The organism is Campylobacter sp. RM19072, from assembly GCF_024723485.1.
GTDB classification, from domain to species: domain Bacteria; phylum Campylobacterota; class Campylobacteria; order Campylobacterales; family Campylobacteraceae; genus Campylobacter; species Campylobacter porcelli.
The window spans coordinates 1-56,752 of sequence record NZ_JANQCU010000003.1 but is presented as its reverse complement, the minus strand read 5'-3'; the positions used below and the strand labels follow the sequence as shown (position 1 = coordinate 56,752).

Below are 56,752 nucleotides of genomic sequence, written 5' to 3'. Positions count from 1 at the left end.
GGTGTGATTAATATAACTCCACAAATTATATGGAAAAACCACTATGGAGATATATTTGATGGAGATATAAATCAAGACGCTTTAAGTATGGCTACTAGATATGATTTTACCCCTGATGATACTCAAATTTACTCTTTGAGTTTAGAAAGCATTGAGAGAATTCCTAGCAATGATGAGAGATTTGTCTCCTTAAATGGCGCAAACGCTCAAGGCTGGGCATCAAACCCAAATTTAAATCCAGAGCGTAGAAATAGAATAAAAACTGAATTTAAACTAAAAAATAGCAATTTCATAGACTATATGAGTTCTAAATTTGATAATGATTCTTGGCAAATTGGAGGGCATTTTATCGCTGATTGGGCTAATGATTTTATAATTTTAGATCGCAGTAAATCCATAGCCACAAAAGGCAATGTAATATCTAGGAATATCGATGCGAGGCTATATAGCCTTAATGGAAATCTAAGCTATAATTTTTTAGAAAATTTTGGTTTTAAAACAAATATATATTATAATTACGGAGAAAATAAAAGCGATAATAGACCTCTTTATCAAATAGCACCACTTGAGATGACTTTAAATTTAGATTATCAAAATTATACCAAATTTGGCAAATACTCTATAGGTGCTGCCATGAGAGCTGTGGCTAGTCAAAATAGAGGTGATTTTGATAAAAATAGCGGTCTTGGTATAGATAATAAAACAGGCGGATTTGCTATATTTGATCTATATGCAAGTATTGCTATTAAGGGTAATTGGGAAGCCAGATTTGGTGTTAATAATATTTTTAATAAAAAATATAGTGAATATATTAGCGGTTCGCATGTAGAAGCCATAGAGCCATCTGCAGTGGATGCACCAGGTAGGGGATTTTATGTTTCATTTAATGGCAAATTTTAGGAGATAATGATGAATAATAGAAGAGATTTTTTACAAAAAAGTTCGATTTTAGCTCTTGGGTCTTTGGGTGTTTTGAGTATTCCAAATTTACTCTTTGGTAATAAAAATAGAGTTGATATTTGGAATGCGCCTGCGATTATATCGCTTATTGTGGCTGTAGCAATAAAGCAAGGAATGGCAAAAGATTTAATAAACCTAAACTATAAAGAGTGGAGAAATCCTGATCAATTAAGAGCTGGATTTGCAAGTGATTCGTTTTTGCTATCAAGCTCACCTGTAAATGTAGGACTGAATTTGGCAAATCAAGGACTTGATATTAAGATGCTAAATATCTTAACAAATGGATTAAACTACATATTTAGCAAGGATAAAAATTTAAGCTCATTAAAGGATTTAGAGGGTAAAAAACTAATTATGGCATTTAAAAATGATTTGCCAGATATTGTTTTTAGATCATTATGTATAAAAAATAACATAAATTTAGACAAAATCAATATCACATATGTCCAAACTCCACCTGAAGCGATGATGATGTTTTTAAAAAAAGATTTTGATAATATCCTTATATCTGAGCCTATGGGATCGGCAATGGGTTTAGCAGCTAAGAAAAATGGAGTTGATATAAAACGAGCTTTAGATATACAAAAAATATGGGCTGATACATTTAAGCAAGCCCCTATAATTCCGCAAGCTGGATTGATAGTAAATGGTAGCTTTTATCAAAAAAATATAGAATTTTTCAATACTTTTCATCAAGATTTAAAAGATGCTTTAATATGGATAAACTCTAGTCCTGACCTAGCAGCACAATTTGGCTCTAAATACCTACTTGTACCACAACCAGCGATAAAAGAGGCTATAGCTTATGCCAATTTGAGAGTGGATAGATGTAAAGATATTTCTGATAATTTAGATAGATTTTTTAGCATAATCTATGATATAAATCCAAAACTCATAGGTGGAAAAATGCCTAGCAAAGAGATATATTTATGATAACACAAGATGGTAACGCCATAAGACTTAACGCTTTTCATAAAATTAGCAACTACCTAATAGAAGGACTTAGTGGGCTTGGAATCATAGCTCTATTTTTAGGAGTGTGGCATATTGGCTCTAAGATTAGTGGGGAATTTATCTTACCAGCCCCGCTTAATGTCCTTCAACGCTCACTTGAGATTATCGCAAGTAGTGATAATCAAATTTTACTAACAATATATAGAACAACTATTAGCATAGTTTTTGCCTTTATTATTGGCTGGATTTTAGGCGTAATAGCTGGAAGCTTTAAGACATTAGCTAGATTATTTAAACCACTGATGGATATATTTTTAGCCATTCCACCAATTATATGGATTGTTATAAGTTTGTTTTGGTTTGGGATTGGAAGTGTGAGTGTGATTTTTTCTGTATTTATAGCAATTTTTCCTTTAAGCTTTGCAAATTCTATGCTTAGTGTGATTACTCTTGATGATAGGCTAGATGAAGTTTGTATCGCTTATAAATTAAATTTATTCAAAAGATTAAAAGCCTACTATCTGCCACATATCTTGCCATATCTTTTAAATTCGCTAAATATCATAACTGCTATGGGAATTAAGATTATGATTATGGCTGAGCTACTTGGTGCTAGCGATGGAGTTGGGGCTAAAATCGCAGATGCTAGAACTTACCTAGATACTACTGAAGTTTTAGCTTATGTTACGATTATGATTGGGTTTATTTTGCTATTTAATTTTCTTTTTATAAAGCCTATAAAGATTATATTTCTGCCTTGGCTTAAGGAGAGTTGATGAGTATTTTAAGAGTTGAAAACTTAAGCTATTATATAGCTCAAAAGCCTATAATTAAAGATTTTTCCTTAAGTCTAAATTTAGGTCAGATTGTAACACTTTTTGGTCCTTCTGGATGTGGAAAAAGCACATTTTTAAGGCTAATTAGCTCTATTTTAAAACCAAAAGATGGAATTATAAATCATAGTGGCAAAATCTCATATATATTTCAAGAGCACCGCCTTTTTGATAGTTTAAGCGTCTATGAAAATATCGCCTTAGTGATGAAAAGAGCAGATCCAAAGTGGATATATGATAACCTTAGCGATTTAGGTCTTAGCAAAATAGATGCTAAAAAATATCCCAATGAACTAAGTGGCGGTATGAGAGCTAGGGTAGCTTTTATTAGAGCTTTGGCTTATAATGGGGATTTGATATTGCTTGATGAGCCATTTAGTGGTATTGATTTTACCATGCGTCAAATATTAATGGAGAAATTAAATTCAGCCATAAAATCAAATAATAAAGCCGCTATTTTAGTTACTCATGATGCTTATGAGGCTTGTAAGCTATCTGATATTATAATTTTTTTATCACAAACTCAAATGCAAATAGAAAAAACTCTAAAAATAAATCAAAAAAATAGAGATGAAAAATTTATAAAAGAGCTTTTTAATAGCGAATTTAAAGGGAGAATTTACTTTGATTAGTAGTTTAAAAGAGTTAATTTATGATTTTTTTATCCACCCTATGAGACTATTTTTTATAATGAGTGGATTATTTGCTATTTTTGGGACAATTATACTGATATTTAATATTGGCGATTTTATATCATTTCATAAATTTATATTTATAGAGCTTTTTGTCTCTAGTGCTTTTGTGGGCTTTTTGCTTACTGCTGTGAGCGATTGGGCTGATTATAAGGGGAGTTTGTTGCCTTATAGCGTAATTGGATTTATATTATTAATTCTAGCTTTATCAACTCAAATTTTAGGCTTTAATGGCTCTATTTTTATAGCATTTTTATGGAGCTTTATAGCTATAACGACCTTAATTTGGCTGATAAAAGCTAAGAATTATGATAATTTTAGCTTGATTTTTCTTCTTTGTTTTATTGCTTTTATTGAATTTTATGGGGTTATTTACGAGCCTAAGCCCTATGCATTAATACACTGCTTTATGGGTGGAATTATTTTAATTGGATTTAGGATTAGTACTGTGCTTGCTAGATTGGCTTTAGATAGAAAATTTAAAGATAATTCATATATATTTATCCCAAATCCAATTTTAAAAAATATCTCCTATATCTCTCTTTTAGCCCTTGCTTTGTGCGATATTTTAAGATTAGATAATACTACTTCTGGATTTATCTGTGCTGGAGCTGGATTAATTATCCTAAGTCAAATATCACAATGGCATCATAGAGTATTTCTAAGCACACATTATACATTTATATACTATATTTTATTATTTGGAAGCGGGCTAATATATCTAGCTTTGGGGGTTGATTTGCTATTTGGGCTTAATTTTACCAGCACAATATTACATGGGATTACCATTTGGAGCACTATAGGATTTATCTTTTTTGTATTTAATGTATCATCGCTTAGACATAGCGGACAAGCAACTTTAAACCTACCAATCTGTGGTAAAATAGGAATTATTCTACTAGCCATCGCTACTATATCAAAGCTATTTTTAGCCCAAATTTGGGATATTTTTTATATTACAATTCCAGCTATATTAGTTGGATTGCTCTTTTTAATCTTTGTTGGTAGATATACTATAATATATAAAAACAACCCATTTACAGATGATCCTGAATAATAAAGATAATTAAATAGAATAAATCAAATTTATTCTATTTATAGTTTTTACAAATCTATAACCACCTTAGCAGCTATGGCTAATTGGTATAAAATTTGAGTTAAAATACTTGTAGCTTGTAGCATTTTGGTCTCTACCTTTGGTAAAACCAAAATCGAATCCCCAGGATAGACATCCTCTCCGCTAGAGGCTTTGAATTTACCAGCTTTACCATTGGCTGAAACTAGTATAACTCTACTGCTATCAGCCCTAGAGCTTAAATCCCCAGCCATCTTGATATAATCTTCAATATCAGAGTTAGCCACATGAGTAAATGCTCCTGGCATTGATACCTCGCCTTGGACAATTACTATATTATCCTTTGTTGGTATATAGATGGTATCATCTTCTTGTAATACAATTTGATAAATATCATCTTTATTGCTAATCACCACTTGACCCTTAGGCTCAACCATTCTAGCACGCTCTATAAAATCCAAAATCGCCTTAGCCTCAGTCGCTCTAATCTGCGCTTCTTGGGTTGTATCTGATGAGGTAGTAAGGGCTATGGATTCTAGCTCTCTTAGGTGTGAATCAATCAAATTTTTTTGCATTTTAGCCACACTTTTTCTAAATAGCTGAAGTGCGTCTATATTTGATTGTGGATTAAAGCCGATCTTATCCATCAAATCTCCAAGAGTAGCACCCTTTGGCATAACTATCGCACGAGAGCCACTATGCTCTCCATCTATATTTACACGCACTTCACTAGCAGAGTGATCAGTCATAAACTCAACCGCATCTCCAGCCCTTAAGTTAATAGAATCGAATTTAGCTAGTGGATAGCTATTGATTTGAATTTGACTATTATCTGCGTGACTTCTTACAATCGCTTGAGTAACAACTGGTTTAATACCAGCTAATCTAGCTAACTCTTTTAAGCTCATTGTCTTATCTTTTGCCTCAAATCTATATGAGCGAAGCACCTCGCCACTAGCACTCATATACGCCCCAACGCTACCTACTAATATCACATCTCCATTTTTAAGCGCAAACATCTCTATCTTGCCATCAACCATAAAATCATATAAATCCACTTTTTTATAAGGCTGATTATTACGAACAACTATAATATCACGAAAGCTACCATACTGCGGATTTATGCCACCAGCTTTATCTATGAATTGGATAAGTGAATCTGAGCTAAGCCCTTGATAAAGACCAGGTCTATTGACATTGCCAGTTACAAATACAGATACATTTTGATAAATTCCCATATCAGCATAGACATGGACATTCTCTTTAAATACCTTTTTTACGCTTTTTGAGATTGTCGCGACTAAATTTGAGTTTTTCACACCCAAAAGCTTAATAACACCAACTTTTGGTAAAAATATATTTCCTTGAGAGTCTATAGTAAGTTGTTTTTCAAACTCATACGCCCCCCAAAGCTTCACATTTACCATATCTCCAATGGCTAAAATATAATCAGGATTATAGATATGCTGACTAACCATCGTAAAATTACCATTAAATAAATTCTCTCCAAACACGGTTTGTACCGGCTGAAAATTATATGTAGTTTGGTTTAAATCTTGTGTATTTGTAGTAAATGATTGAGTAGATGAAACTACCGAATTTGCTGAGTTTATAGATTCTGTTTGCACCGCAGCTATAGATGAAGTTGTAAAAATAGCTAAAATTAATAATAATCTTTTCATTTTATAATCTTTCCAAATTTGAGTAGTTTATAATTCTACATTAAAATCGATTAATAAATGGCTAATCAACGCCTTTTATCAAATTTTCTTTTACCTATTGTTTGCTCATTTAGTCTTCTGCTTAGCATTAAATCGATAATTGGCTGCTCTCTTTTATTTGCTCTTTGGCAGTGGTTTTTTTGAAATTTATCTGTGATAAATATCACGATTTTAGCCCATCTTTTATGACGCATTCTCCACGCATGGCTAGATACGGACTCCCAAGCATAGCCATTAAATATAGTAGCATTTACGAAGTGATCAAGTGCTCTAACGCCTTGTCTAGCACGAGTTGGATCGCCAAAAGTGCCAACAATAACAATATAAATATACCCAATTATAGCCATCGGGACAAGCACACACAAAAGTGCCGTCCCAACTATCTTCTCCTTTAATCTCAAATTCACTGCCTTCGCGTCATCTTAATCATCATGCCATTAGCCGAACGCACAGTGAGCCTACCAACCACATCAGGGATAAAGCCATCTTTTAACTCCAATTTAAATTCTCTTAAAATATTAGCCAAAATTATAATCGCCTCTTGCATAGCAAAGCCTTGTCCGATACAAATTCGCTCACCTAGCCCAAATGGCATATACTTCTCTTTTGGAATATCATCATTATGCCTATCTGGTCTAAACTCATGTGGAGCATCCCAAAAATCCTCATGCCTATGAATAAGCCATGGTGCCACAACCACGCCAGAGCCTTTTTTTAATACCTTATCCCTAATTTTAGTATCATTTTTGCTTTGTCTAGCAAAAAAGCCAACTGGCGGATATAGCCTAAGTGCCTCTTTAAAAACATTAGTTAAATATCTCATATTTTTTATATCAGAGATGCTAAATTTGCCATCTTTATTAATGCTAATTACCTCATTATACGCCTTTTGCTGTGCATCTTGATCAAGGCTTAAGCAGTATAGCGTCCATGTAAGCGAACTAGCTGTAGTCTCATGACCTGCTAAAAATAGCATGGAAACCTGATCTAAAATCTCTTCAAAGCTAAATCTTTGATTACTATCAGCATCGATAGTGTGTAAAAGCGATGATAAAATATCACAATGCGTATCATTAGCGTAATTATCATATCTAGGCTTGATAATATTTGAGAGATTTTGCCTTATTATCTCTCCAGCTTTCATTCTTTTATTCTCTCCAAGTATATTTGATAGCCATTGTGGCACACAAAAAAACTTCCTAATAGCCGTTCTAGCGGTCTCTTCTTGGAATGTTACAAATGCGTGTAAGATCTCTTTACCTTTTTCTTCATCAAGCTTTGCACTCATAATGGTGCGAAATATAACATCTGCAGTTACAAAAGTCATATGCTCATCAACTTCGATAATAGAGCCATCTTCATACTTCCTAAATCTATCCATCATATCAGCAGCCGCACTACTCATAAGATCAAAAACCTTGCTAATCCTAGTCATCTCAAAGCTAGGTCGTAAAAGCTCTCTTTGCTTTTTCCACACTTCACCATTGGTAGTAAAGATACTCACGCCTAAAAGTGGCTTTAAAAGCTCGTGAAGTAGATCGCTTTTTGGGAATTCCTTGACATTATCAATCATAATTTTGCGAACTTCATTTGGGTCATTTACTACAAATAGATCAAATCCAGGCATCTTCACTCTACCAGATCTCATCTTATAGCTCTTGACATAAAGCCCATCTAGCCATGATCTGCGTTTAAGCAAAAAGGTCGTTATCAATCCAGCCTTATTATTATGTGGTTTTGGATGAAATGGACATACTCCCATATTAGCTCCTTTAAAATTTCTTATATTCAAGTTTGTTAGGATCTGCAACTAAGTAAAAATAGTCATATCCACCACGAATTTGAGTCGCCTTAAGATATAAAAAATGCACTTCATACCACTTATACCTTATATTTTTATATGTTTGTTTATCATAAATTTTAAAAAATCTTACAGATATTAAATTTGGCGAATTTTTAACACTTCTATCTAAAAGCTTGACATAATCAACCATAAAAAAGCACGCCCCATCAATCTTAGAGCTAAAATCTAGCCAGGTAATACCAGAGTTTGCTACTACTTCAAGATCGTTTTTAAATTTATCCCCATGGTTATGAAAAGATGCCAAAGGTGTGCAACCACCGATTAATACAAGCTTTAAATTTGATATATCCACTCCAAGGGCTTTACACTTTCTTATCACATTAGCTACGCTACTAATAGCTATAATACTCCCAACACTATGAGCTACAACCATAATCTCGCTACTAATATTTTGACTATTTTTTAAACTCTTTATAATCTCATTAGCAAAGCTCTCATTTCTTGCTTCAATGCCATCAATCTCGCCCTTAGCATATCTATAGCAAAATCTATATATACTAAGTAGCCAAAATATCCCAGCTTTATTACCAAGATAGAATATCGCTTTACTACTAAAATAGAGTATAAAAATAGAGATTACTAGCCATAAAATCACACTTTCTATAAAATTGCTAAGCACATAACAGATCAATCCAATAAAAAAATATATAGATAAAATAGAGAGTATAGGGTAGTATCCAGCGATTAATTGAGTGCGTGAATGCTTAGCCACCATGCGTGATACACCAGAAAAAAGATGTCCAACCAAAGAGGCAAAAAGTGCATTAAAAATATCTAAAAATCCCTTACAAAAATGCTTACTAGCTATATCATTCCAAGCTAAAAAATTATATCTAGTCTTACACCCTTTATACTCTATATCAAAATAGAATAGCTCATCTTTTTTTAGTTTGCCTAAATTTAGTTGATCTTGCTCTATTGCGCTTGTTTTATTTATATTATTTTTAAAGATGGAGTAGTAGTATTTTGGACTTCTAGGATCAAATCCAGCGATATAAAATAGCTCTCTATGCAACCTCTACCCCCCCCCCAATTAATTTACAAACTGGCTATTCTAGCAAATTTAATCATAATCAAAACTTAAATTAAGATTATAAAAACCCTATTAATCTTTATTGGAATTTAAATTTTTCCTTTAATTTTTAAAAGCCAATCATCTAAGGTTTTTTCAAACCCAATAGAGTTGCTATTATAAAATTTAATATCTTTTTGCATATATTTTTGCTCTACCCAACCACCAAAATCATGCGGATACAAATAATCTTTTTTAGCCACATCTGTATTGATAAGATATGGTAAAACCGGCATTGATGGATTTTTACTTATATAATCAAGTGCGAAATTTATAGCCTTATAGCTAGAGTTTGATTTTGGCGAACTAGCTAGATAAACAGCACATTGACTTAGGATAATTCTAGCTTCTGGATAGCCTATTTTAGATACTGCTAGCATAGCATTTGTAGCGATATTTAGGGCATTTGGGTTAGCATTTCCTATATCTTCACTAGCGAAAATCACCATTCTCCTAGCTAAAAATTCAGGCTCCTCACCAGCTGCTATAAGCCTTGCAAGGTAGTATATCGACGCATCAACATCGCTACCCCTTAAGCTTTTTATCATCGCACTTATTAGGCTATAGTGGGTATCCTTGCTACTACTTCCTTCGCTAAAGCTAGAGCATCGCAATGTTTTTAAAGTATCTAAATTTATATTTTTATCCACGCTTATGGCATATTCAAGTAGATTTAACATACTTCTAGCATCGCCTGAGCTTGAGCTAATCAAATACTCCTTAGCACCTTCATCTATAGTAAAATAGATATTTTTTTGTATATCATTTAATAACTCTTCTAAATCTGCGTATGATAGCGGCTTAAACTCAAATATCATCATTTTAGAGCGAATTCCGCTACTTACTATAAATTTTGGATTTTCAGTTGTGGCGCCTATTATTATACACTTTCTTTCTTCCATCGGGATCAAAAGAGTCTCTTGCTGAGTCTTGCTAAGGCGGTGAAATTCATCGATAAATATAAGCGGCAAATAGAGCGACCCGTCAAATTTAGCTATAATCCTTCGTATATCCTCGCTTTTTAAATTCGCCCCATCAAGCTCGAAAAATTCATAATCCATCTGCTTGGCAATGATCCTAGCCATAGTGGTCTTACCGCTTCCAGCCGTGCCGTAAAATAGGCTATGTGGGATATTTTTATTATCTATAAATTTAGCAAAAATCTCTCTAATCTCCTTATGACCTACCATATTCTCAATTTTAGTTGGTCTAAATTTAAGGCTTAAATTCATCTTTTTCCTTTTATAGGGTAGTTCATTGTCAAAATTATACAATAATAAAAATCTTTAAATAGCAAAATAGTAGAAAATGGATTTAAAAATAGCGATAGATGGTGAAATTTAAAAGCGATACACAACTTAAAATTTCACCAAAAAGCGTGATATGATAAATTTAATCACGCTTAAAATTTACTTAATGAGAGCAACCGCAGCCGCAGCCACCGCCTATAGCTTTTAATGCTGCATCGTAGTTTGGCTCAGTTGTGATTTCGCTAACTAGCTCTTTATAGACCACAACGCCATTTGGATCAAGCACGAAAATAGAGCGAGTTAATAACCCCGCAAGTGGGCTACTAGCTAGTAAAACGCCATACTCTTTGCCAAATTTAGCACCTTTAAAATCACTAGCTACTCTTAAATTTTCAATCCCTTCAGTCGAGCAAAATCTCCCCATAGCAAATGGAAGATCGAGCGATATAACTGTAGCTTCTACATTGCTTTTGCTAGCTACTTTTTGATTAAATGTTCTAGCTTCAGTAGCACAAACTCCAGTATCTAGGCTTGGAACGACTATTAATACTTGATATTTGCCACTTGCTCCGCCCACGCTTATAGTAGATAGATCTTTACCTACTAGCTCAACTTCTGGAGCTACTTGACCTACATTTACACCTTTTCCTTCTAACTCTACTGCTGTACCTTTGAAAGTTACTGACATATCATAATCCTTAATTAAATTTGCAAGTGCAATAATATCAAATTAAGATAAATAAACTCTTAATAACTCTTTTGAACTACGATTGTCCCTGCTAATATATCGTGCAAATTTCGCTTATCTTTTCTAAAAAAACAAAAAAGCGATCCACCAAAAATAAATGTAGTAATAAAGAAAAAATATCTAAGCAAGTATATAATCAAATTCGCCTTCTTGCCATTTAAACCAACTAGATAGATCCCTTGGGCTTTATATCCTGGGCTTTGTGCTTTAAAAGCAAAAAATAGAGATTGGATAAGACCAAAAACTAGCCAAACTAAAAAGATGGCTAGTTGATTGCTTTGAAACTCATCTTTACCACTTAAAATAGCATAAGTCATAATATACAAAAGCGGAGCAGCGATAAAAAACATATCCATGATAAAGGCCTTTACTCTGCTAAAAATATTTGCGGCTATGGCTCTATTCATGCGTTGCCACGGCTCCCTGGTTTAATAGCTTTTGAGCCATCTTTACACAATGGACAAGACTCAGGTGGGTAAATCTCAAATTCAAAATTACCAAGAGCAAAAAGCGGCTTATCATCTGGCAATTTACAACTATCTTTTTTCTCATTATTTAATCCACTAACCGCACAAAATCCACGATTAGCTAGCGCTGCAAAGCCCACTACAATACCACCTAAACTCTCAATAATCTTAGCACTCTCTAAGGCTGAACCACCAGTTGTGATTATATCTTCGCATATTATGAATTTTTCGCCCTTTTTCACGCTAAAACCACGCCTAAGAGTCATCACGCTATCTACTCTTTCAGTAAAGATAAATCTCTTTTTACCAGCTCTAGCTAGCTCATATCCGGCTAAAATTCCACCAAGAGCAGGCGAGCAAACACTATCAAATTCAACCCCAGCTTGAGAAATTTTGTTAAATAATTTATCGCACAAAACACCTGTTAAAATCGGATCTTCTAAGACCTTTGCACTTTGGAGATAAAACTGCGAGTGATTTCCACTACTTAGTAAAAAATGCCCTTGTAGATATGCTCCAGCCTCTTTATAGATTGATTCTAAATTCATATTAAACCTTTAAAAGCTCTGCTTCTTTATCTTTTACTATTTGATCCACTTTAGCGATGTAATTATCGGTGATTTTTTGCACCTCATCATAGCCTTTTTTGATCTCATCTTCGCTTAGGGTTTTATCTTTTTCTATCTTTTTAATATCATCATTTGCGTCTTTGCGAATATTTCTGATGGCTACCTTGGCTTTTTCGCCCATAGCTTTAGCCTCTTTAGCGTTTTTTTGGCGATCCTCTGTTGTCATCGGAGGGAAAAATAGCTTAACGCTCTCTCCATCATTGTTTGGATTTACTCCGATATTTGCAGCCTGGATAGCTGCGGCTATGGTCTTTAGCATAGACTTTTCCCATGGAGTTATAGTAATTGTGCTTGCATCAGTAGTTAAGATAGTAGCAACTTGATTTAACGCCGTAGGACTACCATAGTAATCCACATGAATATGATCTAAAATATTAATACTTACCTTGCCGGTGCGAAGTGTGGTAAAATCACGCTTTAAAGCCTCTAAAGCCTTATCGTTGTGTTGTTTTTGGTTATTGTAAATTTCATTTAGCATATCTATCCTTTTAGTTGGCTGTTGTATTACTATCTATTACTGGAGCTAATGGTGCTGTAGGCACTGCCTCAGGCAATTTAAACGAGTCAAATTTAGCACTATCTACTACCGAATCACGCAAAGATTGATTATAGGTATAACCAAGAGCTAGTGTATTAATAACAAATAAAAAGCCCATAAAAAATGTAAATTTAGCTAAAAATCCAGCCGGCCCCTTAGCACCAAATAAACTCTCATTGCTCCCACTATAAGCCCCAAGCCCCATAGAAGCACTCTTTTGCAATAATATGACAATAGTCAAAATCACCGCTAATAAAACTTGAATAATAAGAAGAATTGAACTCACGAGTATCCTTTGATTGATAGTATAATTAGCCCGTGATTATAGCAAAAAAAGTTAAAAATTTAGTTAAGCCGCCATCTAGGCAGCTTAAGTTTATTCTCGATTAAATATACCAAGAAGATTAAGAAGTGAAATAAATAAATTTAAAATATCAAGATACAAAGAAACCGCCGCAAGCACCGGACTATCATATCCGCCACGCAAAATCATCTGAGTATCATAAAGGATATAAGCACTAAATAGTATCGCACCAACTGCTGAAATTACAGTGGCTAAAACTGCACTTTGAAAGAATAAATTTAAAAGCCCAGCCACCACAATCACAATTAGTGTGATAAATAGCATTTTACCCATCGATGAAAAATCTCTTTTGGTATTAAAAGCAAAAAGAGTTAGCCCACCAAAAGCCACAGTAGTCATCAAAAATGCTTGAGTGATGATATGCCCCATACCAGCACCTATATAGGTATTAAGCACTGGACCTAGAGTAAGACCACTTACAAAAGTAAATCCAAATAGCAAAAATAGAGCTAAAGTTGGATTTTTGCGTGTGAAAAATAGACCAAAAAGCATTCCAAGCTCAAGGATTAAAAGCATCCAGCTAAAGCTTTTAACATAATCAACGCCGATATATGCCCCCACAGTCGCAGCTAATAGCGAAGCACTAAGAAGCTGATAAGTCTGCTTAACAAATGTCGCTCTAGCACTAATAGACTGCTCACTCTCATAAGTGCGACTAAACTCATTTTGTTGTGATGAGAGATTTCTATTATATAAACTCATTTTTCCTCCAATAAAAATTTACCCATAAGTCTAGCAAAATAAATTTAATACTAAATGAATTAAACCAATTTACAATATATTGTATAAGTAATTTTATTATTTTAAATATATCTATGTTTAAAGGCATTGTAATGATGGATAAAATTTGTAATATTTTAGATGATAAATTTCCGCAAAATGGCGTATTTAGTAGTGAATTTGAGTGGCTATATTTTTATAAAATTAATAAAAAAGCCAATTTAGCCACACATTTTATGAGCCATCATTTTGCGTGATTTTAAGCGGACAAAAGGAGGTTTTGATAAAAAATCAGATATTTTATTATGACAATAGTCGCTACTTAATAGCCCCAATGTATCTAAGCGCCAAATCAGCAATCACAAAAACACCATATCTTGCCCTTAAAATCGCATTTAGTGTAGATGAAATTTTAGAGATAATCAAAGAAATTGGCATTAATAAATTTAACAATACAAAAGATTTGGGGCTATTTTTTGGAGAGCTAGATAAAAATTTGCTTAATGCGATATTTAGACTTATCAGTCTTGAAAATAGCGATAAATTCAGAGCAAATTTAATAAAAAAAGAAATTTTATATCTGCTTTTAAGTGGCGATGGGGGAGATTTTTTACGCTCATATACGCAAAATGGAAGTATGAAAAATATTATTTTAAAAGCCATTAATGAGATAAAAATGAATTATAAAAATCAGATAAATATAGAAAATTTAGCAAGAAATTTTAATATCTCATCATCATCTTTTTACTCAAATTTCAAAGAGATAACAGGCGTAAGCCCGCTTGTGTTTATAAAGCATTTAAGGCTTGAAGAGGCCAAAAATATACTCCTAAATAGCAATCTTGATGCTCATAGCGTGGCTTTGATGGTGGGCTATGAGAGCTGGACACAATTTAGCCGTGAGTATGCTAGAATGTATGGCTTGCCGCCGATAGCTCACACAAAATTCCTAAAATCGCAAGGATTTTATAAAATTAGGCTACTATCTCTTGAATAAAAATAGGTAAAATTATCATACAAAATTTGAAGGAAAAAATATAAAAAACTTACAAAGCTAGCCTTGCCTTTCGTGCTTAGCACCTCTTTAATCTCAGCAAATGCAAATGAAAAATATGAACAAAAATCCCCATTAGAGCCAGTGTCCTTAACTCAAAAATGGGATAAAATTTTCACTAAAAGTAATAAGATTAATCACGCAAAAGTTACATTTAAAAATCGCTATGGCATTGTTTTAGTCGGCAACCTTTATGTGCCTAAAAATTTAAATGGCAAGGCTGGTGCGATAGCTATTAGCGGTCCATATGGTGCAGTTAAAGAGCAATCAAGCGGAATTTACGCCCAAAATCTAGCCGAGCGTGGTCTTATCACACTTGCTTTTGATCCTAGCTTTACTGGAAAGAGCGGTGGCACACCACGAAATATCAGCAGTCCAGAGATAAACACGGAAGATTTTAGTGCAGCAGTTGATTATCTTGGAAATTTAAATATCGTAAATAGGGATAAAATCGGAATTTTGGGTATTTGTGGATTTGGCGGATTTGCCTTAAATGCTGCTATTTTAGATACAAGAGTAAAGGCAGTTGCAACAAGCGTAATGTATGATATGACTAGAGTTATGGCAAAAGGTTATAACGACGCAAATGATGATAAAAATAAGCGTAAAGAGATGAAAAAAGCGATGAATGAGCAAAGATTTATTGATACAAAAACAGGCGTGATCGCACTTGGGGATAAAGAGACTCATTTAATTAGTCCAGAAAATATCACTGACAAAACACCAAAATTTGTAGCTGAGTATTCGCAGTTTTACAAAACAAAGCGTGGATTTCACGAGCGTTCAATAAACTCAAATGGAGCATGGGCTATCACAAACTCACTACCATTTATAAATATGCCGATTTTAAGCTATATCTCTGAGCTTGATACACCTACTTTAATCGTAGCAGGAGAGAATGCTCACTCTCTATATTTTAGTCAAGATGCCTTTAGTGCTATAAATGGCGATAAAAAAGAGCTTGTAATTATCCCAAATGCCGTTCATACCGATCTTTATGATAACACTACTGGCAAAATTCCATTTGATAAATTTGAGCAATTTTTTAAAATGAATTCGTAATATTTCGCATAATTTTTGCGTTGATTTTGGTGCTAAATTTAAAAGCAAATGAGATGAAAATCGTATTTATAACCCAAAGTGGCAAGGTTTTTGCCACTTTAAATGATAGCAAAATATCAAGGGATTTTTACTCTCTTTTGCCATTAAAAATTGAGCTTAAAGACTACGCTGGGGCTGAAAAATACGCTAAATTAGCAAGACCGCTTGATATAAGAGATGAGCCAAGCACAGATGGGAAAAAGGGCGATATTTCGTATTTTGCGCCGTGGGATAATTTTGTGATTTATTACAAAAATCAGCCCTTTTATGAAGGTATTATCCGCTTAGGTAGATTTGATGGCGATTTCAACGCAGTTATAAACTCAAAAAATGTAGAGATAAAGGTAGTAAAATGATAAAATTTGATGGCATCATAAAGCCAAACACAGAGCTTTTTAATCATATTAAATAATTAGTTAAAATAAATAGAGAAAAGGTCGCAAAACTAAGCGGTGCGTATCTTGCTCGTGATAAGATACGCCATATTTATCAGCCATAACTAGCTTAAGGTTGATGAGAGTGTGATTGTAAATTTGCCCTTTTATACAGATTTTGGCACTACATTAGGCTTGGTAAAAATATCAGCGTTAATGCCATAATAGCCGCCGCTTCTGTTGCAAAGTCCCAAATAGTCGTAGGCAACCAGGCAAAAATTATTAAAAATTTAATTTTTCTTAATAATTACTATTTTAGCTCTTAGTTCAAGCGGAGTTAATAAATCCAACTCCGCTTATTAAAAATTAAAATGAATATCTAGCATTTAAATTCACAGCTAAATCTGTATCATAGTCACCAAAAGCTGATTTTTCCAAGGTTAAGCCAATCCTTAGATTATCACTAGCTATCATATTTAGACCCAAATTCATAAGCATTCTAGAGTCTTTGTCGTTATATTTAGCACTCTCGCCATCTATGACTATCTCTGAGTTTTTCACCATCTCCCATTGATAGCTAAGCCCTCCAAGAGCGTAAGCTCTGATATGTCCTAGCCAAATCTCTCTTGCGAAGTTAAATCCAGCCCTTCCTACAAGCAAGTCTGACCCCTTAATATCCATCTCAAAGCCATTTTGATTTTTTATTGTTGCTCCGCTATTATTTAGATACACAAACTCAGCTTGTGGCTCAACATAAAAATTATCAAAATCAAACCTATAGCCAAATTCCCCACCTAAATAGAGTGAGTTTGTATTATAATCTGTATTTAAAAAGCTTAAGCTCATATTTGGGAAGTTATAATCCATTTTATGGTTATTTCTAGTATATTTTGCAATAGCATCTATATACCAACCACTATCAAACACTCCAGATATATAAAATCCCCCTCCGATAGCTTTGACATCGCCTTTTGCGTTATTGCCATCTATATCATTTTTTGTATGAGTTATAGTCATACCGCTAAAGATAGAACCGCTTGAAATTTGACTTTGTTTATCAAAACCAGCTTGAATATGGGTAAATCTATTTTCAAATCCATCAGCACTACCCTCACCGCTTAAGACCCTAGCCCAGCTACCAGTAGTTGCATTTATACCTCTTAATTCACCCATCCTTTTATTAAGGTTGTTAATATCAACATAGTTCATATCTATGCTTAGCTTTGAAGCGTCATTTGCCTCTTTAAGGGCTTCTTGATTTGTAGTTTTGATAATCTCTATACCGCCATTTTCATCTTTTTTAATATCATAATTAACTAGACCTTTATTTTGCACAAGCGGAAGATTTAAATCAGGGTTATACAAAGCTATATCTTTGCCATTTTTTTGAATTTTATAAAATACAGTATCGCCAATCTCTTCAATTTTCAAATTTAGCTCACCATATCTACTTACGGCATTTTGCACTGACTTGGTGGTTGCTTCTATGCTAGGATTGCTCGTGCTAGATCCGCTGGTACTGCCACTTGTGCTACCGCTTTGATTTCCAACATCTGGAGCTAAGGTGCCGCCGGTATTACCGCCTTGGTTACCAGAGTTGCCACCTTCTGGGGTTGTGCTACCTGTGTTAGAGCCTTCGCCATTAGATCCTTGATTGCCAGTGTTTCCTTGGTTGCCACTCTCACTGCCGCTATTAGAGCCACCAGTATTGCCTTGGTTGCCGCTAGATCCTTGGTTTGAGCCACTTTGGTTGCCACTCTCATTACCAGTATTGCCCTCGTTACCGGTGCTACCTTGATTACCAGAGTTGCCACCTTCTGGGGTTGTGTTACCAGTGTTGGAGCCTTCTCCGCTAGATCCTTGGTTGCCAGTGTTTCCTTGGTTGCCCTCACTAGTTGAGACTCCACAAGCCCACTCACTACCTGGTAAAACGCTTAATAGACAATCTTTTCTATTAGAAGTATCTTTATATGTGCCATTATTTCTAGCTTCATCAATGCTTAAATATGTAATGCTATAAATCTCATAAAGGTCTGTAACATATGTATTTGTGCTAGATACATAGTAGCTATAAAGAAAGCGGAAGGTTTCATTGCCTTTATTATCCGGAGCGTAATTGCCTATAACTTCTCTTAGCGTAAGCTGTCCGGCTCTATCTGTTACAGAGTCACTCACATAGCCCTTTTTAATCTTGCCATTTTCATCAACTTCAATCCCCCAAAGTGTAACCGTGTGAGTATCATCAGTCAAGGCTGCAACGACTTTTCCGGTTTTGAAATTTTCAATCAAAGATTTTGTAATGCCTTCACTTTGATAGTTATATCTCTCAGTCCAAAATGGTGCTCCACTAATCTTAGTTGGCCCATACTCTCTTTCAAGATATGTTGGTTGATTGTGAGTTTCATAAATTTTAAAATTTGGCGAAAACTCTTGCAGGTAGTAGATCATCCCACGATATGGTTGTAATCCGCCTTGAATATGTGGATATTTCTCATAAAACCAATCTGTGATAGCCTTATTTCCTTGTGGTGCACCATCTTTTAAATCCACATTGGTTGTCAAATTCTTTTGCCACCAGCCAAGAGTATTTCCAGCTACAGCACCCCAACACTGATTTGGATGTTGTAAATAGGCACTCCAACCGCTATTTATATTAACCCCACTCGCCCAAAACTCATCTGCTAATAAAGGCGTAGATAAGGTAGAAACACAAGCTAAAATAGCGAATTTAGATAATTTTAAACGCATAATACCCCCCCCCCATACGCTAATAAATTAATGGCGATGATTATACATTAATAAAACAAAAAGATATCTGAATTTAAGATATATTTTATATTTATTAAATTTTTAGATGAGAATATTTATAAAAAGATGAATTTATAATAATTTAAATGCGAATTTGGTATTTGAAAATAGCCACTATAAGCCTTTAATAACCAAAAGGCTTATAGTCAAAAGCCCTAAAAAGAGCTAAAATTACTTAATAACGCCACACGCCATTCTAGCACCGCCGCCGCCAAGTGCTTTTGGATGATCGCTGTGATTATCTCCGCCGATATGAATCATAAGAGAGTGATTTTTTAACTCGCTTAGCTCTTTAATTCTAGGAGATAAAACGGGATTTGTCGCCGTGCCATCAGCTGCTACATATAGAGCTGGTAGATCACCTTTATGTCCGTTATCATCCCAAGGGAAAGAGTGATTGCCAGTATTTGCTGGATCCCAGTGACCGCCTGCTTTCATACCTAGGCCTTTATCTGTCGCACCGCAATCTGGATTTGTATGAACATGGAAGCCATGTAGTCCTGGCTCTAAACCTTTAAGATTTGGAAAAAATGCTACGCCGTAGTTTGTTTTAACTGCGATTACACTACCTACTGGAGTGTTTTTATCTTGTCCTAGTAAATCAACTTTGATCTCTACATGATCAACGCTTTTAGGGTCAAAAACCGTCATATTAGCAGCTAACAAACTAGAGCTAGCTAGCATTAAAGCAGATGCTACAAAACCAAATTTTTTCATATTTATCCTTTGTAATGAAATAATTTCGCATTGTAACAAAAAATTATTAATAAAGTAAAAATTTTTAATAAAAAATTTCAATATTACTTAATAAAATTATCATCTATGATTTTAAATTCTTACTAAATAATTGTATAATACTCAACTAAAAACTCCAAAGGCTAGCCATGACAAAACAGCAATTAGCAAAAATCATCTGGGAAGGTGCAAATAATCTACGCTCAAAAATGGAAGCTAGTGAGTATAAAGACTATATGCTAGGCTTTATAATTTTATAACTTTCTTTCTCAAAAAGAGCTAGAATATCTCAAAAAACAGCAGTGGAGCGATGATGAGATAAAAGCCTTAAAAGATGATGATGAATACGGACAAGATATTAAAAACACTCTAGGCTATGTTATAAGCTATGAAAATCTTTTTAGCACTTGGGTGGAGCTTGGTAAGGATCTTAAAATCTCAAATGTAATAGACGCCCTAAATTTATTTGAAGATAAAAATATAGCTGAGAATAAAAAAGAGGTTTTTGGCGGTATTTTTGATACTTTGCGTTCAGGCATTATCTCTCTTGGCAAGACAGCCACAGACCAATCCACCGCTATACAAAAGATCATCTCACTCATTAAGCAAATCCCAATCTCAAGCAAAGATGGCTATGATACGCTAGGCTTTGTTTATGAGTATCTTATCTCTATGTTTGCGGCAAATGCTGGTAAAAAAGCTGGTGAATTCTACACACCACACGAAGTATCCCTTCTAATGTCGCAAATCGTAGCCGAGCACCTAAAAAACCGCGATACTATAAAGATTTACGACCCCACATCAGGCTCTGGCTCACTACTTATAAATATAGGCAAAGCCTTTATGGCTCATAACAAAGATAAAAATAGGATAAGCTACTACGCCCAAGAGCTTAGAGTAAATACCTTTAACCTTACTAGAATGAATTTAATAATGCGAGATGTTTTAGCAGATAATATTTTTGTCAAAAATGCAGATACCTTAAAAGATGATTGGCCTGAGATGATAGATAGAAATGGCGAACCATTTAGAATGGATGCGGTAGTAAGCAATCCGCCTTATTCTCAAAAATGGGAAATCATAGATGGCAAAACCGCAGCCGACCCACGCTTTAGCTACGGCGTAGCACCAAAGACTAAGGCTGATTACGCCTTTTTGCTCCACGACCTTTCGCACACGGCAGATGATGGTATTGTAACCATTATCTTACCCCACGGCGTGCTATTTCGTGGTGGCAGCGAAGCTGAAATTCGCAAAAATCTTATCTTAAACAACCACATTGATACCATTATAGGTCTGCCGCCAAATATATTTTACGGCACTGGAATTCCTACTATTATAATGGTTTTAAAACGCAGAAGCGTAGATACTAAAAACGATATTTTATTTATAGATGCAAAAGATGGCTTTGAAAAAGTTGGTAAAAATAACCGCCTAAGACCAAGAGATATTAAAAAAATCACAGATACCATAAAAGAGCGTAAATCTTTACCAGGCTACTCATATTTAGCCCCACTTGATGAGATAAAAGCAAATGAATATAACCTAAATATCCCACGCTACATTAGCCCTATTAATGATGAGATAAGCGATGATCTATACGCTAGTATAAATGGCGGAATTCCAAACTACCAGCTTGAGACTTTAAGTGAGTTTTGGAGCGAATTTAGTGAGCTTAGAAGTGAAGCTTTTAGCTTGATTAATAAAAACTATAGCACACTTAAATTAAGCTCTGATGAGCTAAGAGAGCATAGGGATATAGCTAAATTTAAAGAGCATTACGCTAAGCATTTTACTAGCTTTGAAGGCTTTTTAAAAGAGAATTTGATAGACAATCAGCCTACAAATCCAACCGCCCTTTTAGACCTAGCAAGCATAAAGCTAAAAGAGACTTTTAATGATATTAGGCTTATTGATTATTACGATGCTTTTGGGGTGCTTGATAGCGGTTTTCAAGGGATTTGTGCTGATATAGAGCTTTTAAGCCAAATGGAGAGTAGCGAGAAAATTACTCAGATTATACCGCTTGAGATTATTAGTAATCTTTATTTACAAGATGAGCTAAATGAAATTTCAAATTTAAATAGCAAGCTTAGCAAACTCTCAAGCGATTTTGATGAGATGATAGAGGGGCTAGAGCTTGAGGATAAAGAGCAAATTTTTAGTGATGATAAGCTAGATAGCAAAGCCTTAAAAAGCCTAGCAAGTGATAAAACTAGCGTTTTTTATAAGTTATTTGAAAATAAAGAAAATCAAAAAGCCCTTGATAAAAAGATCAAACAAACCCAAATTGAGCTAGATACAAAAGCCTTAAAAACCCTAGAGAATCTAAATCAAGCAGATACTAAAAAATGTCTAGAAATCAAATGGATAGAGCCTATAATAAAAGGTATTTTAGCCCTATGCGATGATAAAATGGGTGAGTTTATCTCTAAAATTTTAAATCTAAATGAGCGTTATAAAGACACTCTAAAAGACCTTGATAGCAAGATAAAAGCCCTAAGCGATGAGCTTGTAGCTGATATAGAGAATTTAAAGTGCGATAATGAAAACGACCAAGAAGCCTTAAATGAGCTTATGGCACTTTTAAAAGGCTCATTATGAAAAGCCCAAAAATCCGCTTTAAGGAATTTAATAGCGAGTGGAATTCCACAACTTTGGGGGGAGTGTGCGAAACTTTGCCAATAAATGCTTTTTATCAATGCCAAAAAAAATGGGAAATTCCCAGTAATTCAGCAAGGTTTTAAGCCGATAGTTGGATTTTCATCAAATGAAAATTTTTTTAAAGATTTTAATAATGTTTTGTTATTTGGAGACCATACATTATCATTATATAAACCAACAACACCTTTTTTTATAGCTTCTGATGGAATAAAAATTTTAAAATTAATCAATACAAACTCCAATTTTTTTAAAAATTTATTGTTTAAAAATATGCCAAAATCTGAAGGTTATAAAAGACATTTTGGTATTGTAAAAAATATTAAAACTAAAATCCCAACCGACCTAAAAGAGCAAGAGGCAATTGGGGAGTTTTTTAGAAAAATTGATGAGATTTTAGAGCTTAGTCAAAATAGAATTTCAAAGCTTGAAAATATAAAAAAATATCTATTAAATAAAATGTTTGTGTAGAGCAAGTGGCTAAAAAAATAATTTAACTATGGTATAATATCGGTATATTTTATAAGTATATAAAAGGAATATAAAATGACATTAACAAATAAGCAAAAGGTTACTTTTTCGATAGATAGCGAGGTTATCGCTATCTTAAAAGAGCTACAAACAACTTACTCTTTTAAATCTATGTCGGCAGTCGTCGATGAAGCGGTAAAAAGCTATAAACGACAAAAGAAGCTAGAAAGATGGAAAAATGGCTATGATATAGCCCAAAATGATAGCCAAATACTCTCTAATGAGCTAGATTTGGCAGAAAGTGGGGATTTGGTTTATTATATCGCAAGGCGAAATTTGGCTTGTGGATTTTGAACCTCAAGTTGGCAGTGAAATAGCGAAACTTCGCCCAGCTGTAGTTATCAATAATGACTTAGGCAAAAACTATGACATAAAAATCATACTTCCAATTACTACATATCAAGATAAATTTAAAGATATCCCATTTTTTTATAAATTAAAAGAGTATAAAAAACTAGGGCTTGAGAATGTATCGGCGATAAATTGCTTTCAAATAAAATCATTTTCAAGCCAAAGATTTAAGCAAAGGCTAGGCAAGATAGATGAAAAGACGCTTTTTGAAATTCATCAAATTTTTGTAGAAATTTTAAATCCTTTTTATAGATTAAAAATAGAGTAAAAAGAGATTTTAGAGGATTAAATGTTTAATAAAGAAAAAGATTTTCAAAACGCCTTAACTGAGCTACTAACCACCAAAAAGGGTTGGCTAGATGGAGTGCTAAAGTATCCAAGCCAAAATGATCTTATAGCAAACTGGAAAAATGTGCTAGAGCATATAAATCAAAATAAGCTAAATGGTCGCAAAATCAGCGATAATGAAATGGATAAAATCCTAAATCAACTAAGAGATCTAAAAACCCCAAATGATATAAATAAATTTATAAATGGCAAAGAGATAAGCATAATGGGCGATGATGGTTTGCCATTGGTGCTATTTAACTACGATAGAAATAGCATAGGTCAAGGCAAAAGCGTGTATCAAATAGCTATTGAACCTAAATTTGATAAAACTAGCAATCTAGGACTAGCTGGTAGGGGCGATATGTGCCTACTCATAAATGGAATGCCACTAATCCACATAGAGCTAAAAAGAAGTGGCGTGCCAGTAAGAGAGGCTTGTAATCAGATAGAAAAATATAGCAAGAGAGGGTATTTTACTGGGATTTTTAGCCTTATTCAAATTTTTGTAGCTATGAATCCTGATGAGGCTCTATACTTTGCTAATCCTGGTAAAGATGGCAAATTTAATGATAAATTCTTTTTTAACTGGGCTAATTTTGATAATACACCGGTAAATCGCTGGGATAAGTTCGCTGGGGAGTTTCTAAACATACCAAAAGCTCACGAGCTAGTGGGATTTTACACCATAGCAGATAGAAGTGATGGAGTGCTAAAAGTGATGCGTAGCTATCAATACTACGCAAGTAGTGCGATACGAAATATTGTAAGCAAAGCACAATGGGGTAATATCCGTGGCGGCTATGTATGGCATACCACAGGCTCAGGGAAAACTATGACTAGCTTTAAATCAGCTCAACTCATAAGCGAGCATAAATTAGCTGATAAGGTGGTATTTTTGGTAGATAGAATAGAGCTTGAAATTCAATCAAGCTTGAATTATAAGAGCTTTTGCCTTGATGATGACGATATAATAGATACTAAAAGTTGCGATGACCTTATCAAAAAATTAGCAGATGATGAAAATACTCTAATCATCACCTCAATCCAAAAAATGGGAAAAATAGATGATGAAATCATAGCGGCTAAAAAAAGGGAATTTGATAAAATCGCTAAAAAACGAATGGTAATCATCATAGATGAAGCGCACCGCTCGACTTTTGGGGAGAATATCAAAAGGATAAGGGATAATTTAAAAAAGCTATTTTATTTGGTTTTACAGGCACACCAATCCACAACGAAAACGCAAAAGATAATATCACAACTAGCGATATTTTTGGCGATGAGATACATAGGTATAATATCAGCGATGGGATAAGAGATGGCAATGTTTTGGGCTTTGATATCACAGCTATAAAAACCTATAAAGATAGCGATATAAAAGAAAAAATCGCCCTAAAAAAGGGAAATGCTAAAAGCATAGATGAGGCTATGAGTGAGCCTAAAAAGCAAAAAATATATGATGAGTATATGGCAAAGCCTATGAGTGAGCTAGAAAAGATAGCTGATAGTATCTTTGATAATCAAAAGCATAAAAGGCTAGTAGTAAGGGATATAAAAGATAGATTTACTAGCGTAAGTAGAGCTAGGCACTATCATGCTATATTTACTACTAGGAGCATAGAAGATGCGATTATATACTACAAGCTTTTTAAAGAAATCACCCCTGAGCTAAAGGTAGCTGGGCTGTTTGATCCTAGTATCGATAACTCTAGCTTAAAGGCATTTGATAAAGAAGCTGGAATTTTAGAAATGCTACAAGATTATAACACTACATTTAATAAAAGCTTTACTATGCAAAATTATAAAAGCTATAAAGCCGATATAAGCGCAAGACTAGCACATAAAGATGCATATAAAAATATAGCCGAAAATCAAAAGCTAGATATTTTAATAGTAGTAGATATGATGCTTACAGGATATGACTCAAAGTGGGTAAATACTATTTTCATCGATAGGCTTATGGAGTATGAAAAAATCATTCAAAGCTTTTCGCGGACAAATAGGGTTTTTGATGCGTATAAGCTCTTTGGCAATGTGTTTTACTACTACAAAACAAATACAATGAAAGAAAATATAGACAAAGCGTTTAAACTCTATGGCGATAGCAATATCAAAGGGCTTTTTGTAGATAAGATAAAAGATAATTTACAAAATTTAAATAAAGCCTTTGATGAGATCTGCTCTGTGTTTAGTAATGCTGGGATAAGCGATTTTTCATCTTTGCCTAGCGATGATGAGAGTATAGCTAAATTTGCAAAAGCTATGAAAATGCTAGAGAGATATAAAAACTCAGCCGAACTGCAAGGATTTAGACTAGATGATGTAAAAAATGGAGTATATGAGTGCCAAAATGTAGAAGTAAGGCTAAATAATGAAATTTACGCTAAATTAATAGCTAGATATAATGATATAGTAAAAATGCAAAGCAATAGAAGTGGGGATAAAGAAATTTTTGAAATCGACCCACATTTAAGCGAAGGCGCGATAATAAAAATAGATATAGACTACATAAACACGCATTTTAAAAAGCTTTTAAAAGCCTTAGGCGATGGCGATATTGTAACTATAGAGAATATAAAAAATGATATTCATAGCTCATTTGGAATTCTAAGCGAGGGGGATCAAGAATTTGCTAGAATGATCTTAGTCGATCTAGAAAATGCTAAGATAAAAGATAGCGAGTTAAGCTTTAATGAGCTACTTTATAGCTATAAAAATCAAGATAGAGATAATCATATAAAAAGATATGCGATGGGCTTGGGATTGATGAAAACGCCATAAAAAGGCTAATAAATGAGCGCAGAGATGAAAATAATCTAAATCAACATAATGACTTTGAAAATATAATGGATAAGATGGATTTAGACAAAGCTAAAGCATTTTTAAAAGAGCGTGGCGAAGATATAAAATCTCTAAGAGATATAAAACCAAAATCCAAAAATATAGTAAAAAATTTGATTTTAAACTACTAAAAAATAAAAGCGAATTAGGCGGGTTTATAGCAAATTTATTGACTTTTGTAAAAAACTTTTAGTATAATGTCGCTTGATTTCGGGGGGGATGCTTTTCCCCCATTTGCTTAAATTTTTATAAAACTTTGTAATATATCATCTAAATATTGAGTAATCATATCTGGCTTAATACTAAAATAGAAAAATTTTTCTTTGCTAAAATCTACCCTAACGGACAATCTAGGAGCCCCAGATACTCTTATTTTTAGCAAATTCTCAAAATGAAAAGCCCTATTTCTAATGCTTTTTATAAGTAGCAATATCCCATAAGCCTTTTGGTAGTTGTTTAGCGGGGTTTTATTTAATCTCTCTTTATTTTTATCATAATATTTTTTAAAAGAAAAACTATCTAAAAACTCTTTATCAAACGCACAGCTATGAATTTTATAGTGCTCTACCACTCTTATCCAAAATCCAAAAGTCTGCCTAGAGACTAAAATATCGCGGTCTTGTATCTTACTTTCGTTATCTAGCTTAATATGATTTGGCAAATTAAACATCCAATTTTTGTTTAATTCGCACATTTTTCTATTAATTTTATTTCTAATAATAATCTCAATTCTAGCTAGTTTAGAGGCTATTTTGTCTATCATTTCAAAGTTAGCTTCATGCTCATAAATACTATTATAGCTATCTATACGAGCCTTAGAGTATAGCTCTATATATTTTTCTCTATCCATTTTATTGCTTTTAAATTTTTTGAAATTCTATATTTTTAAAATCAAAATTTATAAAAATTAGCTAGTTATACGCCTTATATAAATTTATTATAAAATCACTTGATAAGATTTATTAGGTATCCCTTTGCTAATTTTTGCGTATATACTTTAGCATAAAAACAACTTTAATTTTAATCTCAATAGCTTAAAATCAAATCTTTAACGATTTTCTCATCTTTAGCTCAATATCTCTTTAAGAGTTTTTCTATATACCTAATCCAAAATATTTATCAAAGAATTTTAGCACTTTTTCAATTATTGCTTGTTTTCTTTCATTTCTATTATCGCCGTTAAATCTACCCATAGGTGGTAGTATTTTTTCTATGTCTGTTCCTATTGTTTTGACCTGTCCACCTCTAAAAGAGTTATCTAAAAACTTTTTTGTCTCAATTTCATTTAAATTTTCATCATCTTTTGCTTTTTTACCACATTACAAAATAACTCTGATGGGAGAATAAAAAACCCTTTTTCTTTTACAAGATTATCCATTTCAAGCTTGGCATCGCTATCTTTTAATTTAGCATAATCAAAAGTAGTATCTCCTGCTTTTCTCTCTCCTTCATTTATATAATTTGTTATATTTTCTGATATATATCTATAAAACATAATGCCTAATACATACTGCTTAAATCCCATCCATCAACTGAACCCCTTAAATCATCTGCGATAGACCATATCGCTTTATGTATCTCTTCTCTTTTGTGGTTGCTTGCCATTTTGATTGCCTTTAAATTTGATTTTTAATAGCATTTTTTTATTATATATTTTCATTAATTAAATTACAATATTTTAATATAATTTTACTATAAATAAATACAAATTTAATCAAAATATTTACTAATCTTGCCACTTAAGATGCTAACACATCTTAAAAGTGGCTTAAAAGTAACTTAGAAGTGGTTTGCGAATTTATTATTTAGATATTTCTATGATTTTGCGACCATTTATAGCTTGGGTTGGGCGGTTGTTTTGACCTATTATATCGGTAAAAAATTTAATCTGCTCATCTGAAGCAAAGGCGTTATCTTTGTTTATTAGCCAGATCACCCCTTCAGAACATGGCGGCGTAGTGAGTGAGCCATCAAGCTTGATATAGCTTTGAAGATTTTTAACCAGGTCGCTTATAGCTAAATTCGCTAGTTTTTTAGACTCTCCAGCCTTGATGGGCGACCAAATCTGTTTAATCACAGGATTTTCATCTCCTTTATCAAACATAATGGCTAATACTAAAAGCTCTCCATCGCTAGCCTTATGAACTAAATGAGCCACCATAGGATAGTGTTTTTTATTAAAAGTATATTCTGATGGAGTGTGAAAGTGTATCTGTAAAAGCTCAAATTTTTTATTTTGAAATGTTATGGTGCTACCTGGATTGAAATTCACTTGTAAAGTGTGTCCGTTATTGATAAGCTCTTTTGGGTTATTTTTATAGTCAAATATAGGTTTTTGTAGCGTAGATTTGGTAGTTTGAGTAATATCAATCGGCGATTGATTTTTCCCATATTTACAAGCGTGAAATTCATCCGCTAACTCTCCCCAATGCTCTGGCGATCCATCACCGCTATAACCCCAATGTGGCGTATAGTTATGAGTGTTAGAAGCGCTAGCACTAACCAAAAAACCAAAAAACAAAATAGCGAAAAATCTCATAATTTCTCCTTAGGCAAAAAACCAAATTAATATAATTTAAGTTAATTATATAATTAAGGTTATTTCATGAAAATGTCAGTAATTATACTTGTATTAATCATAAATTATTCTTAATATTCCCATTTTTATGCGTGGCAAATTTAATTGATTTGAATTTGGCTTAATCTAGCATAAATTTGCTATTTTGCGTATTTTGATTTTATCGCTATTGAAAGCTTTGAGTGGATTTTAAACTAAATTTAAAATGATTTTTGGAAAGAATTAGAAATTTGAGAATTTATATCTAATTATTAGCTTTTAGCCTTGTGGTAGGAGCGTGATAGCTTTTAGTTAGCTAAATTTATATAGATAAGGGTGAAAATAATATCAAATGGAAGCTAAAATTAATGCTAAAGTGCGTTTTAATGAGTTTTAATAATTTGTGAAAGCTTAAGAAAAAGGGGAATGGTGCGGACGAGAGGACTTGAACCTCCACACCGTAAGGCACCAGATCCTAAGTCTGGCGTGTCTGCCAATTTCACCACGTCCGCAGAATAAATGGTACGCCCAAGAGGATTCGAACCTCTGGCCTACGGCTTAGAAGGCCGTTGCTCTATCCAGCTGAGCTATGAGCGCATAAGAAACTCAGCTCTTATATTCAAAGTGGTGCGCCAGGTAGGACTCGAACCCACAACCTACAGATCCGAAGTCTGTCGCTCTATCCAATTGAGCTACAAGCGCGATCTTGCCACACATAAATGGGGTGAGTGATGGGAATCGAACCCACGACCCTCAGGACCACAATCTGATGCTCTAACCGACTGAGCTACACTCACCACATGGTCGGGGTGAAAGGATTCGAACCTTCGGCCCCTTGGTCCCAAACCAAGTGCGCTAACCAGACTGCGCTACACCCCGAAGTATAGTCTCGCTACTTCAAATAAAGAGCTGAAATTATATAAAAAAAACAACTATTTGTCAATTAAAGTTGGCTTAAATTTAATAAAATTTAAAAATTTATAATTTAACCATTTTGCTTTTTTCTGCTATATAGATTAATCATCTCTACAACCAAAGAAAAAGCCATAGCAAAATATATATACCCTTTTGGTATATGAAATTCCAATCCCTCTGCTACTAATGCTATGCCAATTAAAATTAAAAAAGCAAGCGCTAAGACTTTGATTGTTGGATTTGATTCAACAAATCTACTAATAGCCCCACTAGCTAGTAGCATTACTCCAACCGCTAAAATCACCGCTAAAATCATAATCTCTATATGATCTGCCATGCCAACAGCGGTAATTACGCTATCAAGTGAAAATACAATATCAAGTATAGCAATCTGCGTAATAACCATCATAAATCCAGCTCCAGCCTTGCTACTAGCCATCTCTTGCTCCTCCCCTATCGTGTGAGAGTGTAGCTCAAGCGTGGATTTTGCTATCAAAAATAGCCCACCAGCGATCAAGACAATATCCCTTCCAGAGATCTCTTGCCCCATTAGAGCAAAAAGTGGGGTTGTCAGCTTCATAATCCAAAAAAGACTCAAAAGCAATAAAATTCTAGTTATCATAGCAAGTCCAAGCCCTGCTATCCTTGCTTTATCTCTTTGATAAGCCGGAAGCTTGCCACATAAAATAGCTATAAAAATGATATTATCAATCCCTAAAACTATCTCAAGTGCAGTTAGCGTCATCAGGCTAATCCAAGCTTCAGGCATATAGATCCACTCAAGCATTATTTTCCTTTAGCTAAAATTTCAATAATTGTCTTTGGTAAAAGCTTATGCTCGATTTTATGAATTTTCTCCTCCCACTCTTTTAGGCTTTTATGCTTTCTAGCAAAGCTCTTTTGAGCTATTATCTCTCCAGAATCTAGCTGAGAACTTACCCAATGCACACTCACGCCGCCTATTTTCATATCGCTATTATAACTCTCATTAATCGCATTAGCACCCTTAAATAGTGGCAATATGCTTGGATGGAGATTAATAGCTTTGATATTATCTGTAAATACAGGAGTTAAAATTCGCATAAATCCAGCCAAAACGCTCAAATCAATATCGTGTTTTTTGATCTCATCTACTAATGCTTGGTCAAATTCCTCTCTACTATCATAATCTCTATGATTAATCACAATGGTCTCAAGACCAAATTTTTTAGCCCTTTTAATCCCTTTGGCATTTGGGTTATTACAGATTAATAGCGCTACTTTAATCTTAACTCCATTAAAAATCTTATTGTGAATTTTTTCTAAAATGGCTTGGAGATTTGAGCCACTTCCACTAAATAAAACTGCGATATTCTTTACAACCATGCTAATCCTTCTATAATATCATTTGGGGTAAAACTATAATCATTCCCTTTATAAATTTGAGCTGATTTTTGATGAGCTAAAACCCCATTTATAGCTGATTTAAGTGGGGTAAAGTGATTAGCTAAATATGCTAAAATAATTCCAGATAACGCATCCCCGCTGCCACCGACAGCTAGCTTAGAGCTACCTTGGGAGGCTACATATAATACCCCTTTTTGAGCGATTATCACATTAGCGCCTTTTAATACCAAAGTAGATGGGAATTTGATGCTAAATTCTCTAGCTAACTCAAAGCGGTTATTTTGAATTTCATCTACGCTAAATTCACCCATACCGCATATTTTCATCAGTGAGCTAAACTCCTTTGGATGTGGCGTCAAAATAGCTAACTCACTCATAGCAAAATCCTCCACCCATGAGTGATAAAAGGCATCCGCATCCACTACGCATAATTTTTTGGCGCAAACTTTATAATCAAACTTAGCCCCACCAAGCCCCATACCAAAGCCGATAATATCAGCATTATCAAAGCTAGTTTTAAGCATAATTTGCGGATCTAAATTTAGATTATTTTGGCTTAAATTTACCACGCTTACCCTACCAGCGCCCATATTTAAAGCTGAATTTGCTACTATCTTTGCAGCGCCACTCATATCACCACAAGCGATAAAAACATGTCCAAAATCGCCTTTACTCACATTTTCTAAATTTCTATTAGGCAGTTCTAAATCATCTAAAAGCACGAGATAATCACTATCTCCATAGCTGAATTTCTCATCATTTATACCTAAATTTGCTTGAATTATCTCACCTACAAAATCCTTAGCCCTATCAGCATAAAGCCCAAGTTTTAAAACCCCCATACAAATACTAAAATCAGCCTTAAAAATCTCACCCAAAGCACCCATCTCACCTACACCACTAGGGATATCGACAGCGATTTTAAGAGCATTTAGGCTATTTAGTTTTTTAATTACATCAGCGATTTTTGGCTCCATTTCGCCTTTAAACCCACTACCAAAAATTCCATCTATAACACAATCAAATTCACCCAAATCACAAGACAAATCTGTGATTTTAACTCCTACATTTTTAGCGATATTTAGTTGAATTTTGACATTTTGATTAAAATTGCTTGTAAGAAAAATAATACTACAATCATACTCCCCACTAAGCATTCTAAGGGCGGCTATAGCGTCACTTGCGTTATTTCCTTTACCGCAAATTGCTAAGATTTTGCTACCCAATTTCACCCTTTGACGCACCGCATCAGCCACAGCCCTAGCGGCATTTTCTTGTAATACTAACTCGCTTATACCTAGATTATCCACAGCATTTTTATCGAATTTAGATGAGTTTGTATAGAGCCTTTTCATTTTTTCATCCTGTAGCTTAAACTCTCCATTATATCAGCTTTTGATATGATCTCACAATCTTTTAAATCCGCTATTGTCCTAGCGACTTTAAGGGTTTTATTTATCCCTCTTTGACTAAGATTATAGCTAGAAATTGCCCTATTTAGAGTCTCTTTAGCTTCGTTATCCAAAATGCAAAATTTCGTTATATCACCATCGCATAATTTGCCATTTAGCTCACTTTGACCCCGTTTAATCTGATTTGTAAAGGCCTTTAAAACCATATCGCTCATCTGCTTTGAACTTAGCGTAGCTTCATCAAATTCGCTAATCTCACCCATCGCACAATATAAATCTATACGATCCAAAATCGGCCCAGATATGGTATTTTGGTATTTTGCTATCTCTTTATCACTACAAATACAAGTGGCATTTTTGCTAAATAAATTACCGCAAGGGCATGGATTCATCGCAGCAACAAATAGAAATTTAGTATCATAACTAACTTTGGAATTTACCCTTGAGATATTGATTTTATAATCTTCTAATGGCTCTCTAAGGCTCTCTAAAATTTGCTTACCGAAGTGTGGAAACTCATCAAAAAACAGCACTCCGCCATTAGCCAAAGCCACCTCACCTATCTTCGCAGCAGTGCTACCACCACCAAAAATAGAGCTTCTAGTGCTTGTGTGATGCGGACTTCTAAAAGCTCTAACCGCACTAAAATCACTATTATTTGAATTCAAAGATTCATAAGCACTAGCTAGCAATATCTCTTCTAAGCTTTGTGGCGGCATGATATAGGGCAACCGCTTTGCGCTCATGCTTTTACCACATCCGGGGCTACCTTCAAATAAAATATTATGCATACCAGATGCAGCGATAATGCTAGCTCTTTTGGCTCTCTCTTGGCCTTTGATATCTATAAAATCAAGAGTATAATTTAAATTTGGGACAAATTTGCGCCCGCAAATCTCTATAACATTATCAAAAATCGGATGAGTGGCACTCACTTTAGCACTAGCCTTAATCTCATCATTTAAGAAAAAATCTCTAGCTTGGCTTAAATTCTCAACAGCATAAACTTCAAAATTAGGTATCATAGCTGCTTTTAGAGCGATATCTTTTGGGACTAAAATTTTGGCAGATTCAACACTCGTGCTAAGAAACAATAAAATCGAAAAGAGCTCAGCCGAGCTTCTAAGCTTTCCATCTAATCCAAGCTCTCCAAATACAAAATAATCGCTATCAAATTTCTCTTTTTGTAATAAAATCAAAAGAGCAATAGCCAAATCAAAATGTGAGCCATCTTTTTTGACATCGCTTGGACTTAAATTTATGATAACTTTCAAGGCTGGAAGGGCAAAATCTCTAAGAGCTAAAATTGCGGATTTAACCCTAGTAGCCGACTCTTTGATAGTAGCACTAGCAAGGCCTACTATCTCAAATCCAGGCAAGGCTCTAATAAAGGTTGATTCTATATCGATTATATGTAATTTACTGCTTAGAGATGCTGATTTTAGGGATTTCATAGCGGTTTGCGTTTTGACTTTTTCTTATACTCTTTGTCAAATTTTTTACGCTTATTAAAGCCTATTTTTTCTATAAATAGATGGCCATCTAGGTGATCATTTTCGTGTTGTAATGCCACGGCTAATAATCCATCGGCTTCGATCGTGTGGGGATTGCCAAATCTATCTTGATATTCTACCACCACGCTAGCAGCCCTTTTGACCTCTTCATAATACCCCGGCACACTCAAACAACCCTCTTTATAGAGTTGTTCGCCATCTTTTTTGATAAATTTAGGATTGATTATCTCTAATAAATCAGCTTTGTCTTGAATATCATTGTCATTTACTAAATTTATTATCAAAGCTCTAATTGGCCTACCAACTTGTATCGCAGCTAGGCCGATCCCGCTTTTAGCGATCATTGTTTCATACATATCATCCAAAAACTCACCAAGCTCAATATCAAATTTATCCACCTCAACACTACGCTCAAAAAGCCTTTTGTCAGGATACTCCAAAATTTCTAAAACCACGCTACACCTCTACACTCTCAAATAGTTTAATGCCTTTTGCGCTTTTTGGCAACGCATCTAAAAGAGATGATAAAATCTCTTCTATACTGCTATCTGGATTGATAGCGCCAACAGCGATTTCTATATTCATATCTAGCTCATCTTCGCCCATAAAAAATGTAGTTTGGTATAATAGCTCCGCTACCCTTTGAGCGGCTTTTTTGGCACTTTCTAGATCTGTATGCTTCATCACCATAGCAAAGCACCCATCACCATAGTGTGCGACGATATCGCTTCGGCGTGAAGTTTTAAGTAGAATTTTGGCTATGTTTCTTAAAATTCCATTTTTGTCTTTTAGACTTGGAATGTTATTTAAGACTACATCTTTGACACGAATTAGCATAATGCTAACATTATATTTATATCGTTTGACATCGTTAAACTCATCGTGAAGAATCTTTAATAGATATTTTTTGTTATAGACTTCAAATTTAGGGTCATAAATAGAGTTATCTTCTACATTTTTAAATATCTTATCAACCTCTTCATAACTAGTTTTGATAGCGTTTATATGGCGTTCCATCAAGACATTTAGCTTCTCAAGCTCTAGCCCAAAAGCTTTTATACTTCCTTGAACTTCAAGCGGATTTGCATTTGAGTTCATCTCATTTAAACGCTTTTTAGCTATGCCTTTCATAATTCCTAAATTTTTGTATATCAGCGATATTACTTGCATCATAGAGCGGATTTGAGCAAAGCCGGTTTTGATATCTTTTTCTATCATGACTTGGTGGTCTAGCTTATCTTCTTTGCTAAAATCCAATAGCTCCAAAACTTTCTTTTGAAAATTCGCAGGCTTGCCTTCTAAAAGCTTTCTAAAATATATATCAAAATTATCCGGTGTTGGCTGGATATTCTCAGTAATCAACTGCTTTAAGACAGCGGATGAAAATTTATTTAAATCCACATTTTCGCTATCTGGAGTAGCCTCTGCACTAGCTGTCAAGGTCTCAACTGGCGCTATACTGGGTTGCTTTGTAACTGTTTTTGTACTTTTGTCTTCATCTAATGTAACCATCACAACACCTTAAATTCTATTTAAAACTTTTTGTCAAAATCGTATCTACAATACCATATTCTACCGCTTCACTAGCACTCATAAAACAATCTCTATCTGTGTCTTTGATAATTTTAGATAGCTTTTGGCCTGTATTTTTAGCTAGGATAGTGTTTAAATTCTCTTTGATTCTTAAAATTTCTTTAGTCCTAATCTCCATATCTGTGGCCTGACCTTGTGCTCCGCCTAAGGGTTGATGGATCATAACTCTAGCATTTGGCAAGATATATCTCTTGCCTTTTGTGCCACTACTAAGCAAAAATGACCCCATACTAGCAGCTTGACCGATACAGATGGTACAGACATCAGGCTTGATATAGTTCATCGTATCATATATACTCATTCCGCTAGTTACCACGCCGCCTGGGCTATTGATATATAGATATATATCTTTATCTGGATCTTGCGCTTCTAAAAATAGAAGTTGAGCCACGATCGCACTAGCCATGCGATCTTCTATCTCATCAGTTAGCATAACGATACGATCCTTAAGCAAACGAGAGTATATATCGTAGCTTCTTTCGCCTTTGCCGTCATTTTCTATTACATAAGGTATCATTATTTGCTCTCATCTTTTTTGTTAAATAGATCTGAGAATAGTTTTTCTTCTATTAGAGTCATTTTAACAGCTGGGATCATGCCTTGTTTTTTGTAAGTTTCTAAATGCTCTTTTGGATCAGCGCCATATCTATAAGCTTCAAAATATATTGTTTGTAAAATTTCATTATCAGCTACTGTGATATTGCGTAATTTGGCTAATTCATCGATAATAAAGGTCAATTTAACGCTTTTTAGAGCATCATCTCTGTATTTTGCTCTTTGTGCTTCTAGTGCTTTTGGATCTTCTTGGAATTGTTTGCGTTCTTCATCGCTAAAACTCATCCAGTTATTTCTAAATTGCATATCGATCTCTTGTTCTACTATGTTATTTGGTAAATCAAAGTTGAATTTTTCCACAGCAGCTTGAGCGAATTTAGGTTTTAGCTCTTCAATTACTAATTTTGACATTTTTTCTGCTTTGATCTGATCGCTTATGCGATTTTCTAGCATCTCTTTTGTTGGGTTCTCTTCATTTGGTAGAATTTTTTTAAGAGTTTCTTCATCTAATTTAAGTGGCTCTTTGCCTTGAATTTCGTGTAATTTGACCTTAAATACAGCCGCTTTGCCTGCTAAATGAGCTGCGCCATACTCGGCTGGAAAAGTAACATTAATATCTCTTTCTTCACCAATTTTAAGCCCTATCATACCATCTTCAAATCCTGGGATAAACTGACCGCTACCAATTTCAAGTAGATACCCCTCAGCCTTACCACCTTCAAAAGCCTCACCATCAACAAAGCCCTCAAAATCAAATTTCGCAAAGTCACCCTTTTCTAAGCTATCTTTTTCTACCTTTTTAAGTGGGGCTAGCATATTTAAAATTTCATTGATTTTGGCATCTATTTCGCTCTTTTGTGCTTGTGGCTCTTCGAAATTTGGGATTATGCTTTCATATCCATTTAGATCTACGCTTGGGTGAAATGAAATTTCAACCTCAACATCTATATTACCATCTTTATCATCAAATTTAATCACTCTTGGCTCTGAAATTATATCTGAGTTTGCTTTCTCAACTTGCTTTACAGATTCATTTATAAAATCTCTATAAAGCTCACCACGAGCGTCATTTTCTAGATCTTTGCCATATCTTTTGATAACTTCAGCTACTGGGACTTTACCAGGGCGAAATCCGTCAATTTTCACATTTTTAGCCGCTTTTCGTGCTAATTTTTCTACTTTTTGTTTTATCTCATCTGCTTTTAGAGTTGTTGTCGCAGTAGCATTTACTGAATTTGTAAGTTTAGCATTAACTTCCATTATTTTCCTTTTGACAAAAATTTGGGGCATAATATAGCAAAATTTTGCTTTATTTAAGTATAAATTATCAAATTTATTTGCACTCAAGTCAAAATATTGTAAAATCATACAAAAATTTTTAAGGTAGATTATGTTTGATAAAAGCAAAATGGCTGAATTTGAAAATTGCGTTAAAAAAATGCTTGAAATCATAGGCGAAGATCCAAATAGAGATGGCCTTATCAATACACCAAAAAGGGTGGCAAAAGCCTATGAATTCATAACTCAAGGCTATAATCAAAGTCCGATTGAAATTCTAGGCGATGCGATGTTTGAAAGCAGCAATAATGAGATGGTATTAATCAAAGATATTGAATTTTACAGCATTTGCGAGCATCACTTGCTACCTATAATTGGTAGGGCTCATGTAGCCTATATCCCTAATGGCAAGGTCGTAGGACTAAGTAAGATCCCAAGAATGGTAAATATCTACGCTAGAAGACTTCAAATTCAAGAGCAGATGACAGAGCAGATCGCTCAAGCCCTACAAGAAGCCATAAACCCAAAAGGCGTAGGCGTAGTAGTAGAAGCTAGGCATATGTGTATGGAGATGAGAGGAGTAGAAAAGATCAACTCAGTTACTACTACTTCGGCTCTTCGTGGCTCTTTTATCAAAAATCCCGAGACTAGAAAAGAGTTCTTTGATCTCATAAATTCCCCAAAATCGGTAAAATTTTGAGCCTTAAAAATATACAAAATCGCCTAGCCAAAAAGATAAATTTATCTAGTATTTTTGGGGTAATCACACGAATAAATGCTAATAATATCGAAATTTCAGGTCTTCGCCCTAGCATTGGCGATATCGTTAGGATTGTTAGTATAGATAGCGATAAAAATGAATTAGGCATGGTAACTGGTCTAAATCATAATGGCGCTAGTATAAGTCCATTTGGCTTTGTAGAAGGGTTTAAAGTCGGTGATAGAGTTTATGCGAGCGATCAAGGGATGAGTATCCCTGTGGGAGAGGCCTTGCTAGGTAGGGTTGTAGATCCATTTATGAATCCAAAAGATGATAAAGGGCCAATAGATTGCTATAGCTTTATGCCTATAATGCGCTCTCCAATTCCTGCTATGAAGCGTGGGCTAATTGATGAGAAATTTAGCGTTGGGATTAAGAGTGTTGATGGGCTTTTGACCTGCGGCAAAGGGCAAAAAGTGGGGATTTTCGCTGGTTCTGGCGTAGGCAAATCCACGCTAATGGGTATGATAGTAAGAAACACCCTAGCCCCTATAAAAGTAATAGCGTTAATTGGCGAGCGTGGTAGAGAAGTTCCTGAATTTATCCAAAAAAATCTAGGCGGCGATCTAACCAACACAGTAATAATAGTAGCCACAAGCGATGATAGCTCTTTAATGCGTAAATATGGCGCCTTTTGTGCTATGAGCGTGGCTGAATATTTCAAAGATCAAGGCAAAGATGTGCTATTTATGATGGATAGCGTAACTAGATTTGCTATGGCTCAGCGTGAAATCGGCCTAGCCTTAGGCGAGCCGCCAACCTCAAAAGGCTATCCACCAAGCGCTCTAACCTTACTGCCACAACTAATGGAAAGAGCTGGTAAAGAAGAAGGCAAAGGCTCTATCACGGCATTTTTCACGGTTTTAGTAGAAGGCGATGATATGAGCGATCCCATTGCTGATCAAAGTCGCTCAATCCTAGATGGACATATAGTTTTAAGTAGAGAATTAACTGATTTTGGGATATATCCACCCATAAATATTCTAAATTCAGCAAGTCGTGTAATGAGCGATGTCATCACCAAAGAGCATAAGCAAAATGCTAATAAATTTAAAAGGCTATTTTCTATGCTTAAAGAAAATGAGGTTTTAATCCGCATTGGAGCCTATCAGAAGGGCGTAGATAAGGAGCTTGACTACGCTATTAGCAAGAAAAATACTATGGAGGATTTTATAAAGCAAAATCCAGATGAAGGGGTAGAATTTGACAAAACTATAGATATGCTATCTAAAATAGTTGGCACTCAAAATCCTTAATATATAAATTTAAATTTTAAAATTAAGCAGTATAAAAGAGCAAAAATATCATAATTACAACTAATATTTTTTTAAAAAGGGTAATAAATGAATTTAAAATCACTATTTGTAGTTGCAGGAGTTGCGTGTGCGGCGTTGGCTCACTTTGGGGTGGTTATCCCATCAAATTCAACCATAGATGACCAAGAACAAGCCAAAGAGATAATCACATATAAATTCACTCATCCATTTGAAGGTATGATGATGAACTTAGATAAGCCAGTTGAGGCTGGGGTTTTTACTAATGGTAAAAAAGAGATTTTTTCGAATTTAATAGAGAAAAAAGATGGCAAAATGAGCTATTATGAAACTTCATATAGCATTAAAGAGCCTGGCGTTTATCAATTTTATATGGATCCAAAGCCATATTTTGAACCAGCTGAGAGTGTATTTATAAGACATATAACCAAAACTATAGTAGATGCCTACGGATATAATGATGGTTGGGATGAGCCAATAGGGTTAAAAACAGAGATTATACCACTTACTAGACCTTATGGACTTTATAAGGGAAATATCTTTTCAGGCAAGGTTTTATATAAAGGAAAACCGGCTAAAAATACAATTGTTGAGATTGAGTATTTAAATACAAAAGGGCTAAAAGCCCCAGGAGATGACTATATAACCCAAGAGGTTAAGACAAATGAGCTTGGGGAATTTAGCTTTGCTATGCCACTTGCTGGATGGTGGGGATTTTCTGCTTTAAATGAAGATGATGAAAAGATCAAAAAAGATGGCAAAGAGTATCCAGTAGAGATTGGGGCGGTAATTTGGGTAGAGACTAAGGATTATGAATAATGCATATTAGCGAAGGCGTTTTAAAGCCTGAAATCATAATCCCATCTAGCGTTGTAGCTGGGGTTTTGGTGGTATATCTTTTGTATAGATTAAACTACAAAGATATCCCTAAAATCGCTTGTATGAGTGCGATATTTTTTGTAGCTTCTTTTATTCATGTCCCACTTGGTCCTACTTCGATACACTTGATATTAGGGGGTTTGGTTGGGGCTTTTTTAGGCGTGAATGCCTTGCTTGCGATATTTGCTGGGCTTTTGCTTCAAGCTTTATTTTTTGGATATGGTGGGATTAGCGTTTTGGGGGTAAATTTGCTTATGTTAGCCTTGCCAGCGATACTTGGTAGGTATTTTGTAAAATTATCACTAAAAGAGTGTAAATATCAAAAAATATACCAACCAATATGCTGGTTTTTAGTAGGATTTATCTCGCTTTTAGGCTCAGCACTGATTTTAAGCGGTGTTTTGGTTTTAAATGGTAAGGAATTTTATGCTATAGCTAGTGTTGCCTTAGCGTCAAATTTGGTTTTGATGATGGTAGAAGGTATAATAAGCTTGTTTGCTATAGGCTTTATTTATAAGGTAAATAGGGGGTTATTAAATTGAAAACAATAGCTTTAATACTCTTGTTTTTCGCCACTTTAAATGCTCACTCTTTGAAGGTTTTTGCTGATATTGATGGTGATTTTGTCGTTATCAAAAGCTATTTTTATGGAAATTCACCTTGTAAGGGCTGCAAAGTCGATATAATCAAAGATAAAAAAGTAATACAAAATACCACAACAGATGAAAATGGAGTCGCTAGAGTTAAGTTATTAGCAAATGAATTTGAGATTTTAGTTGATGGATCTTTAGCTCATGAGAGGAAAATTACATTTACTACAGATAAAGAGATCATAGAAAACAAAGAAGATAGCAATCTAGTATATATTTTAAAAATAGTTGGCTCTATAGCTGGTATTATCATATTTTTTGGGTTTTTGTATTTTATAAAAAGAAGATGATAAATCCATCTATATCACTACTTTGTTTTTTTATTTTTAGCTTTTTTCTAGCACTTAGCGGGGAGATTTATTTGACACATTTATTGCCAATTATTTTTCTAAGCTTAATTAAATTTAGATATTTTTTTGAGATTTTAAAACGGCTATTTTTTCTAAATTTATTTATAATTTTAGTCGCTTTAAGCGTGATTTTATCGGATAATTATCATTTAGCACTGCTTATATTTATCCGTTCGAATTTGATTATTTTATTTGGGCTTTTGCTATTTCATAAAATGGATTTTTACGATATGGCTTTTGGTATATCACGCCTTGGTCTTGGGAGCAAGATCAGCTATCTATTTTATTTTTGTATTAGATTTATACAGATGGCTAAGATGGATTTTTATAAATTTAAACGCACTTTAAAGGCTAGAAATTTTAGCCATACAACCTCGATTTTTGCTTATCAAACATATGCTAATTTGGTCGCAATGCTATTTTTAGGTACGTTTGAAAAATCACAAATACTAGAAAAAACCATGCAAATAAGGGGATTTAATGGCAAATTTTACAAGCTTGAAAATAGCTTAAAATTTGGATTTTATGATATTTTACTTATAATTTTACTCTTAATCTCGCTAATTTTCAAACAAGGAGTTTTGATTTGAGCTGTTCTGTAACTTTGAAAAATATAAAAGCCAAAATTGGCGATAAAATTTTATTTGAAAATCTAAATTTAAATCTCTCTCATAAAGAAAAGATCGCCATAATAGGTCAAAATGGCTGTGGCAAATCAACCCTCCTTGAGATAATAGGCGGTCTTAAAATGCCTTTAGAAGGTAGCGTGGAGATATTTCACGAACCTATGAAAAGCTTAGATGATTTTAGAAAATATAGAAATTTACTTGGATTTTTATTTCAAAATAGTGATGATCAATTTATCGCTCCAAGTGTAATTGAAGATGTGGCTTTTAGCCTTTTAGCAAAGGGGGCAAGCAATGATGAAGCTAGAAAACGAGCTGAGTTTATGCTTGGTGAGCTTGGGATTTTACACCTTAAAAATGAGATAGTTTTTTATCTCTCTGGCGGTCAAAAGAAGCTTGTAGCCTTAGCTGGAGTTTTGATAGCTCAGCCTAAAATCCTTTTGCTTGATGAGCCAACGACTGCGCTTGATTATGAAATGCAAATAAAGGTAGCAAATATCCTTGAGAGTTTGGATATAGCTCAAATCATCGTTTCACACGATAAGGAGTTTATAAATAAGGTAGTTGATAAGGTCTATTTTTTGACTAAAGATGGGCTAAATATAGAAGCTTAGCCCATCTTAAATTTATGGATTATTTTTCTTAAATGGGCAGCTTTGTTTGCCTAATACCCTGTATATTGGGCAAAAGCCTATTAATCCTGTTATCAAAGGCACCAAACCTATCAAAGCCCACCAACTAGCATAGAAATACCATACTCCAACTATCACCAAAATACCGATTACAACTCTTAAAACTCTTTCAAATTTAGACATATTTACCCCTTAATATTTGTATAATTATAGCTAAATTTTTGAATTTTATCTGTGATTACCTTGAATTTTGTGAAATTATAAATTTATATAAAACCCCTTAAAAAGGGGCTTAAACATATATATCAAGCTTTAAATATGTCTTGGAGTAATTTATCTCAATTCCATCAAAGCTACTTTGGCTAACTGGTTGGGTGGATTGGGTAGTTTGGGTATCAGTAGAGCTGGTATCTGTGTTACTATTTGTAGCACTTATGTTAAGCTCTTCTTTGGTGTATTCTATACTTAAGAGCTTTTTCTCTTCCTCTTTTTGCCTAGCTATCTGTTTTTCTAGCTCTATTTGAGCGAAATCTAACGCAGGTTTGCCCCAAAATTTTACCTTCGTATCAATAAGCTTTCCACAAACATCTACAAGAGCCATTATCACCTACCAATTACAAATTCTAAAGCCTTTACAAGCTGCTTGCTGATAAATATGCTGTTTTGGGGTTTGGCACGATTTATAATGCCAAGATGGATAAGCTTTGCAACCTTGATAGAGACTTGCTCTATTCTCTATCTCATTTAAAGAAAATTCATTTGCGAAAGCAACTGCTGTCAAAATACTCAAGAAAAAAGCAATTTTTCTCATATTTGATTCTCCATTTGTGGTTTAAGGGTATATTTAAATGCCCTTGAATTCACCTATCGGCAAAATCACAAATAAATTTAATTTTTTAAGCTTAAAATAGCATTTTTTATTTTATGTGTGTAAATTTGTAACAATGTTTTATAAAAATATAAAAGAACTCTTTTTATTTTTTTAAAATTTGCGAAAATTATATCACATTTTTATTCCAATGAGAGAAAATGATAAAAAAGTTTCTTTTTTTATCATTTTTAGTTGCTAGCTTAGCTAGTTTTTCATTTGGTGCTGATTTATTAGCTAGTCTTACTAATGGCAAAATTAGTGATAATAGCCCTGGTGTAAAGGTGCTTAGTTTAGATGAAGCGAAGCAAGTTAAGGGTGGGTATTATTTTATAAATACTGGTCTTGTCGCTAGAGATACCATACGCACTTATTATTATTATGAAGTAAGAAACGATAATGGTTCTACTGTAAATTCTAACTTTGGCTATGGTTCAAATGTGATTATTGCTGTCCAATTAGGTATTCCTCTAAATAATAGAAACGGGATACCACGCTATGATGTAGTTGCTTTAAATAAACAAGGTCAAAAAATAGCTAGTGGATTTTGGAATGGAACAGCATATAGGATTTTACAAGCAGCTGGTGCATTCTAGATTACACCCTTGATTTATTCCAAATTTCCATAGCATTTTGTAGCATTTTTAGCTTTGTGCTAGAGCTAGGTTCGCCAAAAATACTGCTGTAAGGATTGTTTGTTTGTAAAAATGTATCCAGATCTAGCCAGTCTTGCTGAGTTTGTTTGTTACTTACGACATCAGCAAGACTGTAAATAGGCATAGTTCTAAAAGCCTGCCTAACGGGAATTTCAGTATTTAGGCTACTTTTGCCACCCATAAGCATACCGCCACCTTGCGAATGGATAAAACTAACAAACATACTTTCTATACTATATGCGCCGTCTTGGCTATCATACACGCTCATATCGTGATCAAAAGCATTGTCTCCGTGCAAACCTTGTGGAATTTTAAAATAAATCTCCCTTACAAGCCCGGTATCTACACCCTGAGAAAATGAAGCTGTTTGGCGCAACTGCTCGGTATCTTGCTTGTTAAAAATATGCGTAATTTGTGCATCTCTAAAATCGATCTCCACTATATCTCCAACCACAAAAAGAGATGGTCTCGTATCAGCATATCCACTTGGCAATTTATTAAGCTCTGTTTTTGTATAGCTCTTCTTGTCAGTATCTACGAAGTTTTCAAATAGCTTATAATACTGTCCTACAGTATCAGCATAATCAATATTTGTAGCCACTATATTTGTGCCAGTAAGCCAGCTTGTTTTTTGACAGTATTCTTGTGTTTTATTATTTATAGCATCTAGTGTGCTTTTGTGAATTTTAAAGTCTTGTGGCAAGCCAGCAGCTTTGTTAAAATCCGCCCCCATAAAGCCTTTGCTATCTACGCTATATCCGTAGGCAGTAGCAGTAGTTTGATTTACAGTAGTTGCCGAGCTTACAGCCGAATTCATAGCTAAATTTATCTCTACATTTGAGCTAGGGAATTTTAAGTATTCCATGCCACCCACTTCTAGCTTTTTGTCTGTTTTTATATCGCTTTGTATCTCATTAGCGAATTCTAGATTAAAAGTTTTATTAGAATTTTGTTCTTTACTACTAAAACTAGAATTCCAGCTTGTGAAATTATTATTTTGTGTTACTAGCATTTTTACCCTTTTTTAAAATTTTTTCCATAAAGTCATACCAAATACAGCATCAGGTGTAGCTGAACTTCCACCAAAGCTAGAATTTACTCCTAGTGCTGTGTCACTATTTACACTATAAGTAGCCCCTACGCTATAAGTAGGCAATGAGCGAGTATTTGTGTTTTTGTAGTCATTTATTTTTTGCGCTGATTGAAATCTTTGTTCTATGCCTAAATCAAGGCTGATTTTAGGGCTAAGGACTATGGATAAATCTCCACCAAAATAAAAGCTATTTCCGTATTCTATATTTGCTAGGTTAAATTTTCTTTTTTGATTATAGCCGTATCCTGCTTTTATACCATATATTACTGGGTCGCTATAGCCTTTTAGTGAGAATTCTAGATTTTGAGATTTTAGCCAAAAGTTTTTTGTCTCATCGCTTAGTCTTTGTCTTTGGGCTATTGCTGATTGAAACCTTGCTTGTGGGATCAGCTCTGCTATACTATCAAAGGTATAAATAAAGCCTAGCCATAGAGCATCAAAGTTGTATTTAGTAGAGCTTTCGTGTTCTAAGGTATTGTAGTTAAAATACTCATTTCTAGCCCCACTAGCCGAGCCACTTGCCAAAACATCTAGCTTTGGAGTGATTGTGTAAATAAAAGTTTGTGACAGGGTCAATTGCTTGGTATCTTCCCAGCTTGTAGCAGCTGAGTTTATATTAAGCGTTGGGTATAGGCTATATGTATTTGGATTGCCTGAGCTTGTCAAAGATAGATTTGTAATACTTCTAAGACCTATTTGCTTTTTAAAAAGAGTATCTATATTTAGAGCATCAGATGCGTAAATAGATACACTAAGAGCAAGTAGGAGTAGGAGTTTTTTCATTTACTTTCCTTGTTTTTATTGTATATTAAGCAATATCTGTTCCAAAATGAGAGAGAAATAGTTTTGTAAAATAAATTTAATTATTTAAAATCAATTCTAGAATTTCTCAAAGAATATTTTATTTGGGAAGTTTATTTTTTCTCTTTGAAATTCTAGTTTTGGGTTTATTAGCAGTGCGTATCCACCATTTTTATCCCTATCCCAAAGGCTGTAAAACTGAGATTTAGATGCTATATACTCGCCGTGGCTAGGGTCAAGGATAACAAGATAATCGCCATCATAGTTTATAAGCACCACAAAATGTGGAAATCTAGGATCATCTTCTATTTTTACAAGAATTGGCGCCTTTAAATGCTCTAAAATATCTCTATCTATTTTATATGATTTTGCTTCGTAGTTTAGTGATTTTAGAGCATCTTCAAGGTCAGCAAAGCTTACCATATCAGTGTGTAACTCTTTTTTGCTAAAAACTTTTATCATATCCATTTCAGTGAAGTTTTGCTTGTCTATGAGATTTAGGATTGTAGCCATACCAGCAGCACCACAAGAAGCCTCGTAGCTTTGTCTTATGGTGCGAGCATTTTTTATCTCTTGATATGATTTTACAGCAAAATCTGCACAGCAATGACAAGTTAATAAAAATGCTAAAAATATGCTTTTCATTTGGATAGTTTATGCCCTTATATCTATTTTTTTCATAATTTCTAAAAAAGCTAATGGATTATTATTTTTTAAAAACTCTTCAAAAAATGTTTTTAAAAGCTCATTTTTGCTCTCAGAGTTTAGATTTTTGCTTTTTGCTCCGTTATATTGTCGCATTAACATACGATTTTTGCGTTCTATTTCATCAGCTGCACTTGTTATATCAGCTGCTACTTCGCTTAGATTTTCTCTTAAATTACCAAAATCAGCTTTGATATTTTTTCCGCCACTTTGATCGCTTAGCTCTTTTACTCTATTTTTCCACTCATCTATGCTTATAGGTTCAAGAAACAAAGCACTAGCTTTTTCTTTCATGTTTGGCGCGCTAAAATTTATAGCATTTTCATCGTAGAATTTCACAATTTCTAATTGTTCTTCATCACTCATAGCGATAAATTGCTCCATAAAAGTTCCTTTTTTCTCTCCGCCAAAAATAGCTTGAGTTAGCGAATATTGTAATGCTTCTACAATATTGCCATTAGGTTTTGGCGAGTTTAAGAGCTTATAGATTTGGGTGCTTTTTGGATCGGTTTTCTCATCATTGCTCAGCTCTTCTTTCCAAAGCTTGATTTCTCCGTTTTTTTCTTCACCTTTTATGCCTGAGTTTACAAATGCATCAATTTTTGCCTTACTTAGCTTGCTTGCGCTTAACTCGTTTTGGTTTTTTACTTCGTTTGAAAATGCCTTTGTTATAGCAGCATAAGCTCCAGCCTCCACAAATCTAGAACTAAAAGTTTGTGAAAAAATATCATTCATTTTAGACCTACCTTGTAACCCAAGAGCTGTCTAAATGGAGCAACAAGTGAGTTTGTCGCCGCTTCTGAGAAAAAAGCAATTTTTTTCATATTTGATTTCTCATTTGTGGTTTAAGGGTATATTTAAATGCCCTTGAATTCACCTATCGGCAAAATCGCAAATAAATTTAATTTTTTAAGCTCAAAATAGCATTTTTATTTTATGTGTGTAAATTTGTAACATATATTAGAATAATTATGAAAAATATGGAAACAAATATAATATTTTTGTAAAATTTTTGCTATGATTGCCCTAAATTATAGAAATATAATCAAAGAAGTTAATATGAGAAAAATTATTTTTATACCGGTTTTGCTTGCTAATTTTGCTTTTGGTGGGACGCTATATAATAACTATTATAATAAGGTTATAAAACCATATAATAATAACTATAATGCCAATACAAACTCACAAACCTACCATCAAAGTATATATTCTAATGCGTTTTGTGCATGGTATGGGTGCATTTCTGGAAGCTGGACTAATAAAAAATAGTTTAATATGGATAAATTAAAATTTAACCACTTTGGATATGAGAGCATAGCTGGTATAAGTATGTTCTCACTCCAAAAACAAGCCATAAATAGCAGAAGTGATACTGAGCTATCCAAGCTTGATAAGAGTATAGACAGCATGACTAGCACAAAGATTAAAGTAAATTTTAATGAGAGTGCTTTTAAAAATCAAGTATATTTTAAAGATAATACAAGTGGAGAGTATATAAAAATAGGTCTTAGTGATGAGAATTTAAATAAGCTTAAAAGTGTATTTGATACGAAAGATTTTTTTAGTAGAGATGATGGCTCAACTATCTTAAATGGCAAGGCTGAGAGCTTTGTAGGGGGATGGTTTGGGGATATTGCTTATAAAAGGGGATATTTAGAAGCTGATAGTAATAGCGATGGATTTATGAGTAGCGTAGAGCTTATGGATACATATTCGGGGTTTGGCTCTGAAGGTAGATACTATTTGGGCACTATGAAAGCAATAGCCGATGGAGCTAGCGGCTATACACAATATACTAAAGAATTCCAAAATAGACACTCTACAATGTCTAATAATAACAAATACACAAGCGATACAATAGAAAAAGAGCTAAATAGAACGCTAAATAGTGATAAAAATAGCGATGGCAAGTTAAGCTATGGCGAATTAATAAACAAAAAAGAGCACAAAGAAGATGTAGATGATGTAATAAACTATATACTAAAAGAAAAACAAAATATAAATTTAAGCGTAAATGAAGCTGATAATAGAGTTGTTATAGCATATAACAAACAAAGATCTGGTAGCACTTTAACCCCTGAAGAAAAAGCACTATTATCTAAGGCTGGATTATTACAAGATGATAAACTGATTAATTTAAGCTCAGTTATAGAAAATATAAGTGCTAATATAGCCAAAGTGGATTTTAGAGTGTGATTAAGGCCTAATGTAGCCACACGGCCCACTGCCAAAACGGCATTATATTGTATGTGATTTTATCGATTTTAACCATTTGGCTTTGCGAATTTGATATTATATCTACTCTTTTTAGCCCAAGCTCATTACAATAATTACCTAGCTTTTTAGCTTTTAAAACTGCAAGCTCAAACGGTAAAAACGGCAAAACCAAAATCCCCAAATTCATATCTGGAATGATAAAATCAAGATAATTGCTATATTTTATCTCTTTTTTTAGCTTTAAGAGTTCGCAAAATACCATATTTGCTATTATCGCCTTAGGATCTTTATGTAAATTTAACGCCGTCTTTAACGCAAAATCGCTAAAATACACCCTTTTTAAATTACTATTTTCATCTATATTATAAATAGTTTTTATAATATTTTGATCTTTAAGATCTAAAATATTTTGATACAGCTTATCCTTACTAAGCTTCATATGCGATTTTAAGGATTTATAAATTTTAAATATATTTAGTGGTTGATGTATGTAATTAGCTATATTTGCTAAGATTTTGGCATTCAACTCCCCTTTTGAGGCTTTTATATGTTTTTGTAAAAACGCTCCAATCTCAAATTCGCTTAAAAATGGACTAAAGGCTAGATTTCCACGATTTAAAAAGTGGCTAAAAAGCGTTTTAGCATCATAATTTTTACGATAAAATAGTATGAATTCTTCATAATCTAGCCCAAATATCTCAAGCTCATCAAGCCCATCTATATGAAGTGAGTTTAAATCAGTAGAGACAATAATATTATCGCAATTTGGCAAGATAGGTGGCTCTTTTACATTTTCAATCGCTACTGCATTTATGCCATTAGCCTTAATAAACTCATCAAGATTTTGCTCCACGCCAAAGCTTCTTACATCATCAAGATCGATATACAAAAACTTCTCAAATTTGCTTAAATGGTTTAAAATAAGTGAGCTTTTTCCGCTACCATTAACGCCTTTTAATAGGGTTTTTGGGCTTTCGATTTTGATTTTTCGCTCTAAAAACTCTCTTGATTTTGGCGGATTTTGATACAAATACTCTAAAATACTCAAATTTTATCTCCAAAAAGAGAGCTTTGAAGAGCTTTTGGCTTAAAGCTTAGTCTAGTCAATTCATTTGAGCCATATTTTCTAAGTGCTTCTATATGAGCCTTGACCCCATAACCCTTATGCTTAGCATAGCCAAAATTTGGATATAAATAATCAAAAGATCGCATTTGCATATCTCTACTAACCTTAGCAATGATACTAGCAGCACTAACTTCGGGCACTTTCGCATCTGCTTTGACTATGGTTGTAATCCCTTTAATCCCATAATCACAGTTCCCATCATAGATTATCTTGTGATCTTTAAAGTGAAATTTAATCACCATTAACGCTTGTCTTAAACAGTTGCTAAGCCCTATTTCATCTATAATTTTATTGTTAAAATATATGGTTATAAATTCGCATTTTTCAACCAAATTTAGATAGATTTTCTCCCTTGCTTTAGGAGTTAGCTTCTTAGAATCTTTTAAGCCAAGTTCGCTTGTATCGCCATTAAAAGCACACCCACAAACCACTAACTCACCAGCTAAAGCACCCCTACCAGCTTCATCAACACCGCAAATATTAGCCATAAATTTCTTTAATCAAATGCCTTTAAGCCTTATCTAAGTGTCAAAGTATATCCATTGCCGCTTTGTCTTATGGCATAATGATAATTACCATCTAAAAACAAGACAACCCTATAATATCCCTTGTGGGCTCCTATTGTGGCTTTTTTTAGTGGGCCTTTGTCGATTTTTATAGTTTTTGTGGTAAAATCGCTACTTCTGCTAAAATCCATAACAATTTTATCAGGCTTATTAATAATAAAATCCCTTATAATCTCATCACTGCTAATAATCTCAATTTTTGAGTTGAAAATATCAAATTTGATAAAATCCATAAACGAAACACTTTTTAGCGGTGGCTCTATCTTTGGCGGAACGCTAAGTGGCTTTGGTGCTGCTTGTTTAGCCACAGCTTGTTTGGTCTGCTCATCAGTAGTAGTTACAGACACATCAAGGGCTGGAGTAGCCTGAGTGGTTACTGGCGATTGCGATGAGATGATTATATCATCATGCCAGTCAAAACTCGCATTAATATCAACTATTTTTTGCTTAATGCTACCATCTATAGATTTATAGCTAAAAGTCGCACTCACTAGCTCTCTAGCATCGCTTGGGAATTTAGCAATTACTCTATCTAGTTTTGGAGCGTTTTCACTAACATTTGTTGAATCTAGCGTAGTAACATTAATATCATCAGGAACAAACGGATTTTCTCTAGCTAATAAAGCTATAGCACAACTTGCTATTAATATAATTTTTTTCATTTGACACTCACTTATAGCTATCTGGATCTAGTCCAATTAGCTCAAAATACTCTTTTTGTAGAGCTGAATTTAGCTCTTGATACTTCTTGACTTCATTATCTAAGGCGGCTTTTTGCTTTTTTAAGTCGTATAATACAGTTGCTGAGCGACTTCCAAAAAAGACATTACCAACATAAATTGCAAATATTATAGTGGCAAATATCAGCAAGGAGTATGCGATAACCCTTCTAAATGAACTTGGCTTCTTATACTCCAGCTCGGCTAAAATAGGATTCAAATCCCATCACCTACATACTCTCTTGTTTCGCACTCAATCTCAAGTAGGCGATTATATTTTGCATTTCTTTCGCTTCTACTTGTTGCGCCTGTTTTGATCTGACCTGTATTTAACGCCACGGCAAAATCAGCTATAAAGCTATCTTCGCTCTCGCCACTTCTATGGCTCATTATGCATCTATAGTCATTTCTTTGAGCTAGACGCACTGTTTGCATAGTTTGGCTTACTGTGCCAATCTGATTTGGCTTGATAAGAACTGCATTTGCTATGCCTTTTATAATTCCCTCTTTTAGAATTTTCTCATTTGTTACAAATAGATCATCACCAACAAGCTGAACTCTATCTCCAAGCCTATCAGTTAGTAGCTTCCAGCCCTCCCAGTCATCTTCACTAAGGCCATCTTCGATTGAAAATATCGGATATTTTTGGCACAATTTTTCGTATTTCTCCACCATCTCTTGACTTGTAAATTCCTTGCCTTCAAGCTTATAAACCTTGCCATCATATAACTCACTAGCTGCGACATCTAAGGCTAGTTTTATCTGTTCATTTGGTTTATATCCAGCTTTTAATATCGCTTGCATTATCAGCTCTAGTGGCTCTTCATTATCTTTTAAATTTGGAGCAAATCCGCCCTCATCACCAACAGCCGTGCTATGGCCTGCATCATTTAATAGCTTTTTTAGAGTTTGATATATCTCAGCTACAGCCCTAAGCGCATCGCTAAAGCTAGAAAATCCAAATGGCATAATCATAAATTCTTGAAAATCCACGCTATTATTAGCATGAGCTCCGCCATTTATAATATTAAACATCGGCACAGGAAGAATAGAAGCATTAGCCCCACCAAGATACCTATATAGCGGAAGTTTGCTTGAATTTGCCGCCGCTCTAGCTACTGCCATGGATACGCCAAGAGCTGCGTTAGCACCGATTTTACTAAAATTATCAGTGCCATCTAGTGCGATTAGAGCATCGTCAATCGCCTTTTGATTTAACGCATCCTTACCACAAAGCTCTTCTGCTATCATTGAATTTACATTTTTAATAGCCTTTAAAACACCCTTACCACCATATGCTTCTCCGCCATCTCTAAGCTCTAAGGCCTCCCTTTTACCTGTGCTAGCACCACTTGGGACTACTGCTGAGCCTGTGCTTCCATCGCATAGCGTTACAAAGGCTTTAATCGTAGGATTTCCACGACTATCTAAAACTTCTATAGCTTTTACTTCTTTAATTACTGGCATTACTCTTCCCCACTTTCATTTTCATCATCTGCACTACTCATCATACTATCGCCTAGATTTTCACGGATTTTAGCGGTGATCTCATCAGCGATATTTAAATTCTCTTTTAAAAACGCCTTAGCATTCTCTCTACCTTGACCAATTTTCGTGCTTTCATAGCTAAACCAAGCACCGCTTTTATCGATTATATCAAGCTTAACACCATAATCTACAATCTCGCCTTCCTTGCTTATGCCCTCGCCAAACATTATATCAAATTCAGCCACCTTAAATGGCGGTGCGACCTTGTTTTTTACTACTTTTACTTTTACTCGGTTTCCTATAGGCTCATCGCTTTGTTTAAGCGTAGCGACCTTACGCACATCAAGGCGGACTGAGGCGTAAAATTTAAGCGCATTACCGCCAGTTGTAGTCTCAGGTGTGCCATATCCCATGGCTCCTATTTTCATACGAATTTGGTTGATAAATACAACCGTAGTTCCCATTTTATGGACGATACCAGTAAGCTTTCTTAAGGCTTGGCTCATTAGCCTTGCTTGAAGGCCGACATGCTGATCCCCCATATCGCCTTCTATCTCGCTTTTTGGTGTAAGCGCTGCAACGCTATCAACTATGATTAGATCCACCGCTCCACTTCTAGCTAGGGTCTCTACAATATCAAGAGCTTGTTCGCCAAAATCGGGTTGAGATATATATAGATTATCAGTATCTATACCTAAATTTTTGGCATATTTGACATCTAAGGCATGCTCAGCATCCACAAAAGCACAAACTCCACCATTTTTTTGACACTCAGCTATCAAATGTAAGGTAAGAGTAGTCTTACCAGAGCTTTCAGGGCCATAAATTTCTATAATTCTACCTTTTGGCACCCCACCAATACCAAGAGCGATATCAAGCCCAATCGATCCTGTGCTAATACTATCAATAGGCTCAATCTCCTTATCTCCTAGCCTTAAAATAGTGCCTTTACCAAAGGCCTTATCAATCTGCTTAAGAGCTAAATCAAGGCTTTTTTTCTTATTTTCGTCCATAATTTTCCTTGTGATTTTGGTTATACAAATGGGGTTATTTTATCTTAAAAAAGCTAATAGCCTAATAAAATTTAAATATAAATTTGATTTTTATTAAAATTTACTCTTAATTTGAGCCATAATAGAGTGGCTTTTTGCTTCATTAGCATAATTGCCATAGTAGATTATAGATAAATTTGTATTATCATCTACCTTACATCCTAAGGCTAAGCTTGTATCTATATAGGTGTTAATGAGCTTAGTATCTGCCTTATCCATATTTAAATTTTGATATTTTAAGGCGGTTTTGTGAGTATCGCTTAATAGCCTTTTTACCCCAATTTTTGCCGTGGTGTAAATATTTTCATAATCCTTTTGCCATGCGATGGAGGCTGATAAATTTGGCAAGTTTAGATGAGATTTAGCATACTCTTCATAGCCTAAAGTATAATTGCTTATATTTATTCTATCATAGCCTAGAGATAGCTCTGGGGATATGGTGTTATTATTTTGGTAGATATTGACCCCAAAAGCCGCACTAGCACCTATGGAGCTTAATCTAGCTCTATCTGAATTTAGATACTCTAGCGTCGTTGTCCTAGCCTCATCTAATTTAACTATTTTGCTTTTAATATATTTATATGCACTATGTAATTTGACATACGCATCTATCCTATCTAACAAATTTAACTCCCCATAGTAGCTAACCCCTGTGTAGTATGATCTATCATCTAAGCTAGAGCTTCTTGGCATATTGGTACTAGCATACTCATAGCCAGTATAAAGTGCCACCATAGCACCTATATCTAGGGTTTTACTAGCTCCTATTAGAGCACCATAAGTATTTGTGGTGGCTTTGCCATTTTGTAAATTTAGCTTTGTATGGCTAGCATATGGCGTAGCAAATCCCACCCAGTCATCACTGCTTAAATCAAAATTTGTTAAATTCAGCTTCCTTAGTATATCCATATGGGTGTTGCTAGATATAGTGTGATTGTTTATCCATACTCGCGGTATATCTACTTTAGCTTTATTAGAGATTATATTTATAGCTTGTCCGCCACCAGCTAAGGTTATACAAGTCATATTCATTATTCCATTATTGTTAAATACCAGCGTATCACAGTTTATACCAATCTCATCGCCCACTCCGATATAGCTAGTGCCATTATGCTTTAATACCATATTATCTAGTGCATGCACGCCACCGGTGCTACTACCTGATGAGACTATGATGGAGTTATTACCAAATTTAATCCCATCTACATTATCCCCAGCTACAAATATCCTATCATCTATATTGGCATTGCCATTAGTGGTATCTATACTGCTTAGGCTAGTCCCGCCTAAGCTAATGCCCCACATAGTAATATCTATGTTTCCATTATTATATATTTGAGCACCATTTTGATCTTTAAATATTATCTTGCCGTAATTAGCTAAATTTGATATATTAGCACCAGTATCATTATAAATTCCATATTTTTTCGCTCTTATGGTGCCGTGGTTGATTATTCCAGCTATTTTGCCTTTATTTTCTATAGCTTTATCTTGAGTGTATAGACCTACATTCATTCCAGCGTTATTTATCATATTTCCGATTATCTCGCCAGAGTTTATTAGCTGTTTAATAGTATTTGGCGAGTTATTGATAATATCGCCTACTATCTTACCATTATTATCTATCTTATCTATTGTTCCATCGTTATAAATAGCCGTGCTAGAATGAGATATAATCGTGCCATTATTTTCTATAGTGCCTATGTAGTTATCATTGTAAATTCCATTATATCCGCTTAGAGTGCTACTATTTGTAATCTTTGATATGGTGTTATTATTGCTAATCCCAGCGTGATTTTCGCCTTCTAAATTCGCATTAATTATCAAATCTGTAATCTCGCCGCTATTTTTCACCCCATAATCTAGCCCACTCATATCAGTTTTAATATTAACCCTACTAAGCACACTATCATTATCAATAACAATCGAAGTTTTTTTATCAATCTGTATTTGACTATCTATCTCGCCTATAATTCCGCTATTTTTAATTATCGTTTGTGAGTCGCTTAAGAGCTTTGAGCTTGGCATAAGAGTTAGCTTTTCTATCACGCCTTCATTATTTATAGCTGCTTCCTTGCCACTTATAGTCCCTGAATTAATCAAATTTGAGATTACTGAGCTATTATTTATACCAAATTTATCTCCAGCGATGACGCCTTGATTATCTATCTTATCTATTACTCCGCTATTATCTAGCCCAATCTTTGCAGTTATAGTGCCGTGATTGATTAATGAGCCTATTTTATTACTATTATTAATCCCGATTTTACCGCCACCTATAGTTTTAAAATTTTGTAAATTTGCTATTTCGCCTTGGTTATTTATAGATGTTATACTATTTTGATTATTTATACTATCTATCTTACCTTGGTTGTTTATCGTTTGAATATTTTTTATATTATCGATA

General features: G+C 34.2%; 64 protein-coding genes, 5 tRNA genes and 2 pseudogenes (1 of these 71 cut by a window edge). 26 read left to right on the top strand and 45 right to left on the bottom strand.

The annotated features are described in order from the left end of the window. The 5 genes in view from CSUIS19072_RS02990 to CSUIS19072_RS02970 are tightly spaced (at most 9 nt apart) and all read left to right on the top strand, a layout consistent with a single transcriptional unit that may run on beyond the window. Window positions 1-900 carry the 3' portion of a TonB-dependent receptor domain-containing protein gene (locus tag CSUIS19072_RS02990; protein WP_086293408.1) on the top strand. 708 nt of this gene lie to the left of the window's left edge, so only the last 900 of its 1,608 coding nucleotides appear in the window; its start codon lies off the left edge, out of view; its stop codon occupies window positions 898-900. 9 nt (window positions 901-909) lie between these two features. Further along, a complete protein-coding gene (locus tag CSUIS19072_RS02985; protein ID WP_086242338.1) occupies window positions 910-1,893 on the top strand; it encodes an ABC transporter substrate-binding protein in 984 nt (327 codons plus the stop codon). Then, window positions 1,890-2,690, top strand: a complete 801-nt coding sequence (locus CSUIS19072_RS02980; RefSeq protein WP_086237069.1) for an ABC transporter permease — start codon at window positions 1,890-1,892, stop codon at window positions 2,688-2,690. The genes CSUIS19072_RS02985 and CSUIS19072_RS02980 overlap by 4 nt, the downstream gene beginning before the upstream one ends. Next, entirely contained in the window at window positions 2,690-3,379 is a 690-nt protein-coding gene (locus CSUIS19072_RS02975) for an ATP-binding cassette domain-containing protein (protein WP_086237070.1), read from the top strand. The genes CSUIS19072_RS02980 and CSUIS19072_RS02975 overlap by 1 nt, the downstream gene beginning before the upstream one ends. Further along, window positions 3,372-4,496: an NnrS family protein gene (locus CSUIS19072_RS02970; protein ID WP_086237071.1), complete on the top strand. Its 1,125-nt coding sequence runs from the start codon at window positions 3,372-3,374 to the stop codon at window positions 4,494-4,496. The genes CSUIS19072_RS02975 and CSUIS19072_RS02970 overlap by 8 nt, the downstream gene beginning before the upstream one ends. A 47-nt stretch (window positions 4,497-4,543) precedes the next feature. On the opposite strand, the gene CSUIS19072_RS02965 is transcribed toward CSUIS19072_RS02970, so the two are convergent. The 11 genes from CSUIS19072_RS02965 to CSUIS19072_RS02915 all read right to left on the bottom strand — a co-directional run bounded on the left by CSUIS19072_RS02965 (window position 4,544) and on the right by CSUIS19072_RS02915 (window position 13,869). Continuing rightward, complete coding sequence (locus CSUIS19072_RS02965; protein WP_086242337.1) at window positions 4,544-6,196, bottom strand: polysaccharide biosynthesis/export family protein; 1,653 nt, start codon at window positions 6,194-6,196, stop codon at window positions 4,544-4,546. A gap of 65 nt (window positions 6,197-6,261) precedes the next feature. After that, a complete protein-coding gene (locus tag CSUIS19072_RS02960; protein ID WP_086237275.1) occupies window positions 6,262-6,582 on the bottom strand; it encodes a hypothetical protein in 321 nt (106 codons plus the stop codon). A gap of 56 nt (window positions 6,583-6,638) precedes the next feature. Continuing rightward, window positions 6,639-7,997: a cytochrome P450 gene (locus tag CSUIS19072_RS02955; protein WP_086237073.1), complete on the bottom strand. Its 1,359-nt coding sequence runs from the start codon at window positions 7,995-7,997 to the stop codon at window positions 6,639-6,641. Window positions 7,998-8,007: 10 nt separating this feature from the next. Further along, window positions 8,008-9,114 (bottom strand): alpha/beta hydrolase, encoded by a 1,107-nt coding sequence (locus tag CSUIS19072_RS02950; protein WP_086237074.1) that lies wholly within the window; start codon window positions 9,112-9,114, stop codon window positions 8,008-8,010. A gap of 107 nt (window positions 9,115-9,221) precedes the next feature. Then, complete coding sequence (locus tag CSUIS19072_RS02945) at window positions 9,222-10,403, bottom strand: replication-associated recombination protein A (protein ID WP_086293406.1); 1,182 nt, start codon at window positions 10,401-10,403, stop codon at window positions 9,222-9,224. 181 nt (window positions 10,404-10,584) lie between these two features. Further along, a complete protein-coding gene (gene tpx / locus CSUIS19072_RS02940; RefSeq protein ID WP_086237076.1) occupies window positions 10,585-11,109 on the bottom strand; it encodes a thiol peroxidase in 525 nt (174 codons plus the stop codon). Between the two features lie 59 nt (window positions 11,110-11,168). After that, window positions 11,169-11,576 carry an RDD family protein gene (locus CSUIS19072_RS02935; RefSeq protein WP_086293404.1) on the bottom strand — a complete coding sequence of 136 codons (408 nt, stop codon included), beginning with the start codon at window positions 11,574-11,576 and terminating at the stop codon, window positions 11,169-11,171. Continuing rightward, window positions 11,573-12,184, bottom strand: a complete 612-nt coding sequence (pyrE, locus tag CSUIS19072_RS02930; protein ID WP_086242333.1) for an orotate phosphoribosyltransferase — start codon at window positions 12,182-12,184, stop codon at window positions 11,573-11,575. The genes CSUIS19072_RS02935 and pyrE overlap by 4 nt, the downstream gene beginning before the upstream one ends. Before the next feature lies 1 nt (window position 12,185). Then, complete coding sequence (gene frr, locus CSUIS19072_RS02925; protein ID WP_086242332.1) at window positions 12,186-12,743, bottom strand: ribosome recycling factor; 558 nt, start codon at window positions 12,741-12,743, stop codon at window positions 12,186-12,188. Between the two features lie 10 nt (window positions 12,744-12,753). Next, window positions 12,754-13,089 carry a preprotein translocase subunit SecG gene (gene secG / locus CSUIS19072_RS02920; protein WP_086237080.1) on the bottom strand — a complete coding sequence of 112 codons (336 nt, stop codon included), beginning with the start codon at window positions 13,087-13,089 and terminating at the stop codon, window positions 12,754-12,756. 90 nt (window positions 13,090-13,179) lie between these two features. Further along, window positions 13,180-13,869, bottom strand: coding sequence for a Bax inhibitor-1/YccA family protein (locus tag CSUIS19072_RS02915; protein ID WP_086237081.1), 690 nt, complete (start codon window positions 13,867-13,869; stop codon window positions 13,180-13,182). A 131-nt stretch (window positions 13,870-14,000) separates the two neighbouring features. Between CSUIS19072_RS02915 and CSUIS19072_RS02910 the strand changes: the two genes are divergently transcribed. From CSUIS19072_RS02910 to CSUIS19072_RS02895, 4 genes are all read left to right on the top strand, one after another. Next, complete coding sequence (locus CSUIS19072_RS02910; protein ID WP_180379373.1) at window positions 14,001-14,144, top strand: hypothetical protein; 144 nt, start codon at window positions 14,001-14,003, stop codon at window positions 14,142-14,144. After that, window positions 14,141-14,884 (top strand): AraC family transcriptional regulator N-terminal domain-containing protein, encoded by a 744-nt coding sequence (locus tag CSUIS19072_RS02905; RefSeq protein WP_086293402.1) that lies wholly within the window; start codon window positions 14,141-14,143, stop codon window positions 14,882-14,884. The genes CSUIS19072_RS02910 and CSUIS19072_RS02905 overlap by 4 nt, the downstream gene beginning before the upstream one ends. A gap of 141 nt (window positions 14,885-15,025) precedes the next feature. After that, window positions 15,026-16,003 carry an alpha/beta hydrolase gene (locus CSUIS19072_RS02900; RefSeq protein ID WP_236845281.1) on the top strand — a complete coding sequence of 326 codons (978 nt, stop codon included), beginning with the start codon at window positions 15,026-15,028 and terminating at the stop codon, window positions 16,001-16,003. 53 nt (window positions 16,004-16,056) lie between these two features. Then, window positions 16,057-16,398, top strand: a complete 342-nt coding sequence (locus tag CSUIS19072_RS02895; RefSeq protein WP_086237276.1) for a cyclophilin-like fold protein — start codon at window positions 16,057-16,059, stop codon at window positions 16,396-16,398. 384 nt (window positions 16,399-16,782) lie between these two features. Here the strand turns inward: CSUIS19072_RS02895 and CSUIS19072_RS02890 are convergent, their stop codons facing one another. Further along, entirely contained in the window at window positions 16,783-19,164 is a 2,382-nt protein-coding gene (locus tag CSUIS19072_RS02890; protein ID WP_086237083.1) for an IdeS/Mac family cysteine endopeptidase, read from the bottom strand. A gap of 231 nt (window positions 19,165-19,395) precedes the next feature. Continuing rightward, window positions 19,396-19,941, bottom strand: a complete 546-nt coding sequence (locus CSUIS19072_RS02885; protein WP_086237084.1) for a superoxide dismutase family protein — start codon at window positions 19,939-19,941, stop codon at window positions 19,396-19,398. A 167-nt stretch (window positions 19,942-20,108) separates the two neighbouring features. Between CSUIS19072_RS02885 and CSUIS19072_RS02880 the strand changes: the two genes are divergently transcribed. Further along, window positions 20,109-20,219: a type I restriction-modification system subunit M N-terminal domain-containing protein gene (locus tag CSUIS19072_RS02880; protein WP_096030569.1), complete on the top strand. Its 111-nt coding sequence runs from the start codon at window positions 20,109-20,111 to the stop codon at window positions 20,217-20,219. A 52-nt stretch (window positions 20,220-20,271) separates the two neighbouring features. Next, window positions 20,272-22,563 (top strand): annotated as a pseudogene (locus CSUIS19072_RS02875) (type I restriction-modification system subunit M); the annotation flags it as partial. A 128-nt stretch (window positions 22,564-22,691) separates the two neighbouring features. Here CSUIS19072_RS02875 and CSUIS19072_RS02870 read toward each other — a convergent pair. Beyond that, the gene (locus CSUIS19072_RS02870) at window positions 22,692-22,853 is read right to left on the bottom strand and encodes a hypothetical protein (RefSeq protein ID WP_180381014.1); all 162 of its coding nucleotides are present in this window, start codon (window positions 22,851-22,853) and stop codon (window positions 22,692-22,694) included. 40 nt (window positions 22,854-22,893) lie between these two features. Here CSUIS19072_RS02870 and CSUIS19072_RS02865 point away from each other — a divergent pair, with 40 nt between their 5' ends. The 5 genes and pseudogenes from CSUIS19072_RS02865 to CSUIS19072_RS02845 all read left to right on the top strand — a co-directional run bounded on the left by CSUIS19072_RS02865 (window position 22,894) and on the right by CSUIS19072_RS02845 (window position 26,613). Next, entirely contained in the window at window positions 22,894-23,091 is a 198-nt protein-coding gene (locus CSUIS19072_RS02865; RefSeq protein ID WP_141082595.1) for a hypothetical protein, read from the top strand. A gap of 75 nt (window positions 23,092-23,166) precedes the next feature. Next, complete coding sequence (locus tag CSUIS19072_RS02860; protein ID WP_086237086.1) at window positions 23,167-23,445, top strand: hypothetical protein; 279 nt, start codon at window positions 23,167-23,169, stop codon at window positions 23,443-23,445. After that, window positions 23,435-23,770 (top strand): type II toxin-antitoxin system PemK/MazF family toxin, encoded by a 336-nt coding sequence (locus CSUIS19072_RS02855; RefSeq protein ID WP_236847920.1) that lies wholly within the window; start codon window positions 23,435-23,437, stop codon window positions 23,768-23,770. The genes CSUIS19072_RS02860 and CSUIS19072_RS02855 overlap by 11 nt, the downstream gene beginning before the upstream one ends. A 21-nt stretch (window positions 23,771-23,791) precedes the next feature. Next, window positions 23,792-25,203, top strand: a pseudogene (locus CSUIS19072_RS02850) (DEAD/DEAH box helicase family protein); the annotation flags it as partial. 57 nt (window positions 25,204-25,260) lie between these two features. Then, a complete protein-coding gene (locus tag CSUIS19072_RS02845; RefSeq protein ID WP_439099129.1) occupies window positions 25,261-26,613 on the top strand; it encodes a type I restriction endonuclease subunit R, EcoR124 family in 1,353 nt (450 codons plus the stop codon). A gap of 298 nt (window positions 26,614-26,911) precedes the next feature. On the opposite strand, the gene CSUIS19072_RS02840 is transcribed toward CSUIS19072_RS02845, so the two are convergent. From CSUIS19072_RS02840 to tig, 17 genes are all read right to left on the bottom strand, one after another. Continuing rightward, window positions 26,912-27,523 (bottom strand): hypothetical protein, encoded by a 612-nt coding sequence (locus tag CSUIS19072_RS02840; RefSeq protein ID WP_086237090.1) that lies wholly within the window; start codon window positions 27,521-27,523, stop codon window positions 26,912-26,914. Between the two features lie 244 nt (window positions 27,524-27,767). Then, the gene (locus tag CSUIS19072_RS08520) at window positions 27,768-27,953 is read right to left on the bottom strand and encodes a type I restriction endonuclease subunit R, EcoR124 family (RefSeq protein ID WP_141083165.1); all 186 of its coding nucleotides are present in this window, start codon (window positions 27,951-27,953) and stop codon (window positions 27,768-27,770) included. 5 nt (window positions 27,954-27,958) lie between these two features. Next, the gene (locus CSUIS19072_RS02835; RefSeq protein WP_439099128.1) at window positions 27,959-28,198 is read right to left on the bottom strand and encodes a hypothetical protein; all 240 of its coding nucleotides are present in this window, start codon (window positions 28,196-28,198) and stop codon (window positions 27,959-27,961) included. Between the two features lie 276 nt (window positions 28,199-28,474). Then, window positions 28,475-29,212, bottom strand: coding sequence for a carbonic anhydrase (locus CSUIS19072_RS02830; protein WP_086237092.1), 738 nt, complete (start codon window positions 29,210-29,212; stop codon window positions 28,475-28,477). Between the two features lie 445 nt (window positions 29,213-29,657). Next, window positions 29,658-29,742 (bottom strand) — tRNA-Leu (locus CSUIS19072_RS02825). Between the two features lie 8 nt (window positions 29,743-29,750). Beyond that, a tRNA-Arg gene (locus tag CSUIS19072_RS02820) sits at window positions 29,751-29,827 on the bottom strand. 28 nt (window positions 29,828-29,855) lie between these two features. Next, a tRNA-Arg gene (locus CSUIS19072_RS02815) sits at window positions 29,856-29,932 on the bottom strand. An 18-nt stretch (window positions 29,933-29,950) separates the two neighbouring features. Next, a tRNA-His gene (locus CSUIS19072_RS02810) sits at window positions 29,951-30,027 on the bottom strand. A 4-nt stretch (window positions 30,028-30,031) separates the two neighbouring features. Beyond that, window positions 30,032-30,109, bottom strand: a tRNA-Pro gene (locus CSUIS19072_RS02805). Window positions 30,110-30,215: 106 nt separating this feature from the next. Next, entirely contained in the window at window positions 30,216-30,932 is a 717-nt protein-coding gene (locus CSUIS19072_RS02800) for a TerC family protein (protein WP_086237093.1), read from the bottom strand. Further along, complete coding sequence (purN, locus tag CSUIS19072_RS02795; RefSeq protein WP_086237094.1) at window positions 30,932-31,510, bottom strand: phosphoribosylglycinamide formyltransferase; 579 nt, start codon at window positions 31,508-31,510, stop codon at window positions 30,932-30,934. Before purN ends, CSUIS19072_RS02800 begins: the two co-directional genes overlap by 1 nt. Further along, on the bottom strand, window positions 31,501-32,886 hold the full coding sequence (locus CSUIS19072_RS02790) for an NAD(P)H-hydrate dehydratase (RefSeq protein ID WP_086293394.1): 1,386 nt from the start codon (window positions 32,884-32,886) through the stop codon (window positions 31,501-31,503). Before CSUIS19072_RS02790 ends, purN begins: the two co-directional genes overlap by 10 nt. Further along, window positions 32,883-34,397 (bottom strand): YifB family Mg chelatase-like AAA ATPase, encoded by a 1,515-nt coding sequence (locus CSUIS19072_RS02785; protein WP_086293392.1) that lies wholly within the window; start codon window positions 34,395-34,397, stop codon window positions 32,883-32,885. Before CSUIS19072_RS02785 ends, CSUIS19072_RS02790 begins: the two co-directional genes overlap by 4 nt. Beyond that, window positions 34,394-34,912, bottom strand: a complete 519-nt coding sequence (gene def / locus CSUIS19072_RS02780) for a peptide deformylase (protein ID WP_086293390.1) — start codon at window positions 34,910-34,912, stop codon at window positions 34,394-34,396. The genes CSUIS19072_RS02785 and def overlap by 4 nt, the downstream gene beginning before the upstream one ends. A gap of 1 nt (window position 34,913) precedes the next feature. Then, window positions 34,914-35,969 (bottom strand): GGDEF domain-containing protein, encoded by a 1,056-nt coding sequence (locus CSUIS19072_RS02775; protein ID WP_086293388.1) that lies wholly within the window; start codon window positions 35,967-35,969, stop codon window positions 34,914-34,916. 16 nt (window positions 35,970-35,985) lie between these two features. Further along, window positions 35,986-36,570 (bottom strand): ATP-dependent Clp endopeptidase proteolytic subunit ClpP, encoded by a 585-nt coding sequence (gene clpP / locus CSUIS19072_RS02770; RefSeq protein ID WP_180381017.1) that lies wholly within the window; start codon window positions 36,568-36,570, stop codon window positions 35,986-35,988. Further along, the gene (tig, locus tag CSUIS19072_RS02765) at window positions 36,567-37,865 is read right to left on the bottom strand and encodes a trigger factor (protein WP_086293384.1); all 1,299 of its coding nucleotides are present in this window, start codon (window positions 37,863-37,865) and stop codon (window positions 36,567-36,569) included. Before tig ends, clpP begins: the two co-directional genes overlap by 4 nt. A gap of 148 nt (window positions 37,866-38,013) precedes the next feature. Here tig and folE point away from each other — a divergent pair, with 148 nt between their 5' ends. From folE to CSUIS19072_RS02730, 7 genes are all read left to right on the top strand, one after another. Continuing rightward, entirely contained in the window at window positions 38,014-38,583 is a 570-nt protein-coding gene (folE, locus tag CSUIS19072_RS02760; protein WP_180381016.1) for a GTP cyclohydrolase I FolE, read from the top strand. Continuing rightward, the gene (fliI, locus tag CSUIS19072_RS02755; protein WP_086293380.1) at window positions 38,580-39,899 is read left to right on the top strand and encodes a flagellar protein export ATPase FliI; all 1,320 of its coding nucleotides are present in this window, start codon (window positions 38,580-38,582) and stop codon (window positions 39,897-39,899) included. Before folE ends, fliI begins: the two co-directional genes overlap by 4 nt. Window positions 39,900-39,986: 87 nt before the next feature. Further along, window positions 39,987-40,736 carry a DUF4198 domain-containing protein gene (locus CSUIS19072_RS02750; RefSeq protein WP_086237103.1) on the top strand — a complete coding sequence of 250 codons (750 nt, stop codon included), beginning with the start codon at window positions 39,987-39,989 and terminating at the stop codon, window positions 40,734-40,736. Continuing rightward, window positions 40,736-41,338 carry a cobalt transporter CbiM gene (cbiM, locus tag CSUIS19072_RS02745; protein ID WP_086237104.1) on the top strand — a complete coding sequence of 201 codons (603 nt, stop codon included), beginning with the start codon at window positions 40,736-40,738 and terminating at the stop codon, window positions 41,336-41,338. The genes CSUIS19072_RS02750 and cbiM overlap by 1 nt, the downstream gene beginning before the upstream one ends. Next, window positions 41,335-41,736, top strand: a complete 402-nt coding sequence (locus CSUIS19072_RS02740; protein WP_086237105.1) for a hypothetical protein — start codon at window positions 41,335-41,337, stop codon at window positions 41,734-41,736. The genes cbiM and CSUIS19072_RS02740 overlap by 4 nt, the downstream gene beginning before the upstream one ends. Next, window positions 41,733-42,386 (top strand): energy-coupling factor transporter transmembrane component T, encoded by a 654-nt coding sequence (locus CSUIS19072_RS02735; protein ID WP_086237106.1) that lies wholly within the window; start codon window positions 41,733-41,735, stop codon window positions 42,384-42,386. The genes CSUIS19072_RS02740 and CSUIS19072_RS02735 overlap by 4 nt, the downstream gene beginning before the upstream one ends. Further along, window positions 42,383-43,036, top strand: a complete 654-nt coding sequence (locus CSUIS19072_RS02730) for an energy-coupling factor ABC transporter ATP-binding protein (protein ID WP_086237107.1) — start codon at window positions 42,383-42,385, stop codon at window positions 43,034-43,036. Before CSUIS19072_RS02735 ends, CSUIS19072_RS02730 begins: the two co-directional genes overlap by 4 nt. Before the next feature lie 12 nt (window positions 43,037-43,048). Here the strand turns inward: CSUIS19072_RS02730 and CSUIS19072_RS02725 are convergent, their stop codons facing one another. The 3 genes from CSUIS19072_RS02725 to CSUIS19072_RS02715 all read right to left on the bottom strand — a co-directional run bounded on the left by CSUIS19072_RS02725 (window position 43,049) and on the right by CSUIS19072_RS02715 (window position 43,865). Beyond that, window positions 43,049-43,237: a YgaP family membrane protein gene (locus CSUIS19072_RS02725; protein WP_086237108.1), complete on the bottom strand. Its 189-nt coding sequence runs from the start codon at window positions 43,235-43,237 to the stop codon at window positions 43,049-43,051. A 109-nt stretch (window positions 43,238-43,346) separates the two neighbouring features. Next, a complete protein-coding gene (locus tag CSUIS19072_RS02720; protein ID WP_086237109.1) occupies window positions 43,347-43,655 on the bottom strand; it encodes a hypothetical protein in 309 nt (102 codons plus the stop codon). Window positions 43,656-43,661: 6 nt separating this feature from the next. Next, window positions 43,662-43,865 (bottom strand): hypothetical protein, encoded by a 204-nt coding sequence (locus CSUIS19072_RS02715; RefSeq protein WP_086237110.1) that lies wholly within the window; start codon window positions 43,863-43,865, stop codon window positions 43,662-43,664. 218 nt (window positions 43,866-44,083) lie between these two features. On the opposite strand from CSUIS19072_RS02715, the gene CSUIS19072_RS02710 reads away from it, so the two are divergent. Next, the gene (locus tag CSUIS19072_RS02710) at window positions 44,084-44,518 is read left to right on the top strand and encodes a hypothetical protein (RefSeq protein ID WP_086237111.1); all 435 of its coding nucleotides are present in this window, start codon (window positions 44,084-44,086) and stop codon (window positions 44,516-44,518) included. 1 nt (window position 44,519) lies between these two features. Here CSUIS19072_RS02710 and CSUIS19072_RS02705 read toward each other — a convergent pair whose 3' ends face one another. The 4 genes from CSUIS19072_RS02705 to CSUIS19072_RS02690 form a co-directional block, all read right to left on the bottom strand. Then, complete coding sequence (locus CSUIS19072_RS02705; RefSeq protein ID WP_086237112.1) at window positions 44,520-45,590, bottom strand: Cj0814 family flagellar-dependent secreted protein; 1,071 nt, start codon at window positions 45,588-45,590, stop codon at window positions 44,520-44,522. Between the two features lie 12 nt (window positions 45,591-45,602). Continuing rightward, a complete protein-coding gene (locus tag CSUIS19072_RS02700) occupies window positions 45,603-46,454 on the bottom strand; it encodes a hypothetical protein (protein ID WP_086237113.1) in 852 nt (283 codons plus the stop codon). A gap of 96 nt (window positions 46,455-46,550) precedes the next feature. Further along, window positions 46,551-47,117, bottom strand: a complete 567-nt coding sequence (locus tag CSUIS19072_RS02695) for a C39 family peptidase (RefSeq protein WP_086293378.1) — start codon at window positions 47,115-47,117, stop codon at window positions 46,551-46,553. A 9-nt stretch (window positions 47,118-47,126) separates the two neighbouring features. After that, a complete protein-coding gene (locus CSUIS19072_RS02690; RefSeq protein ID WP_086237115.1) occupies window positions 47,127-47,912 on the bottom strand; it encodes a hypothetical protein in 786 nt (261 codons plus the stop codon). A 324-nt stretch (window positions 47,913-48,236) separates the two neighbouring features. Between CSUIS19072_RS02690 and CSUIS19072_RS02685 the strand changes: the two genes are divergently transcribed. Beyond that, window positions 48,237-48,446, top strand: a complete 210-nt coding sequence (locus CSUIS19072_RS02685; protein ID WP_141082458.1) for a hypothetical protein — start codon at window positions 48,237-48,239, stop codon at window positions 48,444-48,446. A gap of 6 nt (window positions 48,447-48,452) precedes the next feature. After that, window positions 48,453-49,373, top strand: a complete 921-nt coding sequence (locus CSUIS19072_RS02680) for a hypothetical protein (protein ID WP_086293376.1) — start codon at window positions 48,453-48,455, stop codon at window positions 49,371-49,373. A 7-nt stretch (window positions 49,374-49,380) separates the two neighbouring features. Here CSUIS19072_RS02680 and CSUIS19072_RS02675 read toward each other — a convergent pair whose 3' ends face one another. The 7 genes from CSUIS19072_RS02675 to CSUIS19072_RS02645 all read right to left on the bottom strand — a co-directional run. Next, window positions 49,381-50,442, bottom strand: coding sequence for an ATP-binding protein (locus CSUIS19072_RS02675; protein ID WP_086237118.1), 1,062 nt, complete (start codon window positions 50,440-50,442; stop codon window positions 49,381-49,383). Beyond that, entirely contained in the window at window positions 50,439-51,008 is a 570-nt protein-coding gene (locus tag CSUIS19072_RS02670) for a ribonuclease HII (protein ID WP_086293374.1), read from the bottom strand. Before CSUIS19072_RS02670 ends, CSUIS19072_RS02675 begins: the two co-directional genes overlap by 4 nt. A 29-nt stretch (window positions 51,009-51,037) precedes the next feature. Then, complete coding sequence (locus CSUIS19072_RS02665; protein WP_086293372.1) at window positions 51,038-51,748, bottom strand: AMIN domain-containing protein; 711 nt, start codon at window positions 51,746-51,748, stop codon at window positions 51,038-51,040. A 7-nt stretch (window positions 51,749-51,755) separates the two neighbouring features. Further along, a complete protein-coding gene (locus tag CSUIS19072_RS02660) occupies window positions 51,756-52,025 on the bottom strand; it encodes a hypothetical protein (protein ID WP_086242315.1) in 270 nt (89 codons plus the stop codon). Next, entirely contained in the window at window positions 52,022-53,272 is a 1,251-nt protein-coding gene (eno, locus tag CSUIS19072_RS02655) for a phosphopyruvate hydratase (RefSeq protein ID WP_086293370.1), read from the bottom strand. The genes CSUIS19072_RS02660 and eno overlap by 4 nt, the downstream gene beginning before the upstream one ends. Further along, a complete protein-coding gene (recA, locus tag CSUIS19072_RS02650; protein ID WP_086293368.1) occupies window positions 53,272-54,306 on the bottom strand; it encodes a recombinase RecA in 1,035 nt (344 codons plus the stop codon). The genes eno and recA overlap by 1 nt, the downstream gene beginning before the upstream one ends. Window positions 54,307-54,399: 93 nt before the next feature. After that, window positions 54,400-56,752 (bottom strand): hypothetical protein (locus CSUIS19072_RS02645; protein WP_337212025.1); only part of this gene is annotated, 2,353 nt, incomplete at its 5' end.

Coding starts and splice junctions, on each gene's coding strand:
- CSUIS19072_RS02960 (WP_086237275.1), bottom strand. CDS start 6,582: ATGGCTATAATTGGGTATATTTATATTGTTATTGTTGGCACTTTTGGC.
- CSUIS19072_RS02965 (WP_086242337.1), bottom strand. CDS start 6,196: ATGAAAAGATTATTATTAATTTTAGCTATTTTTACAACTTCATCTATA.
- CSUIS19072_RS02915 (WP_086237081.1), bottom strand. CDS start 13,869: ATGAGTTTATATAATAGAAATCTCTCATCACAACAAAATGAGTTTAGT.
- CSUIS19072_RS02890 (WP_086237083.1), bottom strand. CDS start 19,164: ATGCGTTTAAAATTATCTAAATTCGCTATTTTAGCTTGTGTTTCTACC.
- CSUIS19072_RS02860 (WP_086237086.1), top strand. CDS start 23,167: ATGACATTAACAAATAAGCAAAAGGTTACTTTTTCGATAGATAGCGAG.
- CSUIS19072_RS02830 (WP_086237092.1), bottom strand. CDS start 29,212: ATGAGATTTTTCGCTATTTTGTTTTTTGGTTTTTTGGTTAGTGCTAGC.
- CSUIS19072_RS02910 (WP_180379373.1), top strand. CDS start 14,001: ATGATGGATAAAATTTGTAATATTTTAGATGATAAATTTCCGCAAAAT.
- CSUIS19072_RS02695 (WP_086293378.1), bottom strand. CDS start 47,117: ATGAAAAGCATATTTTTAGCATTTTTATTAACTTGTCATTGCTGTGCA.
- CSUIS19072_RS02785 (WP_086293392.1), bottom strand. CDS start 34,397: ATGAAATCCCTAAAATCAGCATCTCTAAGCAGTAAATTACATATAATC.
- recA (WP_086293368.1), bottom strand. CDS start 54,306: ATGGACGAAAATAAGAAAAAAAGCCTTGATTTAGCTCTTAAGCAGATT.
- CSUIS19072_RS02945 (WP_086293406.1), bottom strand. CDS start 10,403: ATGAATTTAAGCCTTAAATTTAGACCAACTAAAATTGAGAATATGGTA.
- CSUIS19072_RS02865 (WP_141082595.1), top strand. CDS start 22,894: ATGCCAAAATCTGAAGGTTATAAAAGACATTTTGGTATTGTAAAAAAT.
- CSUIS19072_RS02750 (WP_086237103.1), top strand. CDS start 39,987: ATGAATTTAAAATCACTATTTGTAGTTGCAGGAGTTGCGTGTGCGGCG.
- CSUIS19072_RS02845 (WP_439099129.1), top strand. CDS start 25,261: ATGAGTGAGCCTAAAAAGCAAAAAATATATGATGAGTATATGGCAAAG.
- pyrE (WP_086242333.1), bottom strand. CDS start 12,184: ATGAATTTAGAATCAATCTATAAAGAGGCTGGAGCATATCTACAAGGG.
- CSUIS19072_RS02835 (WP_439099128.1), bottom strand. CDS start 28,198: ATGGGATTTAAGCAGTATGTATTAGGCATTATGTTTTATAGATATATA.
- CSUIS19072_RS02685 (WP_141082458.1), top strand. CDS start 48,237: ATGAGAAAAATTATTTTTATACCGGTTTTGCTTGCTAATTTTGCTTTT.
- CSUIS19072_RS02690 (WP_086237115.1), bottom strand. CDS start 47,912: ATGAATGATATTTTTTCACAAACTTTTAGTTCTAGATTTGTGGAGGCT.
- CSUIS19072_RS02735 (WP_086237106.1), top strand. CDS start 41,733: ATGATAAATCCATCTATATCACTACTTTGTTTTTTTATTTTTAGCTTT.
- CSUIS19072_RS02895 (WP_086237276.1), top strand. CDS start 16,057: ATGAAAATCGTATTTATAACCCAAAGTGGCAAGGTTTTTGCCACTTTA.
- CSUIS19072_RS02700 (WP_086237113.1), bottom strand. CDS start 46,454: ATGAAAAAACTCCTACTCCTACTTGCTCTTAGTGTATCTATTTACGCA.
- eno (WP_086293370.1), bottom strand. CDS start 53,272: ATGCCAGTAATTAAAGAAGTAAAAGCTATAGAAGTTTTAGATAGTCGT.
- CSUIS19072_RS02800 (WP_086237093.1), bottom strand. CDS start 30,932: ATGCTTGAGTGGATCTATATGCCTGAAGCTTGGATTAGCCTGATGACG.
- CSUIS19072_RS02775 (WP_086293388.1), bottom strand. CDS start 35,969: ATGGTTACATTAGATGAAGACAAAAGTACAAAAACAGTTACAAAGCAA.
- folE (WP_180381016.1), top strand. CDS start 38,014: ATGGCTGAATTTGAAAATTGCGTTAAAAAAATGCTTGAAATCATAGGC.
- CSUIS19072_RS02710 (WP_086237111.1), top strand. CDS start 44,084: ATGATAAAAAAGTTTCTTTTTTTATCATTTTTAGTTGCTAGCTTAGCT.
- CSUIS19072_RS02985 (WP_086242338.1), top strand. CDS start 910: ATGAATAATAGAAGAGATTTTTTACAAAAAAGTTCGATTTTAGCTCTT.
- CSUIS19072_RS02665 (WP_086293372.1), bottom strand. CDS start 51,748: ATGAAAAAAATTATATTAATAGCAAGTTGTGCTATAGCTTTATTAGCT.
- tpx (WP_086237076.1), bottom strand. CDS start 11,109: ATGTCAGTAACTTTCAAAGGTACAGCAGTAGAGTTAGAAGGAAAAGGT.
- CSUIS19072_RS02935 (WP_086293404.1), bottom strand. CDS start 11,576: ATGAATAGAGCCATAGCCGCAAATATTTTTAGCAGAGTAAAGGCCTTT.
- CSUIS19072_RS02840 (WP_086237090.1), bottom strand. CDS start 27,523: ATGGATAGAGAAAAATATATAGAGCTATACTCTAAGGCTCGTATAGAT.
- CSUIS19072_RS02980 (WP_086237069.1), top strand. CDS start 1,890: ATGATAACACAAGATGGTAACGCCATAAGACTTAACGCTTTTCATAAA.
- CSUIS19072_RS02975 (WP_086237070.1), top strand. CDS start 2,690: ATGAGTATTTTAAGAGTTGAAAACTTAAGCTATTATATAGCTCAAAAG.
- CSUIS19072_RS02680 (WP_086293376.1), top strand. CDS start 48,453: ATGGATAAATTAAAATTTAACCACTTTGGATATGAGAGCATAGCTGGT.
- CSUIS19072_RS02725 (WP_086237108.1), bottom strand. CDS start 43,237: ATGTCTAAATTTGAAAGAGTTTTAAGAGTTGTAATCGGTATTTTGGTG.
- CSUIS19072_RS02720 (WP_086237109.1), bottom strand. CDS start 43,655: ATGGCTCTTGTAGATGTTTGTGGAAAGCTTATTGATACGAAGGTAAAA.
- purN (WP_086237094.1), bottom strand. CDS start 31,510: ATGGTTGTAAAGAATATCGCAGTTTTATTTAGTGGAAGTGGCTCAAAT.
- cbiM (WP_086237104.1), top strand. CDS start 40,736: ATGCATATTAGCGAAGGCGTTTTAAAGCCTGAAATCATAATCCCATCT.
- CSUIS19072_RS02705 (WP_086237112.1), bottom strand. CDS start 45,590: ATGCTAGTAACACAAAATAATAATTTCACAAGCTGGAATTCTAGTTTT.
- tig (WP_086293384.1), bottom strand. CDS start 37,865: ATGGAAGTTAATGCTAAACTTACAAATTCAGTAAATGCTACTGCGACA.
- CSUIS19072_RS02790 (WP_086293394.1), bottom strand. CDS start 32,886: ATGAAAAGGCTCTATACAAACTCATCTAAATTCGATAAAAATGCTGTG.
- CSUIS19072_RS02880 (WP_096030569.1), top strand. CDS start 20,109: ATGACAAAACAGCAATTAGCAAAAATCATCTGGGAAGGTGCAAATAAT.
- CSUIS19072_RS02670 (WP_086293374.1), bottom strand. CDS start 51,008: ATGGCTAATATTTGCGGTGTTGATGAAGCTGGTAGGGGTGCTTTAGCT.
- CSUIS19072_RS02955 (WP_086237073.1), bottom strand. CDS start 7,997: ATGGGAGTATGTCCATTTCATCCAAAACCACATAATAATAAGGCTGGA.
- CSUIS19072_RS02715 (WP_086237110.1), bottom strand. CDS start 43,865: ATGAGAAAAATTGCTTTTTTCTTGAGTATTTTGACAGCAGTTGCTTTC.
- frr (WP_086242332.1), bottom strand. CDS start 12,743: ATGCTAAATGAAATTTACAATAACCAAAAACAACACAACGATAAGGCT.
- CSUIS19072_RS02885 (WP_086237084.1), bottom strand. CDS start 19,941: ATGAAAAAATTTGGTTTTGTAGCATCTGCTTTAATGCTAGCTAGCTCT.